This is a genomic window from Streptomyces sp. NPDC014870 (assembly GCF_043081505.1).
GTDB lineage: Bacteria > Actinomycetota > Actinomycetes > Streptomycetales > Streptomycetaceae > Streptomyces.
Window position 1 is genome coordinate 170,799 of record NZ_JBIBWQ010000007.1, and the last position, 53,617, is coordinate 224,415.

General features: G+C 72.0%; 55 protein-coding genes and 7 tRNA genes (2 of these 62 only partly in view). 21 read left to right on the forward strand and 41 right to left on the reverse strand.

Annotation, left to right across the window (positions count from 1 at the left end; all coding sequences use genetic code 11):
• A protein-coding gene (locus ACF09C_RS21085) for a hypothetical protein (RefSeq protein WP_392093236.1) crosses the window boundary here: on the forward strand, positions 1 to 173 show its end. Its footprint begins 1,486 nt before the window's first position; 173 of the gene's 1,659 nt are visible here — the last part of the coding sequence; its start codon lies off the left edge, out of view; it ends in the stop codon at positions 171 to 173.
• A 41-nt stretch (positions 174 to 214) separates the two neighbouring features.
• Here the strand turns inward: ACF09C_RS21085 and ACF09C_RS21090 are convergent, their stop codons facing one another.
• Positions 215 to 787, reverse strand: a complete 573-nt coding sequence (locus ACF09C_RS21090; RefSeq protein ID WP_392093237.1) for an HIT family protein — start codon at positions 785 to 787, stop codon at positions 215 to 217.
• Positions 788 to 853: 66 nt separating this feature from the next.
• Here ACF09C_RS21090 and ACF09C_RS21095 point away from each other — a divergent pair, with 66 nt between their 5' ends.
• Complete coding sequence (locus tag ACF09C_RS21095) at positions 854 to 1,531, forward strand: potassium channel family protein (RefSeq protein ID WP_392093239.1); 678 nt, start codon at positions 854 to 856, stop codon at positions 1,529 to 1,531.
• A 75-nt stretch (positions 1,532 to 1,606) separates the two neighbouring features.
• Here the strand turns inward: ACF09C_RS21095 and thrS are convergent, their stop codons facing one another.
• The 3 genes from thrS to ACF09C_RS21110 all read right to left on the reverse strand — a co-directional run bounded on the left by thrS (position 1,607) and on the right by ACF09C_RS21110 (position 5,559).
• Complete coding sequence (gene thrS / locus ACF09C_RS21100) at positions 1,607 to 3,583, reverse strand: threonine--tRNA ligase (protein WP_392093241.1); 1,977 nt, start codon at positions 3,581 to 3,583, stop codon at positions 1,607 to 1,609.
• A gap of 135 nt (positions 3,584 to 3,718) precedes the next feature.
• Positions 3,719 to 4,993, reverse strand: a complete 1,275-nt coding sequence (locus ACF09C_RS21105) for a hypothetical protein (protein WP_392093243.1) — start codon at positions 4,991 to 4,993, stop codon at positions 3,719 to 3,721.
• A complete protein-coding gene (locus ACF09C_RS21110) occupies positions 4,993 to 5,559 on the reverse strand; it encodes a DUF4365 domain-containing protein (protein ID WP_362004729.1) in 567 nt (188 codons plus the stop codon). The genes ACF09C_RS21105 and ACF09C_RS21110 overlap by 1 nt, the downstream gene beginning before the upstream one ends.
• A 120-nt stretch (positions 5,560 to 5,679) precedes the next feature.
• On the opposite strand from ACF09C_RS21110, the gene ACF09C_RS21115 reads away from it, so the two are divergent.
• Positions 5,680 to 6,405 carry a 3'-5' exonuclease gene (locus ACF09C_RS21115; protein ID WP_392093244.1) on the forward strand — a complete coding sequence of 242 codons (726 nt, stop codon included), beginning with the start codon at positions 5,680 to 5,682 and terminating at the stop codon, positions 6,403 to 6,405.
• A gap of 58 nt (positions 6,406 to 6,463) precedes the next feature.
• Here ACF09C_RS21115 and ACF09C_RS21120 read toward each other — a convergent pair.
• A tRNA-Val gene (locus ACF09C_RS21120) sits at positions 6,464 to 6,535 on the reverse strand.
• Positions 6,536 to 6,574: 39 nt separating this feature from the next.
• Positions 6,575 to 7,021: an SRPBCC family protein gene (locus tag ACF09C_RS21125; RefSeq protein ID WP_392093246.1), complete on the reverse strand. Its 447-nt coding sequence runs from the start codon at positions 7,019 to 7,021 to the stop codon at positions 6,575 to 6,577.
• An 83-nt stretch (positions 7,022 to 7,104) separates the two neighbouring features.
• Here ACF09C_RS21125 and ACF09C_RS21130 point away from each other — a divergent pair, with 83 nt between their 5' ends.
• Positions 7,105 to 9,579, forward strand: a complete 2,475-nt coding sequence (locus ACF09C_RS21130; RefSeq protein ID WP_392093247.1) for an SCO7613 C-terminal domain-containing membrane protein — start codon at positions 7,105 to 7,107, stop codon at positions 9,577 to 9,579.
• A gap of 86 nt (positions 9,580 to 9,665) precedes the next feature.
• On the opposite strand, the gene ACF09C_RS21135 is transcribed toward ACF09C_RS21130, so the two are convergent.
• A tRNA-Val gene (locus ACF09C_RS21135) sits at positions 9,666 to 9,740 on the reverse strand.
• 54 nt (positions 9,741 to 9,794) lie between these two features.
• Positions 9,795 to 10,217 carry a TIGR02611 family protein gene (locus ACF09C_RS21140; protein WP_362418706.1) on the reverse strand — a complete coding sequence of 141 codons (423 nt, stop codon included), beginning with the start codon at positions 10,215 to 10,217 and terminating at the stop codon, positions 9,795 to 9,797.
• A gap of 189 nt (positions 10,218 to 10,406) precedes the next feature.
• On the opposite strand from ACF09C_RS21140, the gene ACF09C_RS21145 reads away from it, so the two are divergent.
• Positions 10,407 to 10,820: an SsgA family sporulation/cell division regulator gene (locus tag ACF09C_RS21145; RefSeq protein WP_015032345.1), complete on the forward strand. Its 414-nt coding sequence runs from the start codon at positions 10,407 to 10,409 to the stop codon at positions 10,818 to 10,820.
• 222 nt (positions 10,821 to 11,042) lie between these two features.
• Entirely contained in the window at positions 11,043 to 11,600 is a 558-nt protein-coding gene (locus ACF09C_RS21150; protein ID WP_392093249.1) for a CGNR zinc finger domain-containing protein, read from the forward strand.
• A gap of 26 nt (positions 11,601 to 11,626) precedes the next feature.
• Here ACF09C_RS21150 and ACF09C_RS21155 read toward each other — a convergent pair whose 3' ends face one another.
• Complete coding sequence (locus tag ACF09C_RS21155; RefSeq protein ID WP_361601803.1) at positions 11,627 to 11,779, reverse strand: hypothetical protein; 153 nt, start codon at positions 11,777 to 11,779, stop codon at positions 11,627 to 11,629.
• 151 nt (positions 11,780 to 11,930) lie between these two features.
• Positions 11,931 to 12,359 (reverse strand): hypothetical protein, encoded by a 429-nt coding sequence (locus tag ACF09C_RS21160; RefSeq protein WP_392093250.1) that lies wholly within the window; start codon positions 12,357 to 12,359, stop codon positions 11,931 to 11,933.
• A 230-nt stretch (positions 12,360 to 12,589) separates the two neighbouring features.
• Here ACF09C_RS21160 and ACF09C_RS21165 point away from each other — a divergent pair, with 230 nt between their 5' ends.
• A complete protein-coding gene (locus tag ACF09C_RS21165; protein ID WP_392093252.1) occupies positions 12,590 to 13,105 on the forward strand; it encodes a DsbA family protein in 516 nt (171 codons plus the stop codon).
• Between the two features lie 104 nt (positions 13,106 to 13,209).
• On the opposite strand, the gene ACF09C_RS21170 is transcribed toward ACF09C_RS21165, so the two are convergent.
• Genes ACF09C_RS21170 through ACF09C_RS21180 form a run of 3 tightly spaced genes read right to left on the reverse strand, consistent with a single transcriptional unit; the run spans position 13,210 to position 15,999 of the window.
• Positions 13,210 to 14,049: a GNAT family N-acetyltransferase gene (locus tag ACF09C_RS21170; protein ID WP_392093254.1), complete on the reverse strand. Its 840-nt coding sequence runs from the start codon at positions 14,047 to 14,049 to the stop codon at positions 13,210 to 13,212.
• Between the two features lie 58 nt (positions 14,050 to 14,107).
• Positions 14,108 to 14,938 (reverse strand): aminotransferase class IV, encoded by an 831-nt coding sequence (locus ACF09C_RS21175; RefSeq protein WP_392093255.1) that lies wholly within the window; start codon positions 14,936 to 14,938, stop codon positions 14,108 to 14,110.
• Entirely contained in the window at positions 14,935 to 15,999 is a 1,065-nt protein-coding gene (locus tag ACF09C_RS21180) for a chorismate-binding protein (protein ID WP_392093257.1), read from the reverse strand. Before ACF09C_RS21180 ends, ACF09C_RS21175 begins: the two co-directional genes overlap by 4 nt.
• Positions 16,000 to 16,290: 291 nt before the next feature.
• Here ACF09C_RS21180 and ACF09C_RS21185 point away from each other — a divergent pair.
• The 5 genes from ACF09C_RS21185 to ACF09C_RS21205 all read left to right on the forward strand — a co-directional run bounded on the left by ACF09C_RS21185 (position 16,291) and on the right by ACF09C_RS21205 (position 16,792).
• Positions 16,291 to 16,363, forward strand: a tRNA-Gly gene (locus ACF09C_RS21185).
• Positions 16,364 to 16,401: 38 nt separating this feature from the next.
• A tRNA-Cys gene (locus tag ACF09C_RS21190) sits at positions 16,402 to 16,475 on the forward strand.
• A 1-nt stretch (position 16,476) separates the two neighbouring features.
• Positions 16,477 to 16,548 (forward strand) — tRNA-Val (locus ACF09C_RS21195).
• A gap of 34 nt (positions 16,549 to 16,582) precedes the next feature.
• A tRNA-Val gene (locus ACF09C_RS21200) sits at positions 16,583 to 16,654 on the forward strand.
• Positions 16,655 to 16,717: 63 nt separating this feature from the next.
• Positions 16,718 to 16,792, forward strand: a tRNA-Val gene (locus ACF09C_RS21205).
• Between the two features lie 54 nt (positions 16,793 to 16,846).
• Here ACF09C_RS21205 and ACF09C_RS21210 read toward each other — a convergent pair.
• The 4 genes from ACF09C_RS21210 to ACF09C_RS21225 form a co-directional block, all read right to left on the reverse strand.
• Positions 16,847 to 17,128, reverse strand: a complete 282-nt coding sequence (locus tag ACF09C_RS21210; RefSeq protein ID WP_392093258.1) for a zf-TFIIB domain-containing protein — start codon at positions 17,126 to 17,128, stop codon at positions 16,847 to 16,849.
• A gap of 40 nt (positions 17,129 to 17,168) precedes the next feature.
• A complete protein-coding gene (locus ACF09C_RS21215) occupies positions 17,169 to 18,134 on the reverse strand; it encodes a phosphotransferase family protein (RefSeq protein WP_392093260.1) in 966 nt (321 codons plus the stop codon).
• Positions 18,135 to 18,305: 171 nt separating this feature from the next.
• Entirely contained in the window at positions 18,306 to 18,473 is a 168-nt protein-coding gene (locus ACF09C_RS21220; RefSeq protein ID WP_362418731.1) for a hypothetical protein, read from the reverse strand.
• A gap of 189 nt (positions 18,474 to 18,662) precedes the next feature.
• Complete coding sequence (locus ACF09C_RS21225; RefSeq protein WP_260230356.1) at positions 18,663 to 18,896, reverse strand: hypothetical protein; 234 nt, start codon at positions 18,894 to 18,896, stop codon at positions 18,663 to 18,665.
• Positions 18,897 to 19,091: 195 nt separating this feature from the next.
• Here ACF09C_RS21225 and ACF09C_RS21230 point away from each other — a divergent pair, with 195 nt between their 5' ends.
• Positions 19,092 to 20,237 carry a serine/threonine-protein kinase gene (locus ACF09C_RS21230; RefSeq protein ID WP_392093263.1) on the forward strand — a complete coding sequence of 382 codons (1,146 nt, stop codon included), beginning with the start codon at positions 19,092 to 19,094 and terminating at the stop codon, positions 20,235 to 20,237.
• 54 nt (positions 20,238 to 20,291) lie between these two features.
• On the opposite strand, the gene ACF09C_RS21235 is transcribed toward ACF09C_RS21230, so the two are convergent.
• The 9 genes from ACF09C_RS21235 to ACF09C_RS21275 all read right to left on the reverse strand — a co-directional run bounded on the left by ACF09C_RS21235 (position 20,292) and on the right by ACF09C_RS21275 (position 32,279).
• Positions 20,292 to 21,110 carry a TrmH family RNA methyltransferase gene (locus ACF09C_RS21235; RefSeq protein WP_392093265.1) on the reverse strand — a complete coding sequence of 273 codons (819 nt, stop codon included), beginning with the start codon at positions 21,108 to 21,110 and terminating at the stop codon, positions 20,292 to 20,294.
• A gap of 67 nt (positions 21,111 to 21,177) precedes the next feature.
• Positions 21,178 to 22,431, reverse strand: a complete 1,254-nt coding sequence (gene cobA, locus ACF09C_RS21240) for a uroporphyrinogen-III C-methyltransferase (RefSeq protein WP_392093267.1) — start codon at positions 22,429 to 22,431, stop codon at positions 21,178 to 21,180.
• Positions 22,432 to 22,835: 404 nt separating this feature from the next.
• Positions 22,836 to 26,195, reverse strand: coding sequence for a nicotinate-nucleotide--dimethylbenzimidazole phosphoribosyltransferase (gene cobT, locus ACF09C_RS21245; RefSeq protein WP_392093269.1), 3,360 nt, complete (start codon positions 26,193 to 26,195; stop codon positions 22,836 to 22,838).
• Positions 26,196 to 26,500: 305 nt separating this feature from the next.
• The gene (gene cbiE / locus ACF09C_RS21250; RefSeq protein WP_392093271.1) at positions 26,501 to 27,703 is read right to left on the reverse strand and encodes a precorrin-6y C5,15-methyltransferase (decarboxylating) subunit CbiE; all 1,203 of its coding nucleotides are present in this window, start codon (positions 27,701 to 27,703) and stop codon (positions 26,501 to 26,503) included.
• Positions 27,704 to 27,773: 70 nt separating this feature from the next.
• A complete protein-coding gene (locus ACF09C_RS21255; RefSeq protein WP_392093273.1) occupies positions 27,774 to 28,409 on the reverse strand; it encodes a GNAT family N-acetyltransferase in 636 nt (211 codons plus the stop codon).
• A 182-nt stretch (positions 28,410 to 28,591) separates the two neighbouring features.
• Positions 28,592 to 29,449: a MetQ/NlpA family ABC transporter substrate-binding protein gene (locus ACF09C_RS21260; RefSeq protein WP_392093275.1), complete on the reverse strand. Its 858-nt coding sequence runs from the start codon at positions 29,447 to 29,449 to the stop codon at positions 28,592 to 28,594.
• 79 nt (positions 29,450 to 29,528) lie between these two features.
• Positions 29,529 to 30,197 (reverse strand): methionine ABC transporter permease, encoded by a 669-nt coding sequence (locus ACF09C_RS21265; protein WP_362418758.1) that lies wholly within the window; start codon positions 30,195 to 30,197, stop codon positions 29,529 to 29,531.
• Positions 30,194 to 31,288, reverse strand: coding sequence for a methionine ABC transporter ATP-binding protein (locus ACF09C_RS21270; RefSeq protein WP_392093278.1), 1,095 nt, complete (start codon positions 31,286 to 31,288; stop codon positions 30,194 to 30,196). Before ACF09C_RS21270 ends, ACF09C_RS21265 begins: the two co-directional genes overlap by 4 nt.
• A 343-nt stretch (positions 31,289 to 31,631) precedes the next feature.
• A complete protein-coding gene (locus tag ACF09C_RS21275; protein ID WP_392093280.1) occupies positions 31,632 to 32,279 on the reverse strand; it encodes an HAD-IA family hydrolase in 648 nt (215 codons plus the stop codon).
• Positions 32,280 to 32,350: 71 nt separating this feature from the next.
• Here ACF09C_RS21275 and ACF09C_RS21280 point away from each other — a divergent pair, with 71 nt between their 5' ends.
• Positions 32,351 to 32,713: a hypothetical protein gene (locus ACF09C_RS21280; protein WP_362418767.1), complete on the forward strand. Its 363-nt coding sequence runs from the start codon at positions 32,351 to 32,353 to the stop codon at positions 32,711 to 32,713.
• Positions 32,713 to 33,135 carry a hypothetical protein gene (locus ACF09C_RS21285; protein ID WP_392093282.1) on the forward strand — a complete coding sequence of 141 codons (423 nt, stop codon included), beginning with the start codon at positions 32,713 to 32,715 and terminating at the stop codon, positions 33,133 to 33,135. Before ACF09C_RS21280 ends, ACF09C_RS21285 begins: the two co-directional genes overlap by 1 nt.
• On the opposite strand, the gene ACF09C_RS21290 is transcribed toward ACF09C_RS21285, so the two are convergent.
• From ACF09C_RS21290 to ACF09C_RS21300, 3 genes are all read right to left on the reverse strand, one after another.
• Entirely contained in the window at positions 33,132 to 33,614 is a 483-nt protein-coding gene (locus ACF09C_RS21290) for a GNAT family N-acetyltransferase (protein ID WP_392093284.1), read from the reverse strand. The genes ACF09C_RS21285 and ACF09C_RS21290 overlap by 4 nt on opposite strands.
• Before the next feature lie 17 nt (positions 33,615 to 33,631).
• A complete protein-coding gene (locus tag ACF09C_RS21295) occupies positions 33,632 to 34,168 on the reverse strand; it encodes a sigma-70 family RNA polymerase sigma factor (RefSeq protein ID WP_392093286.1) in 537 nt (178 codons plus the stop codon).
• A 121-nt stretch (positions 34,169 to 34,289) separates the two neighbouring features.
• A complete protein-coding gene (locus ACF09C_RS21300; RefSeq protein ID WP_392093288.1) occupies positions 34,290 to 35,486 on the reverse strand; it encodes a glycerophosphodiester phosphodiesterase in 1,197 nt (398 codons plus the stop codon).
• Positions 35,487 to 35,712: 226 nt separating this feature from the next.
• Between ACF09C_RS21300 and ACF09C_RS21305 the strand changes: the two genes are divergently transcribed.
• The gene (locus ACF09C_RS21305) at positions 35,713 to 36,384 is read left to right on the forward strand and encodes a lysophospholipid acyltransferase family protein (protein WP_362004647.1); all 672 of its coding nucleotides are present in this window, start codon (positions 35,713 to 35,715) and stop codon (positions 36,382 to 36,384) included.
• A 78-nt stretch (positions 36,385 to 36,462) separates the two neighbouring features.
• On the opposite strand, the gene ACF09C_RS21310 is transcribed toward ACF09C_RS21305, so the two are convergent.
• Positions 36,463 to 38,007, reverse strand: coding sequence for an MFS transporter (locus ACF09C_RS21310; protein WP_392093290.1), 1,545 nt, complete (start codon positions 38,005 to 38,007; stop codon positions 36,463 to 36,465).
• Positions 38,004 to 38,555: a TetR family transcriptional regulator gene (locus ACF09C_RS21315; protein ID WP_362418784.1), complete on the reverse strand. Its 552-nt coding sequence runs from the start codon at positions 38,553 to 38,555 to the stop codon at positions 38,004 to 38,006. The genes ACF09C_RS21310 and ACF09C_RS21315 overlap by 4 nt, the downstream gene beginning before the upstream one ends.
• An 85-nt stretch (positions 38,556 to 38,640) precedes the next feature.
• Here ACF09C_RS21315 and ACF09C_RS21320 point away from each other — a divergent pair, with 85 nt between their 5' ends.
• The gene (locus ACF09C_RS21320; RefSeq protein WP_392093293.1) at positions 38,641 to 39,150 is read left to right on the forward strand and encodes an HAD domain-containing protein; all 510 of its coding nucleotides are present in this window, start codon (positions 38,641 to 38,643) and stop codon (positions 39,148 to 39,150) included.
• Positions 39,151 to 39,162: 12 nt separating this feature from the next.
• Here the strand turns inward: ACF09C_RS21320 and argH are convergent, their stop codons facing one another.
• Both argH and ACF09C_RS21330 read right to left on the reverse strand, forming a co-directional pair.
• On the reverse strand, positions 39,163 to 40,590 hold the full coding sequence (gene argH / locus ACF09C_RS21325) for an argininosuccinate lyase (protein ID WP_392093295.1): 1,428 nt from the start codon (positions 40,588 to 40,590) through the stop codon (positions 39,163 to 39,165).
• A gap of 81 nt (positions 40,591 to 40,671) precedes the next feature.
• The gene (locus tag ACF09C_RS21330; RefSeq protein WP_392093297.1) at positions 40,672 to 41,865 is read right to left on the reverse strand and encodes an argininosuccinate synthase; all 1,194 of its coding nucleotides are present in this window, start codon (positions 41,863 to 41,865) and stop codon (positions 40,672 to 40,674) included.
• 129 nt (positions 41,866 to 41,994) lie between these two features.
• Here ACF09C_RS21330 and ACF09C_RS21335 point away from each other — a divergent pair, with 129 nt between their 5' ends.
• On the forward strand, positions 41,995 to 43,374 hold the full coding sequence (locus ACF09C_RS21335) for a hypothetical protein (protein WP_392093299.1): 1,380 nt from the start codon (positions 41,995 to 41,997) through the stop codon (positions 43,372 to 43,374).
• A 60-nt stretch (positions 43,375 to 43,434) separates the two neighbouring features.
• A complete protein-coding gene (locus ACF09C_RS21340; RefSeq protein WP_392093301.1) occupies positions 43,435 to 44,844 on the forward strand; it encodes an MFS transporter in 1,410 nt (469 codons plus the stop codon).
• Between the two features lie 156 nt (positions 44,845 to 45,000).
• On the opposite strand, the gene ACF09C_RS21345 is transcribed toward ACF09C_RS21340, so the two are convergent.
• From ACF09C_RS21345 to argC, 7 genes are all read right to left on the reverse strand, one after another.
• Positions 45,001 to 45,267: a hypothetical protein gene (locus tag ACF09C_RS21345; RefSeq protein ID WP_392093303.1), complete on the reverse strand. Its 267-nt coding sequence runs from the start codon at positions 45,265 to 45,267 to the stop codon at positions 45,001 to 45,003.
• The gene (locus ACF09C_RS21350; protein ID WP_392093305.1) at positions 45,267 to 46,046 is read right to left on the reverse strand and encodes a hypothetical protein; all 780 of its coding nucleotides are present in this window, start codon (positions 46,044 to 46,046) and stop codon (positions 45,267 to 45,269) included. The genes ACF09C_RS21345 and ACF09C_RS21350 overlap by 1 nt, the downstream gene beginning before the upstream one ends.
• Before the next feature lie 960 nt (positions 46,047 to 47,006).
• On the reverse strand, positions 47,007 to 47,543 hold the full coding sequence (locus ACF09C_RS21355; RefSeq protein WP_362418798.1) for an arginine repressor: 537 nt from the start codon (positions 47,541 to 47,543) through the stop codon (positions 47,007 to 47,009).
• A gap of 7 nt (positions 47,544 to 47,550) precedes the next feature.
• Positions 47,551 to 48,843: an acetylornithine transaminase gene (locus ACF09C_RS21360; protein ID WP_392093307.1), complete on the reverse strand. Its 1,293-nt coding sequence runs from the start codon at positions 48,841 to 48,843 to the stop codon at positions 47,551 to 47,553.
• Positions 48,840 to 49,748 carry an acetylglutamate kinase gene (gene argB / locus ACF09C_RS21365; protein WP_392093309.1) on the reverse strand — a complete coding sequence of 303 codons (909 nt, stop codon included), beginning with the start codon at positions 49,746 to 49,748 and terminating at the stop codon, positions 48,840 to 48,842. The genes ACF09C_RS21360 and argB overlap by 4 nt, the downstream gene beginning before the upstream one ends.
• Positions 49,745 to 50,911 (reverse strand): bifunctional glutamate N-acetyltransferase/amino-acid acetyltransferase ArgJ, encoded by a 1,167-nt coding sequence (gene argJ, locus ACF09C_RS21370; protein ID WP_392093311.1) that lies wholly within the window; start codon positions 50,909 to 50,911, stop codon positions 49,745 to 49,747. The genes argB and argJ overlap by 4 nt, the downstream gene beginning before the upstream one ends.
• Positions 50,908 to 51,936 carry an N-acetyl-gamma-glutamyl-phosphate reductase gene (gene argC, locus ACF09C_RS21375; protein WP_392093313.1) on the reverse strand — a complete coding sequence of 343 codons (1,029 nt, stop codon included), beginning with the start codon at positions 51,934 to 51,936 and terminating at the stop codon, positions 50,908 to 50,910. Before argC ends, argJ begins: the two co-directional genes overlap by 4 nt.
• Positions 51,937 to 52,049: 113 nt before the next feature.
• Here argC and ACF09C_RS21380 point away from each other — a divergent pair, with 113 nt between their 5' ends.
• Positions 52,050 to 52,754: a helix-turn-helix transcriptional regulator gene (locus ACF09C_RS21380; protein ID WP_392093315.1), complete on the forward strand. Its 705-nt coding sequence runs from the start codon at positions 52,050 to 52,052 to the stop codon at positions 52,752 to 52,754.
• Positions 52,755 to 52,786: 32 nt separating this feature from the next.
• Entirely contained in the window at positions 52,787 to 53,263 is a 477-nt protein-coding gene (locus tag ACF09C_RS21385; protein ID WP_392093317.1) for a DUF3291 domain-containing protein, read from the forward strand.
• Positions 53,264 to 53,274: 11 nt separating this feature from the next.
• On the opposite strand, the gene ACF09C_RS21390 is transcribed toward ACF09C_RS21385, so the two are convergent.
• Positions 53,275 to 53,617, reverse strand: the 3' portion of a protein-coding gene (locus tag ACF09C_RS21390; RefSeq protein WP_392093319.1) for a VOC family protein. Its footprint extends 74 nt past the window's final position; only the last 343 of its 417 coding nucleotides appear in the window; its start codon lies beyond the right edge, outside the window — the gene reads right to left on this strand; it ends in the stop codon at positions 53,275 to 53,277.

A 53,617-nucleotide genomic window follows, 5' to 3' on the forward strand; every position in this document is an offset into this window, starting at 1 on the left:
CCGACGACGCGATCCGCGCCGCGACGCCGGTGATGCGCGCCGTCCACGCGGCGACCATCGCGGTGCTCGACGACCACGGCGTGGACACGGAGCGCTTCACCAACCGCTCGCTGATACTGAGCGGTGCCGTGCAGGACCCGGGCACGAAGAAGGCCGACGTCTACGACGCGTAGCGGCGGGGCGCCCGGTGGCCGTGGCCGGGGTGCCGCGCCGGCTACGCCAGCTCGGAGGTGGCCGGCCAGGCGGCGGCGAGCATCGCGCGGGTGTCGGCGAGGAGCTGCGGCAGCACCTTGGTGTGGCCGACGACCGGCATGAAGTTGGTGTCGCCGCCCCAGCGGGGCACGATGTGCTGGTGCAGGTGGGCGGCGATGCCGGCGCCCGCCACCGCGCCCTGGTTCATGCCGATGTTGAAGCCGTGCGCGCCGGACGCGGTCCGCAGCGCGATCATGGCCCGCTTGGTGAACTCGCCCAGTTCGGCGGTCTCCGGCGCGTCCAGGTCCGTGTAGTCGGCGACGTGCCGGTACGGGACGACCATCAGGTGGCCGCCGTTGTACGGGTAGAGATTGAGCACGGCGTAGACGCTCTCGCCGCGCGCTATCACGAGCCCGTCCTCGTCCGACTTCGACGGAATCACGCAGAACGGACAGCCGTCGTCGGCCCCCGGGCCGGTCGGCTTGTTCTCGCCCTGGATGTACGCCATCCGGTGAGGCGTCCACAGGCGCTGGAACGCGTCCTGCGTCCCCACTCCGATCTGCTGCTCCGGCTCAGTCGTCATGCTGTGCAGCATATGGCTTCGCCCGTTCGGACCGTGTCGCCGGGGCTTCGATCACTCCGTCCCGGAGATGCTGATCGGATGAACGAGCCGACGGACAGGCAGCGGCGGTGGGACCGCCGGATGGAGACACCGCTCGCGATCGCGTCCCTGGTCTATCTCGCCGGTTACGCGGTGCAGGTCCTGGCCCCGGGCCTCGACCCGGTCTGGCGGGACCTCTGCCTCGCGGTGACCCTCGGCGCCTGGGCCGTCTTCGCCTTCGACTACGGCGTGCGGTTCCGGCTCAGCGGTCTCGGGCCGCTGCGCTTCGTCCGCACCCACCTCCTGGGCACGGTGATCCTGGTGCTGCCGCTGCTGAGGCCGCTGCAGATGGTGCGGATCTACGAGCAGATCCAGCGCCGCCAGGACAAGCCGCGGCTGACCCTCTACGCCCGGGTCATGGCGTACTCCAGCCTCACCGTCGCCCTGCTCGGCTTCGCCGGCGCGCTGGCCGTCCTCCAGCACGAGCGCGGGGCTCCGGGCGCCACGATCCACACCTTCGGCGACTCGCTCTGGTGGGCGTCGGAGACGCTGACCACGGTGGGGTACGGCGACGTGACCCCGGTGACCCCGGTCGGGCGTCTCATCGCGGTCGGCATGATGGCGTGCGGCGTCGCGCTGCTCGGGGCGGTGACGGGTTCCTTCTCGTCCTGGCTGATCCAGACGTTCACGCGGGAGGACGAGAAGGGGCCCCCGGGGAGTTCCCCGGGGGCCCCTTGAGGCTCACCGCCCGGCCTGACGCTTTTCGCGCGGCCTGAGGCTCTTCGCCCTGCCTGAGGCTCTTCGCCCTGCCGGTCAGACCTGGACGCGCTCCTCGACGACCTTGGCGATCTTGCCGATCGCCTCGTCGACGGGGATGCCGTTCTCCTGCGAACCGTCGCGGTAACGGAAGGAGACGGCACCGTTGGCCATGTCCTCATCACCCGCGATGATCATGAACGGGACCTTCTGCTTCTGCGCGTTGCGGATCTTCTTCTGCATCCGGTCCGAGGACGCGTCGACGTCGACCCGAAGCCCCTGCTTCTTCGCCTTGGCGGCGAACTCCTGCAGGTACGGGATGTGGGCGTCGCCGATCGGGATGCCGGTCGCCTGGACGGGGGCCAGCCACGGCGGCATGGCGCCCGCGTAGTGCTCGAGGAGCACGGCGAAGAAGCGCTCGATGGAGCCGAACAGCGCGCGGTGGATCATGACCGGACGCTGCTTGGTGCCGTCGGGGCCGGTGTACTCCAGGTCGAAGCGCTCCGGCAGGTTGAAGTCCAGCTGCACGGTCGACATCTGCCAGGTACGGCCGATGGCGTCGCGCGCCTGCACGGAGATCTTCGGGCCGTAGAACGCGGCGCCGCCCGGGTCGGGGGTGAGCGGGAGGCCCTGCTTCTCGGCGACCTGCTGGAGGACCGCGGTGGCCTCCTCCCAGACCTCGTCCGAGCCGACGAACTTCTCCGGGTCCTTGGTGGACAGCTCCAGGTAGAAGTCGGTCAGACCGTAGTCGCGCAGCAGGTTCAGGACGAAGGTGAGGGTCTTGTCGAGCTCCTCCGCCATCTGCTCACGGGTGCAGTAGATGTGCGCGTCGTCCTGGGTGAAGCCACGGGCCCGGGTCAGACCGTGCACGACGCCGGACTTCTCGTACCGGTACACGGTGCCGAACTCGAAGAGACGCAGCGGCAGTTCGCGGTAAGAGCGACCGCGCGCGTCGAAGATCAGGTTGTGCATCGGGCAGTTCATGGGCTTGAGGTAGTAGTCCACGCCCTCGTCGAGCTGCATGGGGGGGTACATGCCCTCGGCGTACCAGTCGAGGTGGCCCGACTTCTCGAACAGCTTGCCCTTGGTGGCGTGCGGCGAGTAGACGAACTCGTAGCCCTCCTCCTCGTGGCGCTTGCGCGAGTAGTCCTCCATGACCCGGCGGATGATGCCGCCCTTGGGGTGGAAGACCGCGAGGCCGGAGCCGATCTCGTCCGGGATCGAGAAGAGGTCCAGCTCGTTGCCGAGCTTGCGGTGGTCGCGCTTCTCGGCCTCGGCGAGGAAGTCGAGGTGGGCCTTCAGCTCGTCCTTCGACGGCCAGGCGGTGCCGTAGATGCGCTGGAGCATCGGGTTCTTCTCGCTGCCGCGCCAGTAGGCGGCCGCGTTGCGCATCAGCTTGAACGCCGGGATGTTCCGGGTGGTGGGCAGGTGCGGACCCCGGCAGAGGTCCTTCCAGCACAGCTCGCCGGTCTTGGCGTCGAGGTTGTCGTAGATGGTCAGCTCGCCGCCGCCGACCTCGACGTTCGCGCCGTCGTCGGTCGACGCGGAGCCCTTGATGCCGATGAGTTCCAGCTTGTACGGCTCGTCGGCGAGCTCCTCGCGGGCGGCCTCGTCGGTGACCACGCGGCGGGAGAAGCGCTGACCCCGCTTCTGGATCTCCTGCATCTTCTTCTCGACGGCCTTGAGGTCCTCGGGGGTGAACGGCTTCTCGACGTCGAAGTCGTAGTAGAAGCCGTCACGGACCGGCGGGCCGATGCCCAGCTTGGCCTCGGGGAAGAGCTCCTGCACGGCCTGGGCCATGACGTGCGCGGTGGAGTGGCGCAGGATGTCGAGACCGTCCGGGGAGGAGATCTCGACCGGCTCGACGACGTCACCCTCGGCGACGACGTAGGTGAGGTCCTTCAGCTCGCCGCCGACGCGGGCGGCGATCACGGACCGGTCGTCGGCGAACAGCGCGCCGGCGGTGGTGCCCGCGCTCACCGCCCGATCCTCGGCTCCTGAGGCGGACTGGACGGTCACACGGACATCAGACACGGATGCTCTTTCCCTTGGGGCGCAGGCAGACACGAGGTGCCGGCGCCGGCGACGCGCGACAGAGACGAGGTGCCGCGCGCCTAAATCCTACGGGCTCGGTCCGTGTCCGGGCGCTGGGTGGCGGCCCGGCCGCCGTCACTCCCCCGGTCCGCAGGCCTCCTCGAAGAAGTCCAGGTTCTCGTGGAGCGACTTCATCAGCCGGTCCCGCTCGGCCTCGTCGACCTGCACCGGTACGACCCCGGTGGCGTCGGTGAGCCGCCGGAAGCCGCCCCGGCTCTCCAGCCGGCCCACCACCCGGATCGGCAGCCCGACCAGGTGCGCGTGCCCGGCCGTGCGGTACGACTCCTCGTCCAGCGTCACCCGCACGTGCGGCACCTCGGCACCGCCGAGCACCCGCAGCCGTACGGTCCCCTCTCCGCGCGGCCCCGAGCGGCGCATCCGCACCACGGCTCCGGTGATCCGGACCGGTACGGACGGCTCGTCGGTCAGATAGCGCGCGGCGGCGTCGCGCAGCGCCGGCAGGTCGCCCGCCGAGAACTCGACCGGCTCGGGCCTGGCCGCGCACCCGGCGGGCGTCCCGGCGGCGGGGGACCACTCCAGCGCGATCCTGGCCCCCTCCGTGCCGCGCACCAGCGCGACCAGGGCCTCGGTCAGCTCGCGGCTCACCCCCGCCTCGACGGCCGCGTCGAAGGCCTCCATGCCGCCCGTCGCCCGCTGGTAGTCGGCGGCCTCCCGCGCCGCGTACAGCGCGTGGTACAGCCGTACGGCGATGGCCCGGCCGGAGTCCACGGGCACGAACGCGGTGAGACCCCGTCCGCCCGGCGCCGCGCCGACGACCACCGTCTCCAGGGACGCCTGCGCCTGGCGTCGGTGCCGGGCGCCGTAGTAGCCGGCGCGGCCGCGCACGGCCAGCGCCCCGGCGAGCAGCAGCTGCCGGGCGGCCGACCTGAGCTGTTCCTGGACGGGCCACGGGACGGTGCCCGCAGGACCCGGCGGCACATCGCGCCACCAGCGGATCTCGTCGCTGGGCACGGTGAGGCCGACGAGGACCTCGCGCGCCGAGGGCGCCGCGCTGTGGGCGAGCGCGGTGAGCGCCTCGCCGAGCAGGTCCTCGCAGTCCGGGAAGGCGCGGCTCTCCGGGACGAGGAGACTGGTGCCGCCCGAGGGGCCGCCCGTGCCCGGCGGTGTCCAACGGCTGTAGCGGCCCGCGGCACCGCCGCGCCGCCGCCAGCCGTGCCGGGCGAGCAGCGCGCCGAGGACCAGCGGGTCGACGCGGCCGGGGTCGGGCGAGCCCCCGGCGTCGGCCCAGGGGCCGCCGGGGAGTTCGCCGGGGGTGGGATGGGGGCGGAACGATGGCAGAACGGGGCCGTATCCGGCCCCGCCCTCCGGTTCGCCGATCGGCCGGTGCATCAAGGTCTCCCTCCCACGCCGACCCGGGTCATGATCTCGCACAGTGCCCGGTCGTCGAAGATCCGTGCCGTCGGTATGCGCACGGTCGTCCGCCGCCGCCCCGTCACCGGGTGGCCGGCCAGGTTGATCCAGTAACAGCAGTGCCGCAGGTCGAGGCGGTCGTGCCCGGCCCGCAGCCAGTCCTCCCGGTCGCGCGGCACGATCATGACGACCAGGATCTTGTGCACCGAGACCGGGGTCCGCGCCAGCTTCACCAGATGGTCGTTGTCCAGGGTGAAGGAGAACGCGGGCCCGGGCGGCCGCGGCGGCAGTTGGTAGGTGCACTTGAGCTGCACCTTGATGGTCACTTCGTCGTCGACCGTGTGGCCCGGAGCGCTGTGACTCACGTGCCAGTCGATGCCGTTGTCCGGAAACGGCTGCGACAGCGAGCAGCCCGCCGCCGCGGCGACCGCATGCAGATACCCCACCTGGAGCGTCTCCATGCAGGCGGTGGTGGCGAGTGAGCCGCGCAGCGGTGCCGCCCGCTGAGGCGGCAGCCCTCCCGATTCGGGCTGGGCGAGCGCCATGTCAATTCCCTTCCCCGTCATCTGTGTTGTCACCGGTCCGCGTACGGGGCAAACAGCCCGGGTATCACCGATTCGGGCAGGGGGATCGCCATCTGCCCGACATGTGCGAGGAGTTCGGGGATGACGCACTGGTATGACGGGCCCCTGGCCGCATTCGACACGGAAACCACAGGAGTTGACGTCGAGCAGGACCGGATCGTCTCGGCCGCGCTCGTCGTCCAGGACACGGCCGGCGGGCGTCCGCGGGTCACACGCTGGCTGGTCAACCCGGGGATTCCGGTGCCTCCCGGGGCCACCGAGGTCCACGGGCTGACAGACGACCATCTGCAGCGGAACGGGCGCTGGCCGGCGCCCGTCATGGAGGAGCTGGGGCGGGCGCTGGCCGAGCAACTGGCGGCGGGCCGGCCCCTGGTGGTGATGAACGCGCCCTTCGATCTGACGATCCTGGACCGCGAGCTGCGCCGCCACCGCGCCTCCTCGCTGGGCCGCTATCTGGAGCACGCACCGCTGTGCGTGCTGGATCCGCGGGTGCTCGACAAGCACTTGGACCGCTACCGCAAGGGCCGCCGGACGCTGACGGACCTGTGCGCGCAGTACGGCGTGGAGCTGGACGGCGCCCACGACGCGGCGGCGGACGCGACGGCCGCGCTGGATGTCGTACGGGCGGTGGCGCGACGGTTCGCGTCCCGGCTCGAACGGCTCTCGCCCGCGGAGCTGCACACGCTGCAGGCGGTGTGGCACGCGGCGCAGGCGCGGGGGTTGCAGGCGTGGTTCACGCGCAACGGGACGCCGGAGACGGTGGATCCGGCGTGGCCGCTCCGTCCGGAGCTGCGGACGGCGGCGTGAACCGGGGCCCTCACATGCGGAAGGCCGGTCCGTCTTTCGACGGACCGGCCTCTCCCGGTGGGCGATACTGGGATCGAACCAGTGACCCCTTCGGTGTGAACGAAGTGCTCTCCCGCTGAGCTAATCGCCCGGGAACGGGTTGAACCATACAGGTTTCCGCGGGCATGGTTCAAACTCGGCGCAGGCGGGCCGCAAGACCGCGTCGCCCGGCGCGCATCATCAGCGCGTGGTTGGCGCGGAAGACGGGCCGGCCGGGGACGGCGAGCCGGCGCATCAGGGGGCTGGTCACCTCGACCTCCTGCTCGTAGACGGCGCGTGTTCCCGGGCCGTGGGCCGTCAGGGTCCAGCGCGCCCAGCCCTCCAGGTCGCCGCCGAGCGCGACCTCCAGGACGCGGGCCTCCGGGTCGCGGCGCCGGGCCTCTGCGGTGACCACGAGGTCGTACGGGAGGAACGAGCGGAACCGGGCGGTGCCGGTGGCCTCGTCGACGGGGACGACCTCGCGGACCTGGGGCCACCAGCTCGGGTACTCCTCGGCGCGTTCGAGCACGGCGAAGACCGCGTCGGGCGGCGCGGCCAGCTGCCAGACGCTGCGGAAGCGGTAGCGGCACCAGTCCATGACCCCAGTGTGTACGTACTCAGCCGCGGATTTGAGTACCCGGGCGCATGGTTCCGGGGTGTGGTCCGGCGCACACTCCGGTCATGGACAGACCTCTCCCGCCCGCCGACGAGCTGGTGCTCGTCGATCGTGAACTGGCGCGACTCGACGCCCACCGGTCCCAGTTGCTGGCCCGCCGGGCCTGGCTGCTGCGGGTCCTGCAGGCGGCGGCGCCGCCACCGGAGGCCGGGGCGGCCCCCGGCCGTCCGGTGGCCGAGTCGACCCCGCGCGGCGCGCAGAACGTGCTCCTCACCCTTGGCGGGGTCCTGCTGACGGTCGCGGCGCTCGCGTTCACGCTGGTCAGCTGGGGGACGATGGGGATCGGCGGCCGTGCGACCGTCCTCGCCGTGGTGACGTCCGCGGCGCTGGCCGTGCCCGTGGTGCTGCTGCGCCGGGGGCTCGGTTCGACGGCCGAGGCGGTCGCCGCCCTGGGCCTGGTGCTGATGGCCCTGGACGCGTACGCACTGCACCGGGTGGCGCTGTCGGACACCGACGGGCTCGCGTACACGGCGGTGGCCTCGGCGGTGCTCGCGGGCGCCTGGACGGCGTACGGCACCGCGCTCGGCCGGCTGCGGATCCCGCTGCCGGTGGCGGTGGTGACGGCTCAACTCCCGCTGCCTCTGGGAGTCCTGGCCGCCGACGGCGGGGCGCTCGCCCTCGGCTGGGCCGCGCTGGCGACGGCGGTCGCGGATCTGGCGGTGGCGCTGTGGGTGAAGCAGGCGGCGGTACGGACCACGGCGGCGGTCGCGGCGGGGGCGCTGGGTGGCTGGGCGCTCCTGACGGGTGTGCGGCTCTCGTTCGGCTCCCCGCTCTCGGCGGGCGCGCTGCTGCTCGCCTGCGCGGCGGTGGCGCTGTGGGTGGCGTGGAAGGTGACCCGGGCGTCGGTGGCCACCTCGGTGGCGGCGGGGCTCGCGGTGGTCGCGGCGGCCGGTGGCGCGCTGCGCCCGGTGCTGCCGGGCGACTGGGAGGTCCCGTCGTACGTCCTGTGCGCGGTGGCTCTGGCGGCGGTCCTGCGGACGTCGGCGCCGCGCGGGGTGCGCGTCGGCCTGGCCGGAGCGGGCGCGGGGGTGCTCGCGCTGGGCGTGGCGTGGGCGCTCCCGCCGGTGGTGGCCGCGCTCTTCGCGCCGCTGGCCCGGACGGCCCCGGTCTGGTCCGGTGACCACGCGGACCCGCTCCTCGCCCCGTACCCCTCGACCGCCCCGGTGGTCCTGCTCGTCGCCGCGGCGGCCTGTGCGGTGCTCTCCCGCCCGTGGTCCCGCTGCGCTGCTCTGTTCCTCGCCTGGGGGACCCTGACGGCCGTCCCGGTCGCCCTCGACCTCCCGTACGCCCCGACGCTCGCCCTCCAGCTCGTGACGACCGTGGCCGCCGTCCTCCTGGCGGCGCGTCCGGGGACGCTGACGCGGGGCCTGCCCGCTCGGGCGGAAGGCGCTTCCGGCGCGGAGCCGACGGTGAGCACGGAGCCCGCGAAGCCCGGCCCGTCGGCCGCGCCGCCGCGGTGGCCCGGCTGGAGCCCCGCCTCCGCCCCGGCGGCCGGTGCCGGGCCCGTGTCGCCCCGGGAGCTCCTCGGGTGGAGCGCGTTCGGCTGCGGGCTCGCGTCGGCGGTGAGCGCGGTCGCCGCGGCCCTGGACACGCGTGCGGCCACGTTCACCACGCTCGGTGTCCTGCTCGCTCTCTTCGCGGCGGTGGCGTTCCTCGCCGACGGCGCCCGGCGGACCGTCGCCGCCTGCGTGGCGGTCGTCGTCGCGGCCGGTCTGGTGTCCGCGGGGGCCGTCGCCGCCGGGTTCCAGGACCAGCACACCGCCCTGGCGCTGCTTCTCGTCCCCGCGGCCACCGCCCTGATCGGCGGGCGGCTCCGGCGCCACCCCGCCGCGCTCCCCCTGGAGCTCACCGGAGCGGCCGTCGCACTGCTCGCGATCGTCATGGCCGTGCCCACGCCCGCCGCCCTCGCACTCGTGCTCGCGCTGACCGGCGTGATCGCCGCCGCCACGGCCCTGCGGCCCGAGCGCCGCACGTTCGCCTCGTGGACGGCGGGTCTGCTGTTCCTCGTGGCGACCTGGGTGCGGCTTGCCGTCTGGGACGTGACGACCCCGGAGGCGTACACGCTGCCCGTCACCGTGCCCGCCCTGGTCGTGGGGGCGCTGCGGCGGCGCCGCGACCCGGAGTCCTCGTCCTGGGTGGCGTACGGCCCCGGGCTCGCGGCCACGCTGGTGCCGAGCCTCCTCGCGGCCTGGGTGGATCCCGACTGGCCGCGCCCGCTGCTCCTCGGGGTGGCCGCGCTCGCGGTGACGCTCCTCGGGGCCCGGTTCCGGCTGCAGGCGCTGCTGCTGCTCGGCTCCACGGTCCTGGCCCTCGACGCGCTGCACGAGCTGGCCCCGTACGTCGTCCAGGCCGTCGGCGCCCTGCCCCGCTGGCTGCCGCCTGCTCTTGCCGGTCTGCTGCTGCTCGCCGTCGGGGCGACGTACGAGCAGCGGCTGCGGGACGCCCGCCGCCTACGGGAGCGGCTCGGCCGGATGCGGTGACCCTCGGTCTCCCCGGCCGCGCGGGCGGTCCGGGGAAACGCCGAAGGCCCGGAGACTGGATCCAGTCTCCGGGCCTTCGGTCCGGGTGGTGGGCGATACTGGGTTCGAACCAGTGACCTCTTCGGTGTGAACGAAGCGCTCTCCCACTGAGCTAATCGCCCGGGCGCACCGCAAACATTACCGCATGTCAGCCGGTGCCCTGACCGTCCCCCAGGTCAGTCGTTGATCTTCCACGGCATCACGAAGCCGTACTTCCAGAGGTAGAAGCCGAGCAGTGCGGCGACGATCACCAGGCCGACCGTGGTCAGGATGATGTTGCGCCTGCGGACCTTCGGATCGAGCGCGCGCTGCGCCGCCTCGGTGACCTTCCGCTTGGTCCAGCGGAGCACCAGCTGGGCCCAGACGAACTCGGTGGCCCAGATCGCCATACCGCCGAAGATCACCACCCAACCGGGTCCGGGCAGCACCAGCATGGCGACACCGGCGCCGACCACGGCCAGTCCCACGATGAAGACGCCGACCTGCCAGCTCAGGTGCAGGGTCCTGCGTGCCTTGATGAAGTCGGGGGCCCGGGATCCCAGCTCGGACTCCCCGTCGGCCGCGGACTCCCCGGTGCGCTCGTCACTCTCCGCATTCATGGTCCCAACTTACCGGACCGGACACCCTCACCCGTTCAGTCGGATTACCAAAAGTTACACACCCCCATACGAGCTACCTGAACGATCACAAAACAGACAGAGGGGTTTACAACGGCACCGTAGGTGGCATGTCGATTTCGCCGACGTGCGAATCCCCGAGCGCACACTGAGCGAAAGGCCCTGGCGCTTATGAACACCACGGTCAGCTGCGAGCTGCACCTGCGCCTCGTTGTGTCGAGCGAGTCCTCACTGCCTGTACCCGCGGGCCTGCGGTATGACACGGCCGATCCGTATGCCGTGCACGCCACCTTCCACACCGGAGCCGAAGAGACGGTCGAGTGGGTCTTCGCCCGCGACCTTCTCGCCGAGGGGCTGCACCGGCCCACCGGCACGGGCGACGTCAGAGTCTGGCCGTCCCGCAGTCACGGTCAGGGCGTCGTCTGCATCGCGCTGAGCTCCCCCGAGGGCGAAGCCCTGCTCGAGGCCCCGGCGAGGGCCCTGGAGTCGTTCCTCAAGCGGACCGACGCCGCCGTGCCACCGGGCACCGAGCACCGGCACTTCGACCTCGACACGGAGCTCTCCCACATCCTGGCCGACAGCTGAGCCAGGTCGAGAGCCGCACGGCGCCGTCCGACTCGGGGAGACGGCGCCGCGCGGAAGACGCGGACAACCACATACGGCAGACATCGGCGTCCTCACCGCGCAGCCGGCGCGGAGGAGGGCGCCGCTGCACGTGACCCGACCCCGCCCGGAGCCGCGCGACGAAGCCGCTAGAGTCAGCGCAAATCCGCGGGCACCCGCCCGCGGCCGGCCAGGGAGCGAATCGTGCTGATCCCTCACGACACCCGGATCGCCCTCGACAGCGTCGTCGATCTGATGAACACCGCGCCGCAGGGCGACCGTGGCGACGAACTCGCGGACGTCCCGGCGCTGCGCACCTTCGTGCGGGCCCACAACATCAGCGACGTCGGAGAGCTGACCGACAAGGACCTCAAGGCCGTCCAGCAGGTACGGGCCAGGTTCACGGCGGTGTTCGCGGCTCCCGACGCCCGCATCGCGGCCACCCTGATCAACCAGCTGGTCGCCGCCGCGGGCACGACCCCGCAGCTCACCGACCACGACGGCTACGACTGGCACGTGCACTACTTCGCGCCGGGCGCCTCGGTCGCCGACCATCTCGCCGCCGACTGCGGCATGGCCCTGGCCTTCATCGTGGTGGCGGGCGAGCAGGAACGGCTGCGGCGCTGCGAGGCCCCCGACTGCGGCCGGGCCTTCGTCGACCTCTCCCGCAACCGTTCACGCCGCTACTGCGACAGCCGCACCTGCGGTAACCGGCTCCACGTCGCCGCGTACCGGGCGCGCCGCAAGGAAGCCGCCGGCTGAGCCCCCCCCAGGGGGCGCGAGCCCCCTCACAGCAGGAAGAGGTCGTGCACGGCGGCCATCAGGAGCAGACAGCCGATCACCGCGAGGAAGATCATCAGCGGCGGCTGGGAGAGCGCGAACAGACAGCCGCGCGGCTCTTCGGTGGGGGCGGGGGCATGATCCCGCGAGGTATCCAGCATCTCGGGGGCGATCATGGCGCAGCGACTCGCGTCGGGGCCCGCAACACGCCCCGCGGTCGCGGCAGTTCATCACATCCCGTGGATGGTGCCGATCTCCGTGCGCTCTCACCCCACAACCGCGCCGGACGCCCCGCACGCGGGCGCCTCGACGTCAGATGCCGTGCTTCTTCAGGATCGCCTCGATGTCGCTGAAGTCGTCCCCGGCGGCCGGCTTGGCCTGCGGCTTCGGAGTCGCGCCCCGCTGCCCGGAGCCGAGGGACGGCGCGGACGCGGCCGGCGCGACCGCCCCGGGCACCTCACCGCGCTCGGCCTGCTTCCGGCCGGCTCTGCGCCGCTCGACGGCCCGGCTCGTCATGAAGAGCGCCCAGGCCGCGCCGAGCACGCCGAAGCCGGCCCATGCCGTCGGACTGAAGGCCGTGTCGAAGGCCCACTCCACCGCCCCGGTCATCACCAGACCGATGGGCACCAGCGCATAGGCGGCGATCCGCGTCGCGGCGAGGAAACGCCTGCGGTACGCCGTGATCGCGGCGATGCCCAGTCCCGCCACGGACACCGCGGAAAAGATGGTCTCGGCGAGCATGCGATCCTCCTGGGCCGGGGCGTTACGTCCCTTCCATCCTGCACCGGCGAGGGGGCCCGGGGCCACGTTCGAGGCCGACCTCAGGGAGATCTCCGGGTCTCCCCCTCGGGATCTCCTCCCCAGGTCCCGGTGGGGGCGGGTTTCGCGGTCGCCCGCGCTCCCAGGCCCCCAGACCCCCGGCCCCCAGGTCCCGGTTGGGTCGGGCCTGACCGGACTGGGAGACTGCTCCCATGAGCGACTCCACCACCCCGTCCGCCTCCCCCGTCACCGTGGAGGCCTGGTTCGACCTCCAGTGCCCCGACTGCTTCCGCGCCCTCGACGACGTGCGCGCGCTCCGCGAGACGTACGGCGACCGGATCGACGTACAGCTGAGGCACTTCCCGCTGGAGAAGCACAAGCACGCGTACGCCGCCGCACAGGCCGCCGAGGAGGCGGCCGACCAGGGCAAGGGCTGGCCGTACGTGGAGGCGCTGCTGGCCAGGACCGAGGAGCTGGGCGAGCGGGGCGAGCCGGTGCTGCTCGACGTCGCCCGCGAACTGGGCCTGGACGCCGAGGAGTTCGACACCGCACTCATCGACGGCCGGCACCTGCTGACCGTCGACGCCGACCAGGCGGAGGGCAAGGCGATCAAGGTCACCGGCACCCCGACCTACGTCGTCGGCGGCGAGCGCCTCGACGGCGGCCAGAGCCAGGACGGCCTGCGGGAACGCGTCCAGGAGATCGTCGACCGGCTCCTCGCCGGCTGAAACGCGCTGCCGGGCGCGGCGGCCGGCAGCGGGCGCGGCGCCGTCGGGCGAAATTCCGTCGGGCGCGGCGCCGTCGGGCGCGATGCCGTCTGGCCCGATGCCGTCTAGAGCAGTGCCTTGTAGCTGTTGACGTACGTCGTCCGGTAGCCGAGCGAGGTGTAGAGCTGGATCGCCGGGGTGTTGCCCGCGAAGACGTGGAGTCCGAGCAGGCGGTGCCCGGCGTCGAGCGCGACCCGCTCGGCGAGCAGCATCAGGGCGCGGCCGTAGCCCCGGCCCCGGTGGCCCTCGGCGACCTCGACGCCGTAGACGTAGCTGCCCCGCACTCCCGGCTCCAGTTCGCGGTCGGCCGTCCAGACGTGCCCCACGGTCTCCCCGTCCCGCACGGCCACGTTGATCGCCGTGCCCGGGGAGGCCAGGCCCTCGGGCAGCAGTTGCCGGTGGGTGGCATCGGACTTGGCGCGGGCCCGGTCCTCGGCCACGCCCCGCCTGATCCAGCTCCGGGCGTAGCTCTCCCTGGCCTCCAGCGCCCAGGGCCCGTACTCGGCGTCCGTCATCGGACGGACCTCGAAGCCGGACGGCAGCGCGGGCGGCTCGGCCGGGAGTTCCTTGACCATGTTCCTGCCGCGCTCGGTGTAGCCGAGCACTTCCGCCATCCGCAGCGCCGCCTCCGCCGCCGCCGGCACGGAGATCTGGACCTCGCCGCAGCCCCAGCCGCGCAGCACCTCCTCGGCGGCCAGCGCGGCGACCGTGCCCCGGCCCCGGCGGCGGTCCTTCTCGTCGATGGTCAGGGCCTCGATCGACCCGGATCCGGGGCCGAAGCCCGACGCGGTGGCGAGGCGCACGGAGCCCACGCGACGGCTGTTCACACAGACGTCGTACGCACGGGAGCGGTCGCCTTCGGGGGTCTGCTGAAGCGGCTCGGCCGGCCGCAGGGTGGTGGTCATCAGGGGTGTTCTACCCCTCCTTGGGCCGGCCGTCATCACGTTTTGGTCGGGGCGCGATCTACCCGAGGCGCGGGTCCCGCTCGGCCGCCGCGCGCTCGTCGAAGATCCGCATGGCCTTGGCGGTGACCGGTCCCGGCGCGGAAGCCGTCTCCCGGCCGTCGACCCGGTGCACGGCCTGGACGTCCCGGAGGGTGGAGGTCAGGAAGATCTCCTCGGCGCTCTCCAGCACCTCCAGCGGCAGATCGGTCTCCACCGCCCCCGTCCACTCGACCGCGAGTGCGCGGGTGATGCCGGCCAGACAGCCGGAGGAGACGGGCGGCGTGTGGATCTGTCCGTCGAGCACGACGAAGACGTTGGAGCCGGTGCCCTCGCAGAGCTGCCCCACCGTGTTGGCGAACAGCGCCTCGGAGGCGCCCTGTTCGCGCGCCCGGGCGAGCGCGACGACGTTCTCGGCGTACGACGTGGTCTTCAGGCCCGTGAGCGCGCCACGCTCGTTGCGGGTCCAGGGGACCGTGATCACGGCGGTGGAGTCGGGACGGCGGCTCGTCTCGCCGAGGCCCACGACCAGGCTGCTCCCGGCGTCCCCGCGCTCGGAGCCGAGCGGGGAGAGCCCGCCGGTGTACGTGATGCGGAGCCGGCCGAGTTCCATCGGGTTGGACTCCAGGACCGCCGCGCAGGCCCGGCGGACCTCGTCGAGGTCGGGGTCGGGCAGGCCCAGGCCGCGCGCGGAGCGTGTGAGGCGCTCCAGGTGCAGGGTGAGGGCGAACGTTCCGCCGCGCTCGGCCTTGACCGTCTCGAAGACGCCGTCGCCGACGGTAAGACCGTGGTCCAGGACGGACACCCGGGCTTCCTCCGCGTCGCGCAGTCCGCCGTTGACCCAGAGTTTCATCGCGATATGGCCTTTCCGCTCGCCTCGTACGCGCCCGACGCTACCGCCAGCAGCCTGGCCGCCTTCAACTCGGTCTCCGCCCACTCACGCTCCGGGTCCGAGCCCCAGGTGATCCCGGCGCCGGTGCCGAAACGCAGCACGCCCTCGGGGCGGTCGATCCAGAAGGTCCTTATGCCGACGGCCAGCTCGGCGGTGCGGCGGTCGGCGTCCACCCAACCGATGCCACCGCAGTAGGGGCCGCGCGGCGCGGTCTCCAGGGCCTCGATGATCCGCAGGGCGCTCGACTTCGGGGCACCCGTGACGGAACCGGGCGGGAAGGTGGCGGCGAGCAGCTCCGGCCAGCCGGCGTGCGCGGCCAGCTCGCCGCGCACGGTGGAGACGAGGTGGACAAGACCCGGGTGGGGTTCGACGGCGCAGAGCTCGGGGACGGTGACCGAGCCGGTCGCGCAGACCCGGCCGAGGTCGTTCCGCACGAGGTCCACGATCATCACGTTCTCCGCGTGGTCCTTCTCCAGGAGGTCCTCGGCGGTGCGGCCGGTGCCCTTGATGGGCCCTGACTCGACGGTGACGCCGTCGCGGCGCAGATACAGCTCGGGGGACGCGGTGGCGATCTCCACCCCGTGCGCGGGGAGCCGAATCGTTCCCGCGTACGGCGCGGGGTTGCCGCGGGCCAGCAGCGCGGTGAGGGCGTCGACGTCGGCGGCGGCGAGGTCGGGCAGCGGCGCGGACATCACGCGGCAGAGATTGGCCTGATAGACCTCCCCGCGCGCGATGTGCTCGCGGATCCGCCGGACGCCCGCCGTGTACGCCGCGCGGTCGAGGGAGGACGTCCAGTCACCGGTGGCGGGGCCGCGCCAGGCGCCCGGGGCGGGAGCGGCGACGGGGGCCGGGACCGGCTCCCTGCGTACGTCGCCGAAGCGGGCGCAGGTCAGACGGCCCTCGAAGTCCGCGGAGACGGCCCAGAAGCCGGCGGAGTCCAGGGCCGCGGGGTCACTGGTGACATCCCGCAGGTCGGTCGCGACGAGGCCGCCGAAGCGGGCCAGGGGAGCAAGGTCGTGCACGGATCGAGTCTAGGGCGGGTGCGGAGGCCAACGCGGGGGCACCGGCCGGGTGCGACCGAGTGACGGCTGGGTGCCAGCTGCGAGACGGCTGCGTGCGACCTCGGGGGCACGGGGAGTGAACGGCGCGGGAACCCTGCCCACGAGCTGTCCGCCGCCCGCCTCGGCGCCCCGTCCTTCACCCCGGCTCCGTGCGCGGGTCAGCACGCTGCGGAAACGCGTTTTTGTACTGGCCCAGGAATCCGCTAGAGTTCAACACGTCGCCGGGACGCGCAAGCGAAACGGAAACGACAAGCGGACGTGGCTCAGTTGGTAGAGCATCACCTTGCCAAGGTGAGGGTCGCGAGTTCGAATCTCGTCGTCCGCTCGATGTGGGGGATCTTCCCGAACCCCCGTTTCACTCCTGGTGGAGTGGCCGAGAGGCGAGGCAACGGCCTGCAAAGCCGTCTACACGGGTTCAAATCCCGTCTCCACCTCCAAGGACGATTAGCTCAGCGGGAGAGCGCTTCCCTGACACGGAAGAGGTCACTGGTTCAATCCCAGTATCGTCCACTGATCCGGAAGGATCTGGTCCGCAAGGATCCCCGCGCGATTAGCTCAGCGGGAGAGCGCTTCCCTGACACGGAAGAGGTCACTGGTTCAATCCCAGTATCGCGCACGCAGTAGCACGCAGTACGAAGTACGGCAGCACCCCTGGTCCTGTATGGTTTGGGACCGTCCCGCGCGATTAGCTCAGCGGGAGAGCGCTTCCCTGACACGGAAGAGGTCACTGGTTCAATCCCAGTATCGCGCACCAGACGTACGAAGCCCCCGGTCGCCTCTCGCGACCGGGGGCTTCCTCGTCTCGGCATCAGGAGGAGAAGAGCATCCGGCCGAAACCGCGGTGGTGACCACCGTGGTGACCGCCGTGCTGCGGGGCACCCCAGGCGGGCGCGGCGGGCGCGCCGTGCGCCGGGTAGGCCGGCGGGGCGGGCGCGGGCGGCGCCGGCTGCACCCACTGGGACTCGAGCCGGGTCAGGGCCTCCAGCTCGCCGTAGTCCAGGAATATCCCGCGGCAGCCGCTGCACTGCTCGATCTGGACGCCGTTGCGGTTGTACGTGTGCATCGCTGCGTGGCACTTGGGACACTGCATGGTCGGCTCAACTCCCTGCCGTTCGAATGGTGCTCTCAGCTTATGGGGACGCGGGCGGGGCCAACTCGGTTCGGAGCGAGCCGATTCGGGCGCAGGTGTCGATCATCACTTCCTCCACCTCGTCGAGGGAGCGCCGCTCGGCCGTGGACTTCGCGAGGGCGAGCGCCGCGGTCTGCACGGTCAGGGCGCGTGCGGGGATGTCGAGTTGGGCCCAGGGGTCGTCGTCTGCGGCGACGGCCGGGCCTTCCTCCCGCCTGTACGCGTCGAGGAAGCGGGACCAGACGTCCGGCGGCAGGAGGCCGGCCGCGAACCAGGCGGCGGGCCGTGCCAGGTCCCACGCGGGGTCGCCGAGCCCTAGATCGTCCACGTCTATGAGGAGCCAGGGGGTGTGGGGGGCCTCGCGGGTGCGTGGGGCGCGTACGAGTTGGCCCAGGTGGAAGTCGCCGTGGCAGAGGAGCGGGCGGTCCGTCGGCGCCTCCGGGAGCGTGCGCCAGGCACGGAGCACGGTCTCTACGGCGGCGCTGGGAGCGCCGGAGCGGCGCATCCGCTCGACGGCCAGGGCCGCCTTCACGGGCGCCCGCATCGGCGGGACGGCGAGGTGGTCCGGCGGCGGAGTGCGGTGGAGCCGGGCCAGCAGGCGCGCTGCGTCCTCCCAGGGGGCCGCGTCCGGATCGGTGGGGTCGACCGGGGTGCCGTAGGGCCAGGTGGAGAGGGGTCGGGGGGTGGTGGGGGTGGCCTGGGTGGTGGGGTGGGTTTGTGTGTGGGGGGTGAGGAGGATGCCCTTCAGTTCTGGGAGGCCGGCCACGGCTATCCGCGTGCGGTGCGCCACGACGTCGGTGCCGGGGGCGTGGGCCTTGACCACGACCGCGCCGTGCCGGACCACCGTGCCGTCGTCACGGTCGGCGAGCACGGCGCTCGCGTGCGGCGCGCACGCGCAGGCCGGATCGGTCCGGTGCGCCACCTCGCGCGCGAGGACGCTGAGCTGTTCGAGTTCGGCATGCTCCACCCGGGGAGCGTACGCGCTGCCGCCCCCGGCGCCTCGGCCCCGGAAAGCGCGAGGGCCGGTCAGCTCCCCAGCTGACCGGCCACACGCTGCCGTCCGCCGCACCCCCGTCCCCACGGGGTTGTTGGCCGGATGTCCCCGACCCGGGCCGCTCTCCCGGGTCCGGGGCGCCGCTCAGCGCCCCAGCATCACGCCCACGGACGACGCCTGTGTGACCACTGCTTCCCAGCCGCCGAAGACGACGACCAGCAGGGTCGCGAGAGGGAGGACCATGGCGGTCGCCACCAGCGGGTGGCGGCGGCCCGAAGGACGGGGGGTGATCCGCGAAACCGGGTACGCCATGGTTCCTCTCCTGTTCGTGTCTGGCAGCGGCGGGTGTCTGACCTCGGGGGACGAGTGCTGCACCCGCCGCTTGTCTTCAACACTAGGCACCCGGAGCCGCCCGGACGTCATGCCCGCGTACCGATTACCGGGCCTACGGGAGGATGACGCCTACCCCGATGGCGTACTCCCCTGGGTGGAGAGGGAGACCTAGGTCTGAGGGTCTTCCCTGAGAGGGACCGGCTGCTCGACGAGGGCGAGCACCCGGCTCGCCATGAAGCGGGCCGTCCGGACGACCACGCCCGTGCGCGTGACTTCGCTCACTTCCACCACCCCTCTCCGCACCGCGGTCTCCACCCTGCGGCCCGCCCTGCTGGCCACCACCTCGTACGTCCGAGTCGTGTCCCCCGCGTCCACGACTATCTCCACTCGGTCACCCTTCATCGGTCGAATCCCCCTTGCCTGATTGGATGTTGGAGAATCGTTCGGTTCGGGCCGGCCGCTCCGTCGGCGTCCTGACCACCCCTCAAGTGTCCTCCCCAGCACTGACAATCGATGCCCTCGCGAGGGCGCGGCCTATGAGCACACCGGGGCGTCAATACGTAAGCTGTGCCACGTCGAACGGACGAGGGGACGGACATGGCGATGATGCGGCTCCGGCGCGAGGATCCGCGGATCGTCGGGTCGTTCCGGCTCCACCGCCGGCTCGGGGCCGGTGGGATGGGGGTCGTGTACCTGGGTTCCGACCGGCGCGGCCAGCGGGTGGCGCTGAAGGTGATCCGGCCGGACCTGGCCGAGGACCAGGAGTTCCGGTCGCGGTTCGCCCGCGAGGTCTCCGCCGCCCGGCGGATCCGGGGCGGCTGTACGGCTCGGCTGGTCGCCGCCGACCTGGAGGCCGACCGGCCCTGGTTCGCCACCCAGTACGTACCCGGCCCCTCGCTGCACGACCGGGTCGCCGAGGAGGGGCCCCTGCGGGCCGCCGACGTGGCCGCGATCGGGGCTGCGCTCTCGGAGGGCCTGGTCGCCGTTCACGAGGCGGGCGTCGTGCACCGGGACCTCAAGCCGTCGAACATCCTGCTGTCCCCCAAGGGCCCCCGGATCATCGACTTCGGCATCGCCTGGGCCACCGGCGCCAGCACCCTCACCCACGTCGGCACCGCCGTCGGCTCCCCCGGTTTCCTCGCGCCCGAGCAGGTACGGGGCGCGGCCGTCACCCCGGCCACCGACGTCTTCTCCCTCGGCGCCACCCTGGCCTACGCGGCGATGGCGGACTCGCCCTTCGGACACGGCAGTTCCGAGGTCATGCTCTATCGGGTGGTGCACGAGGAGCCGCAGCTCGGCGGTGTGCCCGACGCGCTGGCGCCGCTCGTCCGGGCCTGCCTCGCCAAGGACCCCGAAGACCGGCCCAGCACCCTTCAGCTCTCCATGCGGCTCAAGGAGATCGCCGCCCGCGAGGCCCAGGGCCTGCCCGTCTCACGACCTCCACTGCAGCGGGAGCGTACGGAGTCGTCCACCGGCAGCCGGCCCACGGAGCGGTACACCGAGCGCAGCACCGACTCCCGGCCGTCCGCGCCGTCACCGCGTACCGGCGGTCGGCCCTCCTCCGCCTCGCAGTCCCGGCCCAACGGCCGTCCCCCGGCCTCCCGGCCCGGAGGTGCGCGCACCACCTCGACCGGTCGTCGGCCCGCCAACCCTCGGCTGCTGCGACAGCGGCTGTTCGTGTTCGTCGTCGTGACGCTCGTCGTCGCGCTCGGGATCGCCGCGGCGCAGGCTCTGCAGGGGTAGTGGTGGGTGGGGGCGGGCGGGTGTACGTCCCGCCCGTCCTTTCGCAGGGCCCTGTCAGTCCTGTGGGCGGCCGCTCGCCACCGCGTAGAAGGCCACCGCCGCCGCCGCGCCCACGTTCAGCGAGTCGACACCGTGTGCCATCGGGATGCGGACCCACTCGTCCGCCGCCCGGAGCGCCTGGGTGGACAGGCCGTCGCCCTCCGCGCCCAGCATCAGCGCCGCCCGCTCCAGCCGGTGCGGGGCCGCCACGTCGATCGGCGAGGCCTTCTCGTCCGGCGTCAGGGCGAGCAGCTTGAAGCCCGCCTCCCGTACCGCCTCCAGGCCGCGCGGCCAGGTCTCCAGACGGGCGTACGGCACCGAGAAGACCGCGCCCATGGACACCTTCACGGAGCGGCGGTACAGCGGGTCCGCGCAGTCCGGGGAGAGGAGCACCGCGTCCATGCCGAGCGCCGCCGCGCTGCGGAAGATGGCCCCGATGTTGGTGTGGTCGTTCACCGACTCCATCACGGCCACCCGCCGGGCCGGGCGGAGCAGGTCCTCCGCGCTCGGCAGCGGCTTGCGCTGCATGGAGGCCAGGGCGCCTCGGTGCACGTGGTAGCCGGTGACGCGCTCCGCGAGCTCCGGCTGTACCGCGTACACGGGCGCCGGGACCTCGTCGATGACATCGCGCATGGCATCGACCCACTTGGCGGAGAGCAGCATCGACCGCATCTCGTACCCGGCCTGCCGGGCCCGGCGGATCACCTTCTCGCCCTCGGCGATGAACAGGCCCTCCGCGGGCTCGCGCCTGCGGCGCAGCTCCACGTCCGTCAGGCCGGTGTAGTCGCTCAGGCGCGGGTCGTCGGGGTCGTCGATCGTGATGAGTTCGGCCACGAGGTGATACTGCCTTGTCCGGGGTGCGGTGCCAATGAGTGTGCGGTGGGGGTGGAGGTGGGGGCGGTCAGGGTGCGGCCGGCTTCGTGAGCTTGTGCGGGTTCTCCCCGACGACGTCCCCGATCACGATCACCGCCGGCGGGCGGACCTCCTCCGCCTTGACCGTCTCCGCGACCGTGGCCAGCGTGGCGTCCACACGGCGCTGGGCGGCCGTGGTGCCCTCCTGGACCAGCGCGAGGGGCGTCTCCGGAGACTTGCCGTGCGCGATGAGCGCCTCGGCGATCTTCCCGATCTTGTCCACTCCCATCAGGATCACCAGCGTGCCGGTGAGCTTGGCGAGCGACGCCCAGTCGACGAGCGAACGCGGGTCGTCAGGCGCCACGTGGCCGCTGACGACGGTGAACTCGTGCGCCACCCCGCGGTGCGTGACCGGGATGCCCGCGGCGCCGGGGACCGAGATCGAGCTGGAAATACCCGGGACTACCGTGCACGCGATGCCCTCCGCCGCCAGCGCCTGGGCCTCCTCCATGCCCCGGCCGAAGACGAACGGGTCGCCGCCCTTGAGGCGCACGACCGACTTGCCCTTCTTCGCGTGCTCGATCAGGGCGTTGTTGATGGCCTCCTGCGCCATGAAGCGCCCGTACGGGATCTTCGCCGCGTCGATCACCTCGACGTGCGGGGGCAGTTCGGCGAGCAGGTCGCGGGGGCCCAGGCGGTCGGCGATGACCACGTCGGCCTCGGCGAGAAGCCGGCGGCCGCGGACCGTGATCAGGTCGGGATCGCCGGGGCCGCCGCCGACCAGGGCGACGAAGGGGTTGCGGGTACGGTGCGCGGGGGCCGCGATCGAACCGTCCCGGAGGCCCTCGACGATCGCGTCGCGCACGGCGGCGGAGCGGCGGGGGTCGTGGCCCGTGAGCACGGCCACGGTGACGCCCTCGCTGCGGCCGGTGGCCGGGGTCCAGGCGGTGGCCGCCTCGGCGTCGTCGGAGCGCACGCACCAGGTCTTCGTCCGCTCGGCCTCGGCGGACGCGGCCGCGTTGGCGGCGGGGTCGCTGGTGGCGACGAGCGCGTACCAGGCGTCGGCGATGTCCCCGTCCTCGTAGCGCCGCTTGACCCACGTGATCTCGCCGGTCTCCGCCATCGCCTCGACGGAGGGGGTCGCGGAGGGGGAGATGAGGGTGACCGCCGCGCCGGCCGCGATCAGGGCCGGGAGCCGGCGCTGGGCGACCTGACCGCCGCCGAGCACGATGACGCGGCGGCCGGCGAGGCGGAGGCCTACGGGGTACGCGGGGTGCGTGGCGGAGGTTTCGGCGTCGGCCATGTGGTGCGGCTCCTCGGAGAGCGGGGGTGTGGGCCGCTGCTGCGGTGAAGCGGCTGGTGGGGCGGGGTGCGGGTGCTGCGCCTGGCCCTCTGAACACGATATCGGTCACCGGGGGTGGGCGGGCTGTGACGGATGTCCCTCGCGGGGTGGTGCGGTGTGCGGTGTGCGGTGTGCCGTGGGGGCCGCCGTGGTGTGGTGCGGTGTGCGGTGGGGCCGCCCCCGGGTGGTGCGTGCCGTGGGGGCCGCTCCGGGTCCGCGTTCGGGACTGCATGATTTACGGCGCGCAGAGGATCCTCGGTGCGACGCTCTCGCGCGCCACAAATCACGCTTTACGTCCCGAACGCGGCCCCTGCGCGGCCCCCACTCCCGTCGAGGGGGGCGGGGCCGCGCTGGGGCCGCTGCTCCTACTTCTCCGTCACACCCGCGGAGTCGAACGTCGCCACCTCGTGCATCGCCCGGGCCGCGCTCTGCACGATCGGGAGGGCGAGGAGGGCGCCGGTGCCCTCGCCGAGGCGGAGGTCGAGGTCGACCAGGGGGCGCAGGCCCAGCTTGTTGAGGGCCGCCACGTGGCCCGGCTCGGCGCTGCGGTGGCCCGCGATGCAGGCGGCGAGGGACTCGGGCGCGATCGCCCGGGCCACCAGCGCGGCCGCGCCGGTCGAGACGCCGTCGAGGACGACCGGGACGCGCAGGGAGGCGGCGCCCAGGATGAGGCCGACGAGGGCCGCGTGCTCCAGGCCGCCGATGGCCGACAGGACTCCGATGGGGTCCGCCGGGTCCGGCTTGTGGAGGTCCAGGGCTCGGCGGACCACGTCCACCTTGCGGGCGTGCATCTCGTCGTTGATGCCCGTGCCGCGTCCGGTCACCTCGACCGGGTCGACGCCCGTGTACACCGAGATCAGCGCGGCGGACGCGGTGGTGTTCGCGATGCCCATCTCACCGGTGAGGAGGGCCTTGTTGCCCGCCGCGACGAGGTCGCGCGCGGTCTCGATGCCCACCTCGATGGCGGCGAGGGCCTCTTCGCGGGTCATCGCCTGGCCGGTGGTGAAGTCGCCCGTGCCCGGGCGGACCTTGCGGGGCAGGAGGCCCGGGGTTGCCGGGAGGTCGGATGCCACGCCTACGTCGATCACGCAGACCTCGGCGCCCACCTGGTTGGCGAAGGCGTTGCAGACCGCTCCCCCGCCGAGGAAGTTCGCGACCATCTGGCCGGTCACCTCCTGCGGCCAGGCGGTGACGCCCTGGGCGTGCACGCCGTGGTCACCGGCGAAGATCGCGACCGCGGCCGGCTCGGGGATGGGCGGCGGGCAGATCCGGGAGAGGCCGGAGAGCTGTGCGGAGATGATCTCCAGCATGCCCAGCGCCCCGGCGGGCTTGGTCATGCGCTTCTGCCGCTCCCACGCCTCGCCGAGCGCCTTGGCGTCCAGCGGGCGGATGTTGCTGACCGTCTCCTGGAGGAGGTCGTGCGGCTCCTCACCGGGCAGCGCCCGGCGGCCGTACGTCTCCTCGTGGACGACCCAGGACAGCGGGCGGCGCTTGGACCAGCCCGCCTGCATCAGCTCGGGCTCCTCGGGGAACTCGTCGACGTAGCCGACGCAGAGGTACGCGACCACTTCGAGGTGCTCGGGCAGGCCGAGCGTGCGCACCATCTCGCGCTCGTCGAAGAAGCTGACCCAGCCGACACCGAGACCCTCGGCACGGGCGGCGAGCCAGAGGTTCTCGACCGCGAGTGCGGAGGAGTACGGGGCCATCTGCGGCTGCGTGTAGCGGCCCAGGGTGTGCCGGCCGCCTCGGGTGGGGTCGGCGGTCACGACGATGTTGACCGGGGTGTCGAGGATGGCCTCGATCTTCAGTTCCTTGAACTGCTTCGCCCGCGCCTTGGGCAGCGACTTGGCGTAGGCCTCGCGCTGGCGCTGAGCCAGTTCGTGCATGGTGCGGCGGGTCTCCGCCGAGCGGATGACGACGAAGTCCCAGGGCTGGGAGTGGCCGACGCTCGGTGCCGTGTGCGCGGCCTCGAGGACGCGGAGGAGCACCTCGTGCGGGATCGGGTCGGAGCGGAAGCCGTTGCGGATGTCGCGGCGCTCCCGCATGACCCGGAGCACCGCCTCGCGCTCCGCGTCGTCGTAGGCGGGCGCCGGGGCCGGCGCCGGGGCCGGGGCCGACATATTGTCCGCCTGCTCGGACGTCGGCTCCGGGGTGGACTCCGCCTGCTCGGGGGCCGTGTCCGCCTGCTCGGACGTCGGCTCCGGGGTGGACTCCGCCTGCTCGGGGGCCGTGTCCGCCTGCTCAGGGACGGGCTCCGACTGCTCGGGGGCCGTGTCCGCCTGCTCGGGGGCTGTGTCCACCTGCTCAGGGACGGGCTCCGAGGGCTGGGGCGTCGGCTCCGGGGAGGACTCCGCCTGCTCGGGGGCCGTGTCCGCGGGCTCGGGGGCCGTGTCCGCGGGCTCGGGGGCCGTGTTCGCAGGCTCGGGCGTCGGCTCCGCCTGCTCGGGGGCCGTGTCCACCTGCTCAGGTGCGGGCTCCGAGGGCTGGGGCGTCGGCTCCGGGGTGGACTCCGGCTGCTCGGGCGTCAGCTCGGGGGGGGTGTCCGGCTGCTCGGCAGTAGGGGGTTCCGTGGCCGCGGGGGCCTCGGCAACGTGCTCGACAGGGGCGGGCTCGGTGGGGAGTTCCGTCGCCGTCGGAGGCGTCTCCGGCTCGGTCATGACCGGGAGTTCGGGCTCCGGCTGCGTCGGCTCCGCTGCCGGTTCCGGGGTGACCTCCGCCGCCTGGGGCTCCTCGGTCGGCTCCGGGATGGGTTCTTCGGCCGGCGGTGCCGGTACGGCGGCGGCCGGGCCGCCGTCGCGGGGGGCCGGGACCGCTGCGGGGGCCTCCTCCACGAGGGCCTCGGGGACCTCGGTCGGGGTGGGGGCCAGGTGGGGGGTCGTCGGGACGGTGCCCTCGACCGGGACGAACTGGCCGACCGTTTCTGCGGGCACGGGCGCCTGGGGCTGCGGGTCCCACGGCACTGCGCCCTGCGGCGGCACGTCGCCGAGCTGCGGCGCGGCCGGCTGCTCCTGGTGGACATCGAGGTACTCGAGGCCCGAGGTGGGCGGGCCCGCGACCTGGACCGGTGCCGGCGCGGGGGCCGCCACGGCGACCGGTGTGGGCGCCGGGGCCGGGGCTGCCGGGCCGCGGTCGGCGAGCGAGCGGACGACTCCGCCGGTCTCCGGGACCGGCGGGCCCATGTGCAGCGGGCGGCGGGCGGGCGGCGGGGTGGCGGCCTGCGGCGCCACACGTACGGCGCTGAGGTCCACGGAGCCCGAGTCCCGGCCGGCGGCCTCGTGGGCGCCGGTGTCCAGGATCCCGGGCTCGTAGCCGTGGTCGGTCACGGCCTCGACCGGCACGCCGTGCGCGGGGGTCGAGAAGCCCAGGGGGACGCCGTGGGCCGGGGTGGCGACGGGCTCGTGGGCGACGGGAGCCGGCGGGGTCAACGGAGCCTGAGCGGCGAGGGCGTCGGCGATCGGGCCGGCCAGCGGGTCGGTGAGCGGGTCGCCGACGGGCGGCATCATGCCGGGGGCCGGGACGGCGACGGGTGGCACGGGCACGGCGCCCGGCTGGTGCTCGCTCCAGGCGCCCTGGGCGCCCGGCATCAGAAGCAGGTCGTCGTCCTCGGCTGCGTGCTCGGAGGGGTCCAGGAAGGTGTACGCGCCCGGAGCGGGGATGCCCGGCTGCTCGACCATGCCTGCGTTCTCCGGCAGCCCCTCGCCCGGGACCTGGCCGGTGTCCGTCATGCGTACCCCTCGCCCATCGCTTGTGCTCCTTCAGACCTTCGCCCGTCAACAACAACGAGCGTGCGCGCCGTGCGGCACGAATGACGCGCGGGCACCCCAGCATTGTCGCGGCCATCGGCCGTCGTGACAGGCGGATCCGCCACGGTTTGCTGTGGACTGCGCCACGTCGCGCATCCCCCCGTTGCCCCGTACCACATCAGGGGCCCTATCGGCCGCCTCTGTCCGGATATTGGCGAACAAAACACCGAAGGCCCGGGCGCGGTACAACGACAGGCCAGCCTACCTGGCCCGGTGGGGCGGCATGGTCAGGGGGCGCGGTCGATCCGGCGTCCGGAGAGCAGGAAGACCACGGTGCGGTCGCGTTCCGACCAGTCGTCGGGGTCAAGGCCGACGCTCTGGAGGAGGGCGCATTCGACGTCGTAGCCGCCCTCTGCGAGGGCCGCGCCGACGGCCTCGGCCTCGTCGCGGGTGGAGGCGTGGGCGACGATCCGTTCGGGCCTGCGGTCGGTGCAGGCGGTGACGACGGGTACGCCGCCGCCTCCGATCCGTACGACGTCGGGTTCGGGCAGCCGTTCCAGGACGTGCGGCGCCCGGCCGCGTACGGCCTGGAGCTGGACGCCGTGGCGGCGGGCGGCCGCCTCCGTGCGGGCGCAGGCCTCCGGGTCGGCGTCCACGGCTATGACGGCGGCGCCGAAGCGGGCGGCCTCGACGGAGAGGGCTCCGCCGCCGCAGCCGATGTCCCAGACGAGGTCGCCGACGCGGGGGCCGAGGCGGGCGAGCTGGGCGGCGCGCAGGGTGCGGTCCTCGCCGCTGCCGCCGCGTGCGGGGTCTTCCTGGGGCAGGGCCCAGCCGCGTACAGCCGGGGTCTCCTGGCCCATGAGCCAGCCGCCGGGCGGGGCTCCGGCGGTGCCGCCGATGACGATGACGACGTTGGGGTCGCGCCAGACGTGGTCGGCGGCCTTGTCAGAGGTGAGGACGGTGACCTGTTCGCGGTCGGTGCCGAGTTCCTCGCAGATGACGAAGGTGCGGTGGACGCCTTCGAGGAGGAGGGCGAGTTCCGCGGGTCCTGCGCCGGGTGAGGTGAGGACGGCGACCTTCGGGTGGGCGCGGCAGACGTTGACGGCGCGGCGCAGGGTGCGCTGGTGGGCGACGACGATCCGGGCGTCGTCCCAGGGCATGCCGGCGCGGGCGAAGGCGGCGGCGACGGAGGAGACGGCGGGGACGACCTCGACCTCCAGACCGTGCTCGGGCGCGCGCAGGGTGCGGACGACTCCGAAGAAGCCGGGGTCGCCGTCGGCGAGGACGACGGCGGTGCCGCGGTGGCCGGCGATGCGGCGGGCGGCGAGGTCGACGCTGCCGAGGCGGATCCGCTCGGCGTCGCGGGGGACCTCGGGCAGGGCGAGGTGGTGCGCGGCGCCCGCCACGAGCGTGGCGGCGGAGAGCGCGGACCGGGCCGCTGCGGTGAGGGGCGAACCGTCCCAGCCGATCACCGTGACCCGGTCGGCCATCGTCTTCTGTCTCCTGAGGTCTTGTCGCAGGTCGGGGGCGACACGAGGGTACCCGTGATCGGTGGCGGGCTCAGCTCCAGTCGGTGAAGGAGGTGTATCCGGCCTCCGCCATCTGGTCCTCGACCCCTTCGAGGTCCTCGGGGAGCAGTCCCCAGACGATGAAATCGGTGCGCAGGTCGGCCCAGGTGCCGTCCTCGGTGCGGGTGCGGGCTATGCAGGCGTTTCTGAGGACGCCTTCGCTGATGCAGCCGATCTTCTGGGCGACCTGCTGGGAGGCGGTGTTGTCGGCGGCGGTGCGCAGTTCGATGCGTTCGAAGCGCTGGTCGCCGAAGAGCCATTGGGCGGTGGCGAGGGCGGCTTCGGTGGCGTATCCCTCGCCGCGGGCCCAGGGGGCGACGATGTAGGAGAGTTCGGTGGAGCGAACGCGCCAGTTGGTGTGGGTGAGTTGGATGACACCGACGAGGCGCTGGGTGAGGAATTCGGTGACGGCGAGGTCGAGGCCGCGTCCCGTGGTGCGTTCGGTGGGGGCGTACTCGGTGATCCAGCGGTGGGCGGCGTCCTCGGTGTACGGCTGGGGGACGGCCGTCCAGGCGGCGACCATCTCGTCGTTCATCATCTCGGCGAGGGCGGGCGCGTCCGCCTCTTCGAGCGCGCGCAGCACCAACCGGTCCGTGTTGATGGAGATGTCCGGAAAGGTGGTAGTCATGCGCAGCTCCATGCCGTGGACCGTCCGAATCGACCGTGAACGCACAGCATGCAGCATGGTGCTGTCGGTGTGCATGGCCGGGTCCGATGTGGCGTCAGATGACGGGGGGTCACGACGGCGAAGGCCCCCCGCACCCGGGGCGGGTGCGGGGGGCCTTCGGCACAGGAACCGTACGGCGGGCCTTACTTGGCGACGGCGCCGAAGGCCGGGATGACCGAGCCGTCGTAGGTGTCCTCGATGTACTTCTTCACCTCGGGCGAGTTGAGGAGCTTGGCGAGCTTCTGCACGCGGGCGTCCTTCTCGTTGCCCTCCTTGACGGCGAGGAAGTTGGCGTAGGGGTTGCCCTCGGCCTTCTCGATGGCGATGGCGTCCTCGGCCGGGGAGAGCTTGGCCTCGATGGCGTAGTTGCCGTTGATGACGGCGGCGTCCACGTCGTTCAGGGCGCGGGGCACGGTGGCGGCCTCCAGCTCCTTGAACTCCAGGCCCTTCTTGTCGGTGATGTCGGAGAGCTTGGCGTTGGTGCCGACGCCGTCCTTGAGGGTGATGAGGCCGTTCTCGGCGAGCAGCTGGAGTGCGCGACCGCCGTTGGTGGTGTCGTTGGGGACGGCGATGGTCTGGCCGGCCTTGATGTCCGAGAGCGCCTTGACCTTCTTGGAGTAGAGGCCGAGGGGCTCCAGGTGGACGTTGACCACCGGGACGATGGTGGTGTTGTTCTTCTTGTTGAAGTCGTCCAGGTACGGCTTGTGCTGGAAGAAGTTGGCGTCGACCTGGCCGGTCTGGGTGGCGGTGTTCGGCAGGACGTAGTCCGTGAACTCCTTCACCTCCAGCTTCAGGCCCTCCTTCGCGGCGAGGTTGTCCTTGACGTAGTTGAGGATGTCGGCGTGCGGCGTCGGGGACGCGGCGACGACGAGCGGCTTGTCGGCGGAGCCGGCCGCGTCCTTGGCGGAGGACGGGTCCGAGGCGGTGCCGCAGGCGGTGAGGCCGAGGGCGAGCGCGGCGGTGGCGGCGATACCGGCGGTGAGCTTGATGTTCTTACGCACGAAAAGTGCCTCTTTCTGGTGGTGCGGTGGACGCCTGGACAACAAGTCCGGGCTCTTCTTCGAAGGACGAAGTCTGGGGTTACGCGGTCCGGCCGCGGCGGGCGAGGAGCCGGACGGCGAGGTCGCCGATGAGCTGGACGACGGTGACGATCGCGATCAGGACCACGACGGTGACCAGCATGAACTGGGTGTCGAAGCGCTGGTATCCGTAGGTGATCGCCTTGGAGCCGAGGCCTTCGCCGCCGACGGCGCCGGCCATCGCGGAGTAGCCGATGAGCACGATGACGGTGGTGGTGATCCCGGAGATCAGCGAGGGCAGCGCCTGCGGGAGCAGCACCTTGCGGATGATCGTGGGCACGGAGCCACCCATGGACTGCACGGCCTCCACGAGGCCGTGGTCGACCTCGCGGATCGAGGTCTCGACGAGCCGGGCGAAGAACGGGATGGCGCCGATGGCGAGCGGGACGATCATCGCGGTGGGGCCGATGAAGGTGCCGACGACGAAGGTCGTGAAGGGGATCAGGGCGATCAGCAGGATGATGAACGGCAGCGAGCGGCCGATGTTCACGATCACGCCGACGACCTTGTTGACCACCGTGTTCTGCAGCAGTCCGCCCTTGTCCGTGAGGACGAGCAGGATGCCGAGCGGCAGTCCGCCGAGGACGGTGACGACCGTGGCCCACAGGACCATGTAGAGGGTGTCGACGGTGCCCTGCTCAAGCAGGGGCTGCATCTCCGACCAGGTCACTTGGCACCTTCCTTGACGAGCACGGCGCCGGCGGGGGCGTCCTCTTCGACGATGTCCACCTGGAGGCCCTGCTCGCGCAGGAAGCCGACGGGCACGACGTTCTCCTCGTAACGGCCGGGCAGTTCGATCCGCATCCGGCCGATCTGCTTTCCGCCGACGGTGTCCATGGCGGCGCCGAGGATCGAGATGTCGATGTTGTACGTACGGGAGAGCTGGGAGATCACCGGCTGGGTGGCGGCCTCGCCGTGGAAGGTGACGTCGACGACCGTGCGGTCGGGGCCGGTGGCGGCGCCGCTGACCGGGAAGAGTTCGGCGGCCAGCTCGGAGCCGGGGGTGGCGAGCAGTTCGCTCACGGTGCCGGACTCGACGATGCGGCCCTTCTGCATGAGCGCGGCCGAGTCGCAGATCGTCTTGACGACGTCCATCTCGTGCGTGATGAGCAGGACGGTGAGACCGAGCTGCTGGTTGAGGTCGCGAAGGAGCTGGAGGATGGAGCGGGTGGTCTCCGGGTCGAGGGCGCTGGTGGCCTCGTCGGAGAGCAGGACCTTGGGGTTGCCGGCCAGGGCGCGGGCTATGCCGACGCGCTGCTTCTGGCCGCCGGAGAGCTGGCCGGGGTAGGCCTTGGCCTTGTCGGAGAGGCCGACGAGGTCGAGGAGTTCCAGGGCGCGGCGGGTGCGCTCGGCGCCGGAGACGCCGAGGATCTCCAGGGGGAGTTCGATGTTGTCCTTGACCGTGCGGGAGGACAGCAGGTTGAAGTGCTGGAAGACCATGCCGATGCTGCTGCGCGCGCGGCGCAGGTCCTTGCCGGCGCGGCGGCCGGTGGCGGCGAGCGCCGTGAGGTCGACGCCGTCCACGGTCACGGTGCCGGAGGTGGGGCGCTCCAGGAGGTTGACGCAGCGGATGAGCGAGGACTTGCCGGCGCCGCTCTGGCCGATCACGCCGAACACCTCGCCCTCGCGGACGTGGAGGTCGACGCCGTCCAGAGCGGTGACCTGGCGGCCTCGCGACTCGTAGACCTTGGTCAGGCCCGAAGTGGTGATCACAGGGGTTTCCGTCACTGTCGAGTGCACGGCGCGGGGTCCGCCGGGCACGGGGCATTCGTCGTTCGGACAGTCAGGCGCAGATCGGCCGCTTCGGTGGGTGTTCCGGAGGCAGCGCGTGCGCGGGGCGGGCACGGTCCGGCGCCGGTTTCGGCGGGCGGATCGGCTCGGCCGTCGGGGTCTCGCTTCGGGGCGCGAGGCTCGGCGGGGGCCCTCAGAAGGCGCACATTCGACACATACAACGAGCACCGGGCGTCAGGTTCGCCTCGGTCGCAAGGGTGCGGCTGCTCGTCGTGGTCATGTCTGCAAGTAAAGCACGCGGGTGTTCGACGACTTCGGGGGTGTCCGAATAGCGGACGTCGTTGAGACATCATGCGGACACCCCCGGTGGGTGTCAGAGGCCGAGGACGAGCTCCACTCCCCCGTCCGTGGCCTGCGCGGACACGGCGGAGAGGTCGGTGACGACGAAGTCCGCGTCGAGCTCGGCGCGGTCGTGGGTTGTGGCCAAGGCCACGGTCCGCATGCCCGCGGCGCGGCCGGCGGCGAGACCCGCGGGGGCGTCCTCGAAGACCACGCAGGCGGCCGGGGCGACGCCGAGCCCGGCCGCGGCCAGGAGGAAGGGCTCCGGGTCGGGCTTGCCGCGAGTGATGTCGTCGGCGGCGACGAGGGCGGGGAAGTCGATGCCGGCCTCGCGCAGCCGCGCCTCGCCGAGCGGCCTGGTCGCGGAGGTGACGACGGCCCAGCGGTCGGCCGGGAGGGAGGAGAGGAGTTCCTTGGTGCCGGGGAGCAGCTCGACCCCGCCGGGGACGTCCTCGACCTCCAGCTGTTCGATACGGCGCAGGGCGTCGGGCACCCGGGCGGCGGGCAGCAGGTCGGCGATGATCTCGGCGGCGGGGCGGCCGTGCAGCTCGACGCGGGCGAAGTCCTCGGCCGTGATGCCGTACTCCCCCGCCCACCTGGTCCAGCAGCGGTACACGGACGCCATGGAGGAGACCAGCGTTCCGTCGTTGTCGAAGAGGAGGGCTTCCGCGCGTATCTTCATGGCCCCCGACCCTACGGGGCGGGTGGGGGGCGAGCGCATCGGGCCTTTCGGCCCGTAATACCCTCGGGCGCATGCTTGACGTCCTGACGGTCGCGGTCTCGGTGGCCGCGCTCGCCCTCGCCGCCTGGTGCGGCTTCGCCTTCACCCGCGACCAGCCGACCAAGGACTGGCACTTCATCGGCATGGCCGTGGTGACCTTCCTCGCCCTGGTGCAGCTGGTCGTCGGCATCGTGCAGCTCTCGCGCGGGGAGAAGGCCGAGGAGGGCACGACGATCTTCGTCGCCTATCTGCTGGGCGCGCTGTGCGCGGTGCCCGCGGCCGGCTTCATGTCGTTGACGGAGCGCAGCCGGTGGGGTTCGGCGACGGTGGCGGCGAGCGGGGTCGTGCTCGCGGTCCTGGAAGTACGTCTCTTCGACATCTGGACGGTGGGCTGATGAGCGCGACCGAGGGGACGAGCGCGGGGACGCGGCTCGTCAAGGGCCCGGGCATGCTGCTGGTCTGGCTGTACGGGGTGATGTCCGTCGGCGCGGTCTCGCGTTCGATCTACCAGATCGCGACCGAGTTCGACCGGGCGCCGCTGGCCTACGCGCTGTCGGCGGTGGCGGCCGTGGTGTACGCCTTCATCACGTACACCCTCGTCCGCGGCGGGGAGACGGCCCGCAGGGCGGCGCTGGTGTGCTGCGCCGCCGAGCTGGTGGGCGTGCTGACCGTGGGGACCTGGACGCTGGCCGACCCGTCCGCCTTCCCGGACGCCACGGTCTGGTCGGACTACGGCTACGGCTACATCTTCATCCCGGTCCTGCTGCCGGTGACCGGGATCTGGTGGCTGCGGCGGTCGGCTGCCAGGGCTGCCTAGGCCGCCTTCTCCAGGGTCACGAGCGTGAGCCGGGGGCCGATCTCGCGGGCGGCGACCTGCTCGTACCCCTTGCTGCGGTAGAGCCGGAGGTTGCCCTCGCTGCGGTGGCCCGTGAAGAGCTGGAAGCGCTTGGCCGTGGGCGCCGGGTCGGCGGCGAAGTGGCTCTCGATGGCGTCGAGGAGCCGGCCGCCCAGGCCGTGGCGCTGCATGCGCGGGTGGACGATGAGCTTGGCGATCCGTACGGTGCCGGCCTCGTCGACCCGTCCGCGTACGGAGGCGACGATCTCGTCGCCGAGGCGGGCCACGAGCGCGTACCCCTCGGAGAGTTCGGCGCGCAGGGCGTCCAGGGTCTGGGTGAGCGGCTCGATGGCGTAGTCGCCGTAGAGTTCCGCCTCGCTCTGGTAACAGAGGTACTGCAACTTCAGTATGTGCTCCGCGTCCTGCGCGTCAGCCGCTGAGATGGTCACGCTCATGCCCATGTGCGCATGCCTCCCGCTCACCTGGTCCATCGGTCGGTCTCCCGCACCCTTCCCCTCGGGGTCGCCGCAGGAACCTCTGCAGCCAGCATTCTGCGCAGGCATCCCAGGCAACGGGAACGCATGGGCCCCAGACTGCCCTGTGAGATACCCAACTCTCCTGCGATTTCTCGGTAGGTGGGGTCTGTCGGGTCGAGCATCGCGGTGAGCAGCCGGGGGCAGTGACCGGGGGTACGGCGGACGGCGGCGCGGACGGCACGGCGCCGCTCGGTGGTGAGGGCGGTGCTCTCGGGGGTGGCGTCCCGCTCCTCGGTGGCCTCCTCGCCCCGGTACGGGCGCTCCCGCAGGGCGGCGCGCCGGGCGCGGCGGGCCTCGGCGCGGACGGCGCGGCGGAGCCAGTCGGCGGGGTGGGTGGGGGCGTCGTCGTTCCGGAGGCGTTCGAGGAGCCGTAGCCACACCGCTTGTTCGAGGTCGCCCGCCTCGACGCCGGCGGCGGGGGCCTCGGCCTTCGATTCCGCGGCGAGGAGGGGGGCCAGGGTACGGAGGAGGTGGGTCATGCCCGGCACGATGCCGGGGCGGGCCGGGGCGGTTGCGGCGCGGGGCGCAAACCACCCGGTCGGGGGGTGACCACCCGGTCGGGGGTTCCGACCGGGTGGCGCGGGGATCGGTCCCCGGGGCTCAGCGCGTGGTGACGTCCGCGGCCGCGAGGAGGGCGGTGTCCGGGTTGTCGGAGAAGATGCCGTCGATGCCGGTCGCCAGGTAGGTCTTCAGGGCGCCGAAGACGTCGCCGTACGCGTTCGGGTCGGTGCCGCGTCGGAAGTCGGCGGGCAGGAAGCTGTTCTCGTTGCGCTGGGTGTACGGGTGGAGGATCAGGCCCTGCGCGTGGGCGTCGCGCACGAGGGTGGTCGGGGTGCCGAGCTTGCCGGTGGCGTCGCGCGGGATGACCAGGTCCAGGGTGGGGCCGATGCCCTGGGCGTACGAGGCGATCCAGCGCAGGCCCTGCGGGGTGACCAGGTCGGCGACGGTGCGCGGGTCGCCGGCCTGGACGAAGTCCCAGGGCCGGCTGCTCGCGGCGGAGAGCAGGACGACGCGCGGCGAGTGCACCAGCCTGGCGAGGCGCTGGATGCTGCTGGGCTCGAAGGACTGGAGGAAGACCGGGGAGTCGGCGCGGTGGCGGCCGTAGCGGCGCAGCAGCTTGGCGAGGGGCTCCTCCAGGCCGAGGCCGAGGGAGCGGAAGTACGTGGGGTGCTTGGTCTCGACGTGCAGCCAGACCGGGCGGCCCCGGCGGCGGCCCTCGGACTCGGCCCAGCGGAGCACCTCCTCGAAGGTGGGGATCTGCCAGCGGCCGTCGTAGAGGGTGTTCTCCTGGCGGACGGCCGGGATGCGCTCCTTGGCGCGAAGGGTCTTCAGCTCGGCGAGGGTGAAGTCCTCGGTGAACCAGCCGGTGTACGAGACGCCGTCGACGGACTTGGTGGTCCTGCGGGAGGCGAACTCGGGGTGGTCGGCGACGTCGGTCGTGCCGGTGATGTCGTTCTCGTGGCGGCAGACCAGGTGGCCGTCCTTGGTCGGCACGAGGTCCTGCTCGATGACGTGGGCGCCGAGGTCCAGGGCGAGCTGGTAGGAGCCGAGCGTGTGCTCGGGTCGGTAGCCGCTCGCGCCGCGGTGCGCGATCACCGTGGGGGTGGGGAGGGAGCGGTAGCCGTGGCCGTGTCTACGGTCCTGGCTCCCGCCCTGTGCCTCGGCGGCCTGCGCCGGGCCGGCGGCGAGGACCGCGGAGGCGCCGAGGACCGCGGCTCCGGCCACCCCGGTGACGGCCGCGCCCGCCGCTCCGAGGACCGTGCGCCGAGCGGGGCTCGCGTGCTCACCCTGGGTCATGAAGGCTCCTTCGATGTGATGTCCCGCACCTGTCAAACGCGGCTCCGACAGTAGGCAGTCGGTCCCTCCACGCGACAGACCTGGGCCGAACACAGCGGAAACACACGTCAACACTGCGTATCCACTCGATGAACCCGATGTGCGCGCGGGGACGACCCGCGAGTATCGTCCTCACCTGCACAGCCCCTGTACGACGCCGTCCCCGCCCCCGACACCGGAGGAACCGTTGTCCCGTCTCGCACTCATCAAGGCAGTGCTCGGACCGCTCCTGCGCCTGATGTTCCGCCCCCGTGTCGACGGCGCGGAGAACATCCCGGGGACGGGTCCGGTGATCCTCGCGGGCAACCACCTCACCTTCATCGACTCGATGATCATGCCGATCTGCATCGACCGGCCGGTCTTCTTCATCGGCAAGGACGAGTACGTCACGGGCAAGGGGCTGAAGGGCCGGCTGATGGCCTGGTTCTTCACCAGCGTCGGCATGATCCCGGTGGACCGCGACGGCGGCCGCGGCGGTGTCGCGGCGCTGATGACGGGCCGCCGGGTACTCGAGGAGGGCAGGATGTTCTCCATCTACCCGGAGGGCACCCGCTCCCCCGACGGCCGGCTGTACCGGGGCCGTACGGGCATCGCGCGGCTGACGCTGATGACCGGCGCGCCGGTGGTGCCGTTCGCGATGATCGGCACGGACAAGATCCAGCCCGGCGGTGCGGGGCTGCCCCGGCCGGGCCGGGTGACGGTCCGCTTCGGCGAGCCGATGGAGTTCTCCCGGTACGAGGGCATGGACCGCGACCGCTATGTCCTGCGGGCGGTGACGGACTCGGTGATGGCCGAGGTGATGCGCCTGTCGGGCCAGGAGTACGTGGACATGTACGCCACGAAGGCGAAGGCCGCGTAGCCGTACCGCGCGATGGCACACGGAGGGGCCCCGCACGGACGTCGTACCGTGCGGGGCCCCTCTGCGTGGTGAGCGGACTCAGTGCTCGATGCCGTCCGCCAGCTTCTGGCCCTTCAGGAGGAACCAGGCCGCGACGGCCGTCGCGAGGAGCACCGCCGCGCCGACCCCGGCCGCCAGGTTGAGGCCGTCGACGAAGGCCGCCTGGGCCGTGGACACCAGGGCGTTCGCCGAGTCGGGGGCGAGGCCCGCGGAGGCCTCGACGGCGCCGCCGAGCGACTCGTGCGCCGCAGCCGCGGCGTCCGCGGGGACGCCCGCCGGGGTCACGAAGCCCTGGTAGACGCCGGTGACGATCGAGCCGAGGAGCGCGATGCCGAGGGCGGCGCCGAGTTCGTACGCGGTCTCGGAGACGGCGGAGGCGGAACCCGCCTGCTCCTTGGGCACGCTGGAGAGGATCACGTCCGCCGTGACGGTGAACGAGAATCCCGCGCCGAGACCGACGACGAGGAGAGCCGCGCCGAGCAGCGGATAGCCGGTCTCCTTGTGGATCACGGTGACGACGGCGAGGGCGAGCCCGATCGCCGCGAGACCGCCTGCCACCACGCCCCGTACGGAGAACCGACGGGCGTACCGGCCGGCGACCAGACCGGTGACCACCGCGCCGATGGCGGCGGGCAGTTCGGCCAGACCGGCCTCCAGCGGCTCACGGCCCTGGACGAGCTGGAGGAACTGGGAGAGGAAAAAGACGAGGCCGGACAGTCCGAAGACGGTGAGCAGGTCGGCGAGGACCGCGCCCGAGAAGCCGCGGTGCTTGAACAGCCGCATGTCGAGCAGGGGTGCGGCCAGTCGGTGCTGACGGCGGACGAAGGCCCACAGGGCGGTGGCGCCGATGAGGGCCGCGGCGCCGATCTCCCAGGACAGACCGTGGGAGGCGGCTTCCTTCACCGCGTATACGACGCCGATGACACCGACGAGCGAGAGCCCGACGCTGATCAGGTCCCAGGGGCCCGCGACCGGGTTCTTGGACTCGGGCAGCAGCTTGATGCCGACGAGGACGAGGGCGGCCATGACGGGCAGGTTGATGAGGAAGACCGAGCCCCACCAGAAGTGCTGGAGCAGCGCTCCGCCGACGACCGGGCCGACGGCGGCGCCCGCCGAGGCGGTGGCGCCCCAGATGCCGATGGCGAGGCTGCGCTCCTTGGGGTCGTGGAAGATGTTCCGGATCAGTGCCAGGGTCGACGGCATCAGGGTGGCGCCGGCGACACCGAGGAGGGCGCGGGCGACGATCATCATCTCGGGGCTGGTGGCGTAGGCGTTGAGCACCGAGACGGCGCCGAAGGCGGTCGCGCCGATGAGGAGGAGCTTCTTGCGGCCGATCCGGTCGCCGAGGGAGCCCATGGAGACGAGGAGTCCGGCGATGACGAAGGAGTAGATGTCGCCGATCCAGAGCAGCTGGGTGCCGGTCGGCTTCAGCTCCTCGCTCAGGGCGGGTGTGGCGAGCCCGAGGACGGTCGCGTCCACCGCGACCAGCAGGACCGCGAGGACGAGGACGGACAGGGCGAGCCAGCGGCCGGGGCTCTTCACCTCGGTCCCTGTCGTCGGGTTCAGTTGGCGGGTGCCGCTCATTTCTCCACGCTCCGTCGTGCGCCACCGAGCATCAGCTCGGTGATCATGTATTGGAAGTCCTTGGCCGCGACGCGGCCGTCCATGACGGCCCAGGCGCAGGAGGACGCGAGGCCGTACAGGGCCTCGGTGAGCCACGCGGGGCTCAGGTCGATCCGGAAGGTGCCCTCTTCCTGACCGCGTCGGAAGAGGTCGCTGACGCGGGCGTCGAGCCGTGCCCAGCCCGCGTTGACGTGGTCACCCTCGAAGAGCTGGTTCTCGGTGACGAGGAAGGCCATCAGCTGGGCGTTGGGCTCGATCTTCGCGACGAGTCGCCGCATGGCCTCGTCAGCCGGCCCCTCGTCGAGTTCCGCCGCGTCGAGCGCGGCCTCGAACTCCTCGATGCCCATCGCTTCCAGCGCCCTGACCAGGGCGTCCCGCCCCGCGAAGTGCCGGTGCAGGGTCGCCCGGCCGATCCCCGCGGCCCGGGCGACCTCGTCCATGGTGGCGGTCGACTTCCGGGAGAGCAGGGCGGCGGCGGCGAGAAGCACCTGGGCGCGATCGACTGTCATGAGACAACCATACACCGAATGAGACGTTGATGTCTCATTCGATAAATCCACGCCTCACGGGGAGGCGGAGAGGAATGCTGCGATCATGCTCAAGCCGCTGCTGCTCATCGACGTGGACGGCCCGCTGAACCCCTACGCGGCGCAGCCCGAACGCCGCCCTGACGGCTACACGACGCACCGGATGCGACCCGATGGCTGGTTCGACGCCAAGCCGCTGCGGGTGTGGCTGAACCCCGCGCACGGGGAGGAGCTGCTCACCCTCTCCGAGGCGTACGAGCTGGTGTGGGCGACGACCTGGAAGGGTGAGGCGAACGCCTGGATAGGGCCGCGGCTCGGCCTGCCCGAACTGCCGTACATCGACTGGCCCCAGATGCACGGAAAGGCCCCTCGCGGGACCTTCTGGAAGACGCAGTACATCCTGGAGTACGCGGCCGGGCGGCCGTTCGCCTGGGTGGACGACGACATCACGGCGTACGACCGGGAGTACGTGGACCGGAACCACCTCGCCGCCGCCCTGCTCCTGCGCGTCGACCCCCGGCTCGGACTGCTCCGGCCGGACTTCGACGCGCTCGCGGAGTGGGCGGCGGCGGTGTAGGTACCGCGGGGGTTACTGCTTGGCGGTGGACCAGGCGTGCTGGATCACCAGGTCCGCCTTGACCTCGACCAGCTGGGCGGCGACCGCCGACGGGGCCGTGCCCCCGCGGCCGTCGCGGGAGGCGAGGGCGCCCGGGACGTTGAGGACCGTGCGGACCTCGGGGGTGAGGTGCTCGGAGATCTTGCCGAACTGCTCGTCCGTGAGCTCGTCCAGCTCCTTGCCCTCCGCCTCGGCGACCTTCACGCACTCGCCGGCCACCTCGTGCGCCACCCGGAACGGCACGCCCTGCTTGACCAGCCACTCGGCGATGTCGGTCGCGAGCGAGAAGCCGGCCGGGGCCAGCTCCTCCATCCGCTCCCGGTTCACGGTGAGCGTGGCCATCATGCCGGTGAAGGCGGGCAGCAGGACCTCCAGCTGGTCGCAGGAGTCGAAGACCGGCTCCTTGTCCTCCTGGAGGTCGCGGTTGTACGCCAGCGGCAGCGCCTTGAGCGTGGCCATCAGGCCGCTCAGGTTGCCGATCAGACGGCCCGACTTGCCCCGCGCCAGCTCGGCGATGTCCGGGTTCTTCTTCTGCGGCATGATCGACGAGCCGGTGGAGAAGGCGTCGTGCAGCGTCACGAAGGAGAACTCCTTCGTGTTCCAGATGATGATCTCCTCCGCGATACGGGAGAGGTTGACCCCGATCATCGCGGTGATGAAGGCGAACTCGGCGACGAAGTCGCGCGAGGCCGTGCCGTCGATGGAGTTGCCCGCCGAGCCCCGCTCGAAGCCGAGGTCCTTGGCGACCGCCTCCGGGTCGAGCCCGAGGGAGGAACCGGCCAGGGCGCCGGAGCCGTACGGCGAGACCGCGGTGCGGGTGTCCCACTGCCGCAGCCGCTCCGCGTCCCGGGAGAGGGACTGGACATGGGCGAGGACGTGGTGGGCGAAGAGCACCGGCTGGGCGTGCTGGAGGTGGGTCCGGCCCGGCATGGCGACGTCCGAGTGTGCCTCGGCGAGGCCCACGAGCGCGTCCTGGAGGTCGGCGATCAGACCGCCGATGATCCGGGCGTGGTCGCGCAGGTACATCCGGAAGAGCGTGGCGACCTGGTCGTTGCGGGACCGGCCGGCGCGCAGCTTGCCGCCGAGGTCCGCTCCGAGGCGCTCCAGGAGGCCCCGCTCCAGGGCGGTGTGGACGTCCTCGTCGGCGATGGTGCCGACGAAGGAGCCGTCGGCGACATCGGCCTCCAGCTGGTCGAGGCCTGCCAGCATGCGCGTCAGCTCGTCCTCGGTGAGCAGCCCGGCCTTGTGGAGCACGCGCGCGTGGGCGCGGGAACCGGCGATGTCGTAGGGCGCGAGGCGCCAGTCGAAGTGGACCGACGCGGACAACTTCGCCAGTGCCTCGGCCGGACCGTCGGCGAAACGGCCGCCCCAGAGCCGGACGTCACCGTTGTTGCTGCTCACAGCTCTTGCTCCTCAGGAGGTGGATAACAGGCCGCCTCCCCGGTCCCTGCGGTGGGGAGGCGGCTGTGGAACGAATCGTGGTCAGGCGAGGTCACGCCGGGCGGCGATCTTCGCGGAGAGGGCGAAGATGTCGATGAAGCCCTGCGCCTTGGACTGGTCGAAGGTGTCGCCCGAGTCGTAGGTGGCGAGGTTGAAGTCGTACAGCGACTCCTCGGACCGCCGGCCGGTGACGACGGCGCGGCCGCCGTGCAGGGTCATCCGGACGTCGCCGGTGACGTGCTGGTTGGCTTCCTGGATGAAGCCGTCGAGCGCGCGCCTGAGCGGGGAGAACCACAGGCCGTCGTAGACGAGTTCGCCCCAGCGCTGCTCGACCTGCCGCTTGTAGCGGGCGAGTTCGCGCTCGACGGTGACGTTCTCCAGTTCCTGGTGGGCCGTGATCAGGGCGATCGCGCCGGGAGCCTCGTACACCTCGCGGGACTTGATGCCGACGAGCCGGTCCTCGACCATGTCGATCCGGCCGACGCCCTGGGCGCCGGCGCGCTCGTTGAGCTGCTGGATCGCCTGGAGGACGGTGACGGGGGTGCCGTCGAGGGCAACGGGGACACCCTCCTTGAAGGAGATGACGACCTCGTCGGCCTCGCGCGGGACGGCCGGGTTCGAGGTGTACTCGTAGATGTCCTCGATGGGCGCGTTCCAGATGTCCTCGAGGAACCCGGTCTCGACGGCGCGTCCGAAGACGTTCTGGTCGATGGAGTACGGGGACTTCTTGCTGGTCGCGATCGGCAGGTCGGCCTTCTCGGCGAAGGCGATGGCCTTGTCCCGGGTCATCGCGTAGTCCCGGACCGGGGCGATGCAGGTCAGGTCGGGGCCGAGGGCCTGGATACCGGCCTCGAAACGGACCTGGTCGTTGCCCTTGCCGGTGCAGCCGTGGGCCACGGTCCCCGCGCCGTGCTTCCTGGCGGCGGCGACGAGGTGCTTGACGATGGCGGGCCGGGAGAGGGCGGAGACGAGGGGGTAGCGGTCCATGTAGAGGGCGTTCGCCTTGATCGCGGGGAGGCAGTACTCCTCGGCGAACTCGTCCTTGGCGTCCGCGACCTCGGCCTCGACGGCCCCGCAGGCGAGGGCCCGCTTGCGGATGACGTCCAGGTCCTCGCCGCCCTGACCGACGTCGACGGCGACCGCGATCACCTCGGCGCCGGTCTCCTCGGCGATCCAGCCGATGGCGACGGAGGTGTCCAGGCCACCGGAGTAGGCGAGTACGACACGCTCGGCCACGGTTTCTCCTTACCTTGCAAACGCTGACATGCATGAGTATGCAGGAGTCCGTATGTTTCGTCAATCGAGGGTGGGAGGGACGCGGATATTCGCAGGTGGGAGCGGTGACGGCGCACTACAGTCCGGCGCATGACGATGTTCGACAGCCCGTTGCCCGAAGCGGGCGGACCGTCGGAGTGGCTCGCTTTCGACCGGGTCACCCGCGACGAGATCCGGTACGGCCGGCCGACGGCCTTGGGAGACGTGTCAGCGCCCGGACTCGCGTCGGCCCTCTGCCATCCCTCGGGACGGGTGCGCGAGGCGACACTCGCACGGGCGGCCGAGGCGGCGCCGGAGCTGCTCGCGGAGGTGTTGCCGCTGGTGGCGGTCCGCTGCGCGGACTGGGCCGAACCCGTACGGGACCGGGCGCTGGAGGTCCTGGAGGAGGCCCTCGGGCGGCCGCTCCTGCCTCCCGGCCTGACCGCCACGGCCGGCGTGATCCTGGCTGTGTCCGGGCGGCTGCGGGGCGCGGCGGCGCTCGAACTCCTTGAGGAAGCGGTGGCGAAGGCCGGGCCGGCGACCGTACGGGCGCTGCTCGCCGCGCCGGACCGGGCGACGCGCCGGTTCGCCCACCGCTGGGCCGCGGCGAACGGGCGGCTGCCCGTGGCACGGCTCGCCCGCACGGCCGCGGCGGACCCGGACGTGCTCGTGCGGGAGGAGTGCGTGGAGGCGGTCCTGGCCGCCGTGCGCGCGGGCGCGGACCCCGCGCTCCTCGATTCCCTGCTGGGAGCCCGGTGGCCGGGCGTCCGGTCGGCGGGGGTGACCGCGCTGCACGGGGCCGGGCGCCACAGGGAGGCGGAAGGGTTCCTGGCGGACCGCTCGAGGGTCGTGCGGGCCTGCGCACGGTGGGTCGTACGCCAGGTGGGCGCCGATCCCGCGGAGTGGTACCGGAGGCGGTGCGCCGAGGGCACGCTCCCGCCCTACGCACCGCTCGGGCTCGCCGAGTGCCGGGAGAGGACCGACGAGGACACCGTCCTGCTGCGCGCCCTGACGGGCCATCCGGTGGCCCGGGTCCGGGCGTCGGCGGTCGCGGGTCTGCGGGTGCTGGCGCCACACGACTGGCGCGGGGTGCTGCCGCTGCTCGACGATCCGTCGGCGGCCGTGGTCCGCGAGGTCGCGCACACCCTGGTCGCCCACGCCTACCGGGTGCCGGCGGAGGAGCTGCTGACGCGGGCCGCGCCGGATCGGCCGTACCCGCAGCGGGCGGCGGCGCTGCGGGTGTTCTCCGAGCGCTACGACGGCCTCCGGCTGCTCTGCGCCCTACGCATGCTGGACGACCCGGACTCGCGGCTGCGCGAGCGAGCCGCAAGGTCGGCCGGGCGGGGCTGGTGGGTAGCCGGTCGGGAGTCCCGGGAGGAGGCCGAGGAGATGCTGGGCCTGCTGGAACGACACCCGGGCGCCTTGGCCGACTGGGCCCACCGCTCGCTCACCAAGGGACTGACCCGGGCCGTTCAGCTCCACAGGCCCTAGGTCGACGTGCGGGTGGGGTGGTGCCACGATGAGGGGGGAGAGCGGGAATCGAGGTGCTCGATGAAGGCTCCCTCCGGGAACCGCGCGGCGCGCGGTTCCGGGCTGTTCTCCGGCCGGGACCGGGCCGTGATCGCGGCGGCCGCGCTGTCCATGTTGCTCGTGCAGATGGACTGGTTCGCGCTCAACCTCACGCTTCCCGTGATCGCCCGGGACTTCCGGGAGCCCACCACCGACCTGCAGTGGCTGGTCAGCGGCTACATGCTCACCCTGGGCGCCTTCATGATCACCGGAGGGCGGGTCGCCGATGTCCACGGCCGGCGGCGGACGCTGGTCTGCGGACTCGCCGGCTTCGGTGCCGTCTCCGTGCTCTGCGCCCTGGCGCCGTCCACCGGCTGGCTCGTGGCCGGGCGGGTGGTGCAGGGCGTGACCGCCGCCTTCGTCTTCCCGGTCGCCGTCGCCGTCGTCACGGCCTACTTCAGAGACGACCGGCAGGGCAGGGCCGTCGGAACGGTCCTCGCCTTCAGCGCCGTGGGCACCGCTCTGGGGCCGTTCGTCGGCGGGACGCTCGCCGAGCACGTCAGCTGGCGTGCCGTGTTCTACCTCAACGTGCCGATCTGCGCCGCCGCCGTGTTCCTGATGCTCCGCCACGTCCCGGAGACCCGCGACACCCAGGCCTCGGGCCGCCTCGACCTGCCCGGCGCGGCCACGATCGCGGGCGGGCTGACGCTGGTCATGCTCGGCGTGGACCAGGGGGCTTCGTGGGGTTGGGACGCCCCGGGCACCTGGGGCTGCCTCGCCGCCGGAGCCGTGCTCCTCGCCGTCTTCGCCCGGATCGAACGCCGCAGTGCGGAACCGCTGCTGGACCTCGGACTGCTGCGGAACGGCCCGTTCGTCACCATCACCCTGGCCGGATCGCTGTCCAACGTCGTCTACTGCCTCGTCGCCGTCTTCTCGGCGCTCTACCTCCAGCAGGCCCGGGGCTACTCCCCCTTCACGGCGGGGCTGATCTTCCTCGCGCTCTCGGTCGGCGCGGGGACCGCCAGCTACTACTCGGGGCACCTGGCGCACCGATGGCGGCCCGAGGTGCTCATGGCCGGCGCCATGTTCCTCAGCGGCACCTCTGTGCTCGCCCTCACCTGGTCGACGCCGATCGGCCTGTACCTGGTCGTCTTCGCCGTGGTCGGCGCCGGGCTCGGCCTCGGCTGGGCCCTGACGAACGTCGCCACCCAGTCGTACGTACCGGAGGCCCGCCTCGCCGCCGCGTCCGGCTTCGTCCTGACGTCCCTGGTCCTGCTCGGCGCCCTGGCCGTCGCCGTGGCCTCCTCGGTCCTGGAGGCGCTCAGCGGTTCGGCGGCGGGCGCGGCCTCGGACGGCTCGGCCATCGAGCTGGTGCTCCGCGCCGCCGCCGTACTCGCCCTGCTCGGAGGGGCGCTCCTGCTCCGCCTGGTCAGGGCGCCGGAGCGGGTGTAGGGGCGCATCCCGAGACAAAGATCATGAGGAGGACGCACGAACGCATCGACGGGCGCCCCCGCGCCTTCATGGAGGCCCAGCCGCTCCAGCCTCCGTCTTGATGGGCAACACCGCACACTGAATGGAACCCATCAAGGCTCAACTGGCGATGCGCCGTCAATCCGCCTCGATGATGTCCCCGACGACGCAAGCGAACCCCTTCACGAGTGCGTGTGGCCGTCGACCGGTCTTTCCCGCGGCACTCACACTGCCATCGCGCGGGAAAATGACTGCACGGGCCGCTTCGATTCCCTTGCGAATGATTTTTACGTGATCACCCGCCTTGAAATCCCCGTCAATGGGATCTATGTAAACCGCACTATCCCCCTTGGCGAAGACAAAAACGTCAGTAACCTCTGCCCGGTTCACCTGTTGCCCCTCCATCAGTAGTATCCCCGTTCCTTCAGTGCGGAGACCTCGGCCTCCAGCTCACCGATCTCCTCCTCAGTGAGGGCGTACTTCTCCGGATCGGCAAGCAATGCTTCTCTTGCTTCTACCTCACACTCAAAAACATCACCCCGGCCATCCATCTGCTGCTGCGAATGGATCATCTCCTCGCCGATCGTCCGGGTGTCGAACTTGTGGGAATCCCGAACCAAGATCGTATCACCCAGAGTGACCGCATAATAGGCTCCCGGATCGGCGTCCCCTCCTTCTTCCCTGCTGGCGACCCATTCGAAATAGGAGTCCGCTTCCTCGCCGGAGATGATCGCGATATCTTTCTCTTCCGCCTCCGAGTAGAGCCCCTCTATCGCATTCTTCTTCTCAGGGCTCAGGTGACTGGGCAGCTCCTGGCCACCAAAGACGTCCTTGCGAAACATCTCAGGAGCTTCGACGGGCTCTTCGGAAACCACGTCGGGATCGTCCACATCCGCCGAATCTTCCTGCACCTCCGTCAGCTCTCCGGGCTCCTCGGGCTCTCTGGGCTCTTCGGGCAGGTCGCGCAGGTTGGGTTCCTCCGGGCCGCCCTCCTCTTCGGGTTCGAAAGGCTCGTCGGGCTCATCGGAGTCTTCGTCCTCGTACTGGGACTCAACCGAGCCCTCCGACGCTTCTCCAGGCTCCGTCGGCTCGCTGAAATCGTCGACATGCCTACGCTCCGAAGCATCGGGGACAGCAGAAACGTCCGGTTCCGGCGTGTCCGCGCGCGTGTACAGCTCGCTCAACCTGGCGCCCATCCCCCGTGGTCGTCGTCAGCTCTGCGTCAGGTAGGCCACTGAGTTCTCAAAACGGTGGGGCAACGCCTGGGGATTACTCCAGTGCCCCGCCGAGATGCGCCGCCGACCTGTCTGAACATCATACGGACGGCATGTGGGGCGAGTTCGGCGCCTGGGCCACTGTCAGGGCTCGGAGGCTGACGGGAGCAGCGCGGGCCACAATGCCATCGGGACGAGACACACCTGTTTGTTCGGCCTACACGGCGACACGCGGTGGGAGGGACGCATGGCGCACTGCTCGGACAGCGACGTGGGCGACGGCTCATCTCCGCAGGCCAGACCGACGACGCCCCAGCCTAGTACTCCAGCCGGAGATCGTGATCATGGATGCGGAGGCTGCTCGCCGGTAGCCTGCCTGCGTGGCTGAGATCTGGGACGAAGAGCAGTTGGTCGCGGACGGCTTCGAGCCGCGCCGGCCTTGCTGACATCAACGGGAAGCCTCACTCTTCCAGAACCACGACTACGACCACCGCGACGAAGCCGATGAGTACCAGGTCTGGCCCGCGACCGAGGCGGCGCCGGAGCTGGAGCGCGAGCAGTGGGCGATCTTCGCCCGGTGGAACGAGCTCCCTGAGGCCAGCGAGGTCGGACCGGAGAGCCATCCGGAGCACGGCGGGGTCGACGCCCGTTATGACGAGCTGAAGCTGCTGTTGGCGCCGCACCGCTTGGCGCCGGACGACACCCGCCGGCTCGTGGGCGAGCTGCGGTTCGTTGCCGGCTCTCGCTACCGAGTCGAGGGCCTCGACTACTGGTTTCGGTGGCGGCCGAGCAGGTGAGGCCGCCGTTGATCATTAGGTGCTGTGTGGACAACCAATGATCACGCGGCGGCCTCGGACGCCGGCGTAGTGCCTGCCCGCTGGCAGGTCTGTTCGGAGACCCATGTGTAACCAACGTCCGGCAGTTACATACCTAGCGGTCGTTCTGGGCCAGGCGTAGCAGGTGGTCGGCGAGCGCCTGACCGCCCGACGGGTCGCGGGAGATCAGCAGCAGCGTGTCGTCTCCCGCGATCGTGCCGAGGATCGCGCGGAGTTCGGCCTGGTCGATGGCCGACGCGAGGAACTGGGCCGCACCCGGCGGGGTCCGCAGGACCACCAGGTTGGCGGAGGCCTCGGCGGAGATCAGCAGCTCGCCGGAGAGGCGCCGCATGCGCTCCTCCTTGGCGGACTCGCCGAGCGGCGCCTGCGGGGTGCGGAAGCCGCCCTCGCTGGGGACCGCGTAGATCAGCTCGCCGCCCGTGTTGCGGATCTTCACCGCGCCGAGCTCGTCGAGGTCGCGGGAGAGCGTCGCTTGGGTGACGCTCAGCCCGTCGTCCGCGAGGAGCTTGGCGAGCTGGCTCTGCGAGCGCACCGGCTGCCGGTTGAGGATGTCGACGATCCTGCGGTGGCGTGCGGTACGGGTCTGCGGAACGGACGGCCCGCCGTGCTCGGTTTCCTGCGCGTCGGTCATCGTCGTCTCATTCTCCGGTTCGTGCTTGCCCGTTCACCGCTCCGTCGAGGACACCGGGCAGCGCTGCCAGGAACGCGTCCACCTCCGCGTCGGTGATGATCAGTGCGGGCATGAGCCGTACGACATCGGGAGCGGGCGCGTTGACCAGGAGACCGGCGTCCTGAGCCGCCTGCTGCACCTGGGGCGCGAGGGACTCGGTGAGCACGATACCCAGCAGAAGGCCCGCACCACGGACATGGGAGACCAACGGGTGGTTCAGGCCCTCGATTCCGGTCCGCAACCGCTCGCCGAGCCGCTTGACCTCGTCGAGGGTTCCGGCGGCCGCGAGAGTGTCGATCACCGCGAGGCCGGCGGCGCAGGCGACCGGGTTCCCGCCGAAGGTCGTGCCGTGGTGACCGGGCTCGAAGAGTTCGGCCGCCGTACCGAAGGCGACGGTCGCGCCGAGCGGCAGCCCGCCGCCGAGGCCCTTGGCCAGGGTCACGACGTCGGGGTCGACCCCTTCGTGGGCCTGGTACTCGAACCAGTGGCCGCCGGTCCGGCCGATGCCCGTCTGGACCTCGTCGAGGACCAGCAGGGTGCCGGTGGCCCGGGTGATCTCGCGGGCGGCCCTGAGATAGCCGGCGGGCGGCACGACCACGCCGTTCTCGCCCTGGATCGGCTCGATGATCACGAGCGCGGTCTCCTCGGTGACCGCGGCGCGCAGCGCCTCGACATCTCCGTACGGCACGTGCGTCACGTCGCCGGGGAGCGGCAGGAACGGGGTCTGCTTGCCGGGCTGGCCGGTGAGGGCGAGCGCGCCCATGGTCCGGCCGTGGAAGCCGCCCTGGGTGGCGACCATGTGGGTGCGGCCGGTGAGCCGGCCGATCTTGAAGGCGCCTTCGTTGGCCTCGGCGCCGGAGTTGCAGAAGAAGACCCTGCCCGGGCGGCCGAAGAGCTGCAGGAGCCGCTCGGCGAGCGCGACGGGCGGCTCGGCGACGAAGAGGTTGGAGACGTGGCCGAGCGTGCCGATCTGGCGCGACACGGCCTCGACGATCGCCGGGTGGGCGTGGCCGAGCGCGTTGACCGCGATGCCGCCGACGAAGTCGAGGTACGCGGTGCCGTCGGCGTCCCAGACCTTGGCGCCCGCGCCGCGGACGAGGGACAGCTTCGGCGTGCCGTAGTTGCCCATGAGCGAGCCCCGCCACCGCGCGCTCAGGCCCGCGTTGCCGGATTCCGCGGTGCTCGCGTCCGCGGTGCTCGCGTCCGCGGTGCTCTCGTGCGCGGTGCTCTCCTGCGCGTCGCTCAGGTCGGCGTCGCTCATTTCCCGTCCCCCGTCGTGTCGTCGGGCACGACCATCGTGCCGATGCCCGAGTCGGTGAAGATCTCCAGCAGGATCGAGTGCTGGACGCGGCCGTCGATCACCCGGGCCGTCTGAACCCCGTTCCGTACGGCGTGCAGACAGCCCTCCATCTTGGGGACCATCCCGCTGGAGAGCTCGGGCAGCAGCTTCTCCAGCTGGCTCGCGGTGAGCCGGCTGATCACCTCGTCGCTGTTCGGCCAGTCCTCGTAGAGGCCCTCGACATCGGTCAGGACCATCAGGGTCTCGGCGCCCAGCGCCGCAGCGAGAGCCGCAGCCGCCGTATCAGCATTGACGTTGTAGACATGTCCGTCGTCCTCGGAGCGGGCGATGGAGGAGACGACCGGGATCCGGCCGTCCTCCAGGAGCGCCTCGATGGCGCCGGTGTCGATGGCGGTGATCTCGCCGACCCGGCCGATGTCGACCTGCTCGCCCTCGATGACCGGCTGGTGCCTGGTGGCGCTGATGGTGTGCGCGTCCTCGCCGGTCATGCCGACGGCGAACGGGCCGTGCTGGTTGAGGAGCCCGACCAGCTCGCGCTGGACCTGGCCCGCGAGCACCATCCGTACGACGTCCATGGCGTCCTCGGTGGTGACGCGCAGCCCGGCCTTGAACTCGCTGACGATGCCGTGCCGGTCGAGCGCGGCGCTGATCTGCGGGCCGCCGCCGTGCACGACGACCGGCTTGAGGCCGGCGTGGCGCAGGAAGACGACGTCCTGGGCGAAGGCCGCCTTGAGCTCGTCGTCGATCATCGCGTTGCCGCCGAACTTGATGACGACCGTCTTGCCGTGGTGCCGGGTCAGCCAGGGCAGCGCCTCGATGAGGATCTCGGCCTTGGGGAGCGCGGTGTGCTTCCTGGTCCCGGTCATGACGAGTACGCGCTGTTCTCGTGGACGTAGTCGGCGGTGAGGTCGTTGGCCCAGATGACGGCCGTCTCGGAGCCGGCGGCGAGGTCGGCGGTGATGGTGACCTCGCGGTACCGCATGTCGACGAGGTCGCGGTCCTCGCCGACCGAGCCGTTCTTGCAGACCCAGACGCCGTTGATGGCGACGTTCAGCCGGTCGGGCTCGAAGGCGGCGGCGGTCGTGCCGATCGCGGAGAGCACCCGGCCCCAGTTGGGGTCCTCGCCGTGGATGGCGCACTTGAGGAGGTTGTTCCGGGCGATGGAGCGGCCCACCTCGACGGCGTCGTCCTCGGTCGCGGCGTTGATCACCTCGATGCGGATGTCCTTGCTCGCGCCCTCGGCGTCGCCGATGAGCTGGCGGGCGAGGTCCTGGCAGACCTCCGTCACGGCCTCGGCGAACGCGGCCTGCTCAGGGGCGATGCCGGAGGCGCCGGAGGCGAGGAGGAGGACGGTGTCGTTGGTGGACATGCAGCCGTCGGAGTCGACCCGGTCGAAGGTGACCCTGGTGGACTGCCGCAGGGCGGCGTCGAGGTCCTTGCTGTCGACCTCGGCGTCGGTGGTCAGGACGACGAGCATGGTGGCGAGGCCGGGGGCGAGCATGCCCGCGCCCTTGGCCATGCCGCCGACGGTCCAGCCGTCCTTCGTGACGACGGAGGCCTTGTGGACGGTGTCGGTGGTCTTGATGGCGATGGCGGCCTTCTCGCCGCCGTGCTCGGAGAGTTCGCCCGCGACCTTCTCGACACCGGCCAGGACCTTGTCCATGGGCAGGAGGAGACCGATGAGACCGGTGGAGGCGACGGCGACCTCGCCGGCGCCGATGGCGGTGCCCCGCGCGGTGAGCACCTCGGCGACCTTCTCGGCCGTCGCGTGGGTGTCCTGGAAGCCCTGGGGGCCGGTGCAGGCGTTGGCGCCGCCGGAGTTGAGGACGACGGCGGCCAGCTCGCCGGTGGTGAGGACCTGCTGGGACCAGAGGACGGGCGCGGCCTTGACGCGGTTGGAGGTGAAGACTCCCGCGGCGGCGCGGCGCGGCCCGGTGTTGACCACGAGGGCCAGGTCCGGGTTGCCGTTCTCCTTGATTCCGGCGGCGATGCCCGCCGCCGTGAATCCCTTCGCCGCTGTGACGCTCATGGAGCGACTCCAATCGTGGAAAGTCCGGTGTCCTCGGGGAGCCCGAGGGCGATGTTCATGCTCTGCACCGCACCGCCCGCGGTGCCCTTGGTCAGGTTGTCGATGGCGCTGATCGCGATGATCCGGCCGGCCGAGGCGTCGTGGGCGACCTGGATCTGAACGGCGTTGGAACCGTATACGGACGCGGTGGCCGGCCACTGCCCCTCGGGGAGCAGATGGACGAACGGCTCGTCCGCGAAGGCCTTCTCGTACGCGGCGCGCACGCTCTGCGCGGTGACCCCGGGCTTCGCCTTGGCGGAGCAGGTGGCGAGGATGCCGCGGGCCATGGGCGCGAGGGTGGGCGTGAAGGAGACTGCGACGCGCTCGCCGGCGGCGGCGCTGAGGTTCTGGATCATCTCGGGGGTGTGCCGGTGGCCGCCGCCGACGCCGTACGGGGACATGGAGCCCATGACCTCGCTGCCGAGCAGGTGCGGCTTGAGGGCCTTGCCCGCGCCGGAGGTGCCGGTGGCGGCGACGATCACCGCTTCGGGCTCGGCGAGGCCGTTCTCGTACGCGGGGAAGAGCGCGAGGGAGACGGCGGTGGGGTAGCAACCGGGTACCGCGATGCGCTTGGACCCCTCCAGCGCGGCACGGGCACCCGGCAGTTCCGGGAGGCCGTAGGGCCAGGTGCCGGCGTGCGGGGAGCCGTAGAAGGCCTCCCAGTCGGCGGAGTCCTGGAGCCGGAAGTCGGCGCCCATGTCGACGACGAGCGTGTCAGGGCCGAGCTGCTCGGCGACGGCGGCGGACTGCCCGTGGGGCAGCGCGAGGAAGACGACGTCGTGGCCCGCGAGCACCTCGGGGGTGGTCGGCGCGAGGACGCGGTCGGCGAGCGGCAGCAGGTGCGGCTGCAGGCCGCCGAGCTGCTGACCGGCGTTGGAGTGGCCGGTCAGGGTGCCGATCTCGACGTGGGGGTGGGCGAGGAGAAGACGCAGGAGCTCTCCGCCCGCGTATCCGCTCGCGCCCGCCACTGCTGCTCGTACCGTCATCAGAACCCTCCTCATGGATGGCATGACTATACGCAACTTCGCAGTTTTATGCAAAGCCTGGGTGTGGCGATGCCGCTTCTATCGACAACTCCCATTGTTCCTAGACTGGCCGAATGGAGGACATCGACGCGATCGCCCTGCTGCAGGACCCGGTGCGGCGGCGGCTGTACGAGTACGTGGCGACCCAGGGCCGCGAGGTCGGCCGGAACGAAGCGGCCGAGGCGGCCGGGGTGGCGCGCACACTCGCCGCGCACCACCTGGACCGGCTGACCGAGGCCGGACTCCTGGAGAGCGACAGCCGGCGTCTGACCGGGCGCTCCGGGCCGGGGGCGGGGCGGCCCGCCAAGGTGTACACCCGGGCACGGGCCGAGTGGTCGGTGGCGCTGCCCGCCCGCGACTACCGCACCGCCGCCGAACTGCTCGCCGAGGCCGCCGAGCAGGCCGGACTCGACGCCGAACTCCGCGCCGCCGCCCGCCGCCGGGGCGAAGCCCTGCGCGGCTCGGCGCCACCCTGCGGCGACCTCGACGAGGCCGTACGGACGCTGGCCGCCCGCGGGTACGAACCGCACACGGAGGACGCGAAGGACACGGAGGGCACGGAGGCGGCGGGAGAGGCGGAGGGTGCCGGGCGGGTGGTCCGCATGCGCAACTGCCCCTTCCACGCCGTCGCCGAGCGCTTCCCACCCCTCGTCTGCGGCATGAACCTCGCCCTGCTCGAAGGCCTCCTGGGCACGGACGGCCCCCTCCGGGCACGGATGGACGCCCGGCCGGGCGAGTGCTGCGTCGTGGTCGAGGATTCTAAAACCAATGCCGATTGACATAGAAAACTCGGCCGTGCTGGGATGACGCCATGACCTCGTCCCCGCGCGCCCTCCACCTCGCCCAGCTCAATGTCGCCACGCTCCTGCACCCCCTCGACGACCCGCGCCTCGCGCCCTTCGTCGAGATGCTCGACCCGGTCAACGCGGCGGCCGACGGTGCGCCCGGTTTCGTCTGGCGGCTCGTCGAGGAGGGGGCGCCCGACGCCACGGCCCTGCGCCCTGCGGGCGAGGACGTGATCGTGAACCTGTCCGTGTGGGAGAGCCAGGACGCCCTGTGGGACTTCGCGTACCGCAGCGGGCACCTGGAGGTGATGCGGCGGCGGCGCGAGTGGTTCGCCCGGCACGTCGAGGCGCACATGGTGCTCTGGTGGATACCCGCCGGACAGGTCCCGACCGTCGGCGAGGCCCTGGGGCGGCTGTCGGAGCTGCGGGCGCACGGCCCGTCCCCGCGCGCGTTCACCTTCGCCTCCGCCTTCACCGCCGACGAGGCCGCCGCGCACCTGTAGGGACGGTGAGGTCAGGAGGTCCGGGGCTGGTTGAAGCGGAGCATGTTCCCCGAGGGGTCGCGGAAGGCGCAGTCCCGGACGCCGTACGGCTGGTCGACCGGCTCCTGGAGGACCTCTCCCCCGGCGGCCCGGACCCGCTCGAACGTGGCGTCGACGTCGTCCGTCTGGAAGATGACCCCGCGGAGCAGCCCCTTCGCGAGCAGCTCCGCCATCGCCCGGCGGTCCGCCGGTGAGGCGTTGGGGTCGGCGAGCGGCGGTTCGAGGACGATCTCCACGTCGGGCTGCTCGGGCGAGCCGACGGTGACCCAGCGCATCCCCTCGAAGCCGACGTCGTTGCGGACCTCCATGCCGAGG

Coding starts and splice junctions, on each gene's coding strand:
- ACF09C_RS21360 (WP_392093307.1), bottom strand. CDS start 48,843: ATGAGCGACGCCGACCTGAGCGACGCGCAGGAGAGCACCGCGCACGAG.
- ACF09C_RS21155 (WP_361601803.1), bottom strand. CDS start 11,779: ATGCTGGATACCTCGCGGGATCATGCCCCCGCCCCCACCGAAGAGCCG.
- ACF09C_RS21230 (WP_392093263.1), top strand. CDS start 19,092: ATGGCGATGATGCGGCTCCGGCGCGAGGATCCGCGGATCGTCGGGTCG.
- ACF09C_RS21385 (WP_392093317.1), top strand. CDS start 52,787: ATGACCTCGTCCCCGCGCGCCCTCCACCTCGCCCAGCTCAATGTCGCC.
- ACF09C_RS21275 (WP_392093280.1), bottom strand. CDS start 32,279: ATGAAGATACGCGCGGAAGCCCTCCTCTTCGACAACGACGGAACGCTG.
- cbiE (WP_392093271.1), bottom strand. CDS start 27,703: ATGGCCGACCGGGTCACGGTGATCGGCTGGGACGGTTCGCCCCTCACC.
- ACF09C_RS21280 (WP_362418767.1), top strand. CDS start 32,351: ATGCTTGACGTCCTGACGGTCGCGGTCTCGGTGGCCGCGCTCGCCCTC.
- ACF09C_RS21355 (WP_362418798.1), bottom strand. CDS start 47,543: ATGACCGACGCGCAGGAAACCGAGCACGGCGGGCCGTCCGTTCCGCAG.
- ACF09C_RS21255 (WP_392093273.1), bottom strand. CDS start 28,409: ATGACTACCACCTTTCCGGACATCTCCATCAACACGGACCGGTTGGTG.
- ACF09C_RS21110 (WP_362004729.1), bottom strand. CDS start 5,559: ATGGCGCTCGCCCAGCCCGAATCGGGAGGGCTGCCGCCTCAGCGGGCG.
- ACF09C_RS21290 (WP_392093284.1), bottom strand. CDS start 33,614: ATGGGCATGAGCGTGACCATCTCAGCGGCTGACGCGCAGGACGCGGAG.
- ACF09C_RS21170 (WP_392093254.1), bottom strand. CDS start 14,049: ATGACCACCACCCTGCGGCCGGCCGAGCCGCTTCAGCAGACCCCCGAA.
- cobA (WP_392093267.1), bottom strand. CDS start 22,431: ATGGCCGACGCCGAAACCTCCGCCACGCACCCCGCGTACCCCGTAGGC.
- ACF09C_RS21300 (WP_392093288.1), bottom strand. CDS start 35,486: ATGACCCAGGGTGAGCACGCGAGCCCCGCTCGGCGCACGGTCCTCGGA.
- ACF09C_RS21145 (WP_015032345.1), top strand. CDS start 10,407: ATGAACACCACGGTCAGCTGCGAGCTGCACCTGCGCCTCGTTGTGTCG.
- argJ (WP_392093311.1), bottom strand. CDS start 50,911: ATGAGCGTCACAGCGGCGAAGGGATTCACGGCGGCGGGCATCGCCGCC.
- ACF09C_RS21335 (WP_392093299.1), top strand. CDS start 41,995: ATGACGATGTTCGACAGCCCGTTGCCCGAAGCGGGCGGACCGTCGGAG.
- ACF09C_RS21285 (WP_392093282.1), top strand. CDS start 32,713: ATGAGCGCGACCGAGGGGACGAGCGCGGGGACGCGGCTCGTCAAGGGC.
- ACF09C_RS21105 (WP_392093243.1), bottom strand. CDS start 4,993: ATGCACCGGCCGATCGGCGAACCGGAGGGCGGGGCCGGATACGGCCCC.
- ACF09C_RS21130 (WP_392093247.1), top strand. CDS start 7,105: ATGGACAGACCTCTCCCGCCCGCCGACGAGCTGGTGCTCGTCGATCGT.
- ACF09C_RS21225 (WP_260230356.1), bottom strand. CDS start 18,896: ATGAAGGGTGACCGAGTGGAGATAGTCGTGGACGCGGGGGACACGACT.
- argB (WP_392093309.1), bottom strand. CDS start 49,748: ATGACCGGGACCAGGAAGCACACCGCGCTCCCCAAGGCCGAGATCCTC.
- ACF09C_RS21095 (WP_392093239.1), top strand. CDS start 854: ATGAACGAGCCGACGGACAGGCAGCGGCGGTGGGACCGCCGGATGGAG.
- ACF09C_RS21220 (WP_362418731.1), bottom strand. CDS start 18,473: ATGGCGTACCCGGTTTCGCGGATCACCCCCCGTCCTTCGGGCCGCCGC.
- ACF09C_RS21160 (WP_392093250.1), bottom strand. CDS start 12,359: ATGCTCGCCGAGACCATCTTTTCCGCGGTGTCCGTGGCGGGACTGGGC.
- argC (WP_392093313.1), bottom strand. CDS start 51,936: ATGACGGTACGAGCAGCAGTGGCGGGCGCGAGCGGATACGCGGGCGGA.
- ACF09C_RS21320 (WP_392093293.1), top strand. CDS start 38,641: ATGCTCAAGCCGCTGCTGCTCATCGACGTGGACGGCCCGCTGAACCCC.
- ACF09C_RS21125 (WP_392093246.1), bottom strand. CDS start 7,021: ATGGACTGGTGCCGCTACCGCTTCCGCAGCGTCTGGCAGCTGGCCGCG.
- ACF09C_RS21380 (WP_392093315.1), top strand. CDS start 52,050: ATGGAGGACATCGACGCGATCGCCCTGCTGCAGGACCCGGTGCGGCGG.
- ACF09C_RS21345 (WP_392093303.1), bottom strand. CDS start 45,267: ATGGAGGGGCAACAGGTGAACCGGGCAGAGGTTACTGACGTTTTTGTC.
- ACF09C_RS21295 (WP_392093286.1), bottom strand. CDS start 34,168: ATGACCCACCTCCTCCGTACCCTGGCCCCCCTCCTCGCCGCGGAATCG.
- ACF09C_RS21175 (WP_392093255.1), bottom strand. CDS start 14,938: ATGAAACTCTGGGTCAACGGCGGACTGCGCGACGCGGAGGAAGCCCGG.
- ACF09C_RS21115 (WP_392093244.1), top strand. CDS start 5,680: ATGACGCACTGGTATGACGGGCCCCTGGCCGCATTCGACACGGAAACC.
- cobT (WP_392093269.1), bottom strand. CDS start 26,195: ATGACGGACACCGGCCAGGTCCCGGGCGAGGGGCTGCCGGAGAACGCA.
- ACF09C_RS21210 (WP_392093258.1), bottom strand. CDS start 17,128: ATGCAGTGTCCCAAGTGCCACGCAGCGATGCACACGTACAACCGCAAC.
- ACF09C_RS21310 (WP_392093290.1), bottom strand. CDS start 38,007: ATGAGCGGCACCCGCCAACTGAACCCGACGACAGGGACCGAGGTGAAG.
- ACF09C_RS21340 (WP_392093301.1), top strand. CDS start 43,435: ATGAAGGCTCCCTCCGGGAACCGCGCGGCGCGCGGTTCCGGGCTGTTC.
- ACF09C_RS21140 (WP_362418706.1), bottom strand. CDS start 10,217: ATGAATGCGGAGAGTGACGAGCGCACCGGGGAGTCCGCGGCCGACGGG.
- ACF09C_RS21090 (WP_392093237.1), bottom strand. CDS start 787: ATGCTGCACAGCATGACGACTGAGCCGGAGCAGCAGATCGGAGTGGGG.
- ACF09C_RS21315 (WP_362418784.1), bottom strand. CDS start 38,555: ATGACAGTCGATCGCGCCCAGGTGCTTCTCGCCGCCGCCGCCCTGCTC.
- ACF09C_RS21165 (WP_392093252.1), top strand. CDS start 12,590: ATGAGCGACTCCACCACCCCGTCCGCCTCCCCCGTCACCGTGGAGGCC.